This is a genomic window from Pseudoalteromonas 'SMAR', assembly GCF_048515945.1.
Lineage (GTDB): Bacteria > Pseudomonadota > Gammaproteobacteria > Enterobacterales > Alteromonadaceae > Pseudoalteromonas.
Map to the genome: position 1 here is coordinate 26,199 of NZ_JBLWMW010000001.1, position 57,671 is coordinate 83,869.

At 44.1% G+C, this 57,671-nt stretch carries 48 protein-coding genes and 1 CRISPR repeat array (1 of these 49 only partly in view); of the genes, 11 read left to right on the forward strand and 37 right to left on the reverse strand.

Features of this window, described 5'->3' with window-relative positions:
- Nucleotide 1 precedes the first annotated feature (1 nt).
- Nucleotides 2-765: a CRISPR direct-repeat array (repeat unit 29 nt; unit sequence CGGTTCAGCCCCGCGCCTGCGGGGAACAC).
- A 157-nt stretch (nt 766-922) separates the two neighbouring features.
- The 8 genes from cas2e to cas3 form a co-directional block, all read right to left on the reverse strand.
- A complete protein-coding gene (gene cas2e, locus ACNKW2_RS00125; RefSeq protein WP_419146727.1) occupies nt 923-1,231 on the reverse strand; it encodes a type I-E CRISPR-associated endoribonuclease Cas2e in 309 nt (102 codons plus the stop codon).
- Complete coding sequence (gene cas1e / locus ACNKW2_RS00130) at nt 1,228-2,157, reverse strand: type I-E CRISPR-associated endonuclease Cas1e (RefSeq protein ID WP_419146728.1); 930 nt, start codon at nt 2,155-2,157, stop codon at nt 1,228-1,230. Before cas1e ends, cas2e begins: the two co-directional genes overlap by 4 nt.
- Before the next feature lie 69 nt (nt 2,158-2,226).
- On the reverse strand, nt 2,227-3,009 hold the full coding sequence (cas6e, locus tag ACNKW2_RS00135; RefSeq protein ID WP_419146729.1) for a type I-E CRISPR-associated protein Cas6/Cse3/CasE: 783 nt from the start codon (nt 3,007-3,009) through the stop codon (nt 2,227-2,229).
- Nucleotides 3,010-3,019: 10 nt separating this feature from the next.
- Nucleotides 3,020-3,769 (reverse strand): type I-E CRISPR-associated protein Cas5/CasD, encoded by a 750-nt coding sequence (gene cas5e, locus ACNKW2_RS00140; RefSeq protein WP_419146730.1) that lies wholly within the window; start codon nt 3,767-3,769, stop codon nt 3,020-3,022.
- A gap of 10 nt (nt 3,770-3,779) precedes the next feature.
- Entirely contained in the window at nt 3,780-4,826 is a 1,047-nt protein-coding gene (gene cas7e / locus ACNKW2_RS00145; protein ID WP_419146731.1) for a type I-E CRISPR-associated protein Cas7/Cse4/CasC, read from the reverse strand.
- Between the two features lie 14 nt (nt 4,827-4,840).
- Entirely contained in the window at nt 4,841-5,449 is a 609-nt protein-coding gene (gene casB / locus ACNKW2_RS00150; protein WP_419146732.1) for a type I-E CRISPR-associated protein Cse2/CasB, read from the reverse strand.
- Nucleotides 5,439-7,022, reverse strand: a complete 1,584-nt coding sequence (casA, locus tag ACNKW2_RS00155) for a type I-E CRISPR-associated protein Cse1/CasA (protein ID WP_419146733.1) — start codon at nt 7,020-7,022, stop codon at nt 5,439-5,441. The genes casB and casA overlap by 11 nt, the downstream gene beginning before the upstream one ends.
- Nucleotides 7,023-7,064: 42 nt before the next feature.
- Complete coding sequence (gene cas3 / locus ACNKW2_RS00160; RefSeq protein WP_419146734.1) at nt 7,065-9,935, reverse strand: CRISPR-associated helicase Cas3'; 2,871 nt, start codon at nt 9,933-9,935, stop codon at nt 7,065-7,067.
- A gap of 263 nt (nt 9,936-10,198) precedes the next feature.
- Here cas3 and ACNKW2_RS00165 point away from each other — a divergent pair, with 263 nt between their 5' ends.
- From ACNKW2_RS00165 to ACNKW2_RS00175, 3 genes are read left to right on the forward strand one after another with little or no spacing between them, the layout of a single operon-like run.
- Nucleotides 10,199-11,059, forward strand: coding sequence for an alpha/beta hydrolase (locus ACNKW2_RS00165; RefSeq protein ID WP_419146735.1), 861 nt, complete (start codon nt 10,199-10,201; stop codon nt 11,057-11,059).
- A 2-nt stretch (nt 11,060-11,061) separates the two neighbouring features.
- Complete coding sequence (locus ACNKW2_RS00170) at nt 11,062-11,685, forward strand: TetR/AcrR family transcriptional regulator (protein ID WP_419146736.1); 624 nt, start codon at nt 11,062-11,064, stop codon at nt 11,683-11,685.
- On the forward strand, nt 11,682-12,170 hold the full coding sequence (locus ACNKW2_RS00175; RefSeq protein ID WP_419146737.1) for a GNAT family N-acetyltransferase: 489 nt from the start codon (nt 11,682-11,684) through the stop codon (nt 12,168-12,170). Before ACNKW2_RS00170 ends, ACNKW2_RS00175 begins: the two co-directional genes overlap by 4 nt.
- 17 nt (nt 12,171-12,187) lie before the next feature.
- On the opposite strand, the gene ACNKW2_RS00180 is transcribed toward ACNKW2_RS00175, so the two are convergent.
- The 4 genes from ACNKW2_RS00180 to ACNKW2_RS00195 all read right to left on the reverse strand — a co-directional run bounded on the left by ACNKW2_RS00180 (nt 12,188) and on the right by ACNKW2_RS00195 (nt 15,627).
- Nucleotides 12,188-12,640 carry a GNAT family N-acetyltransferase gene (locus ACNKW2_RS00180; RefSeq protein ID WP_419146738.1) on the reverse strand — a complete coding sequence of 151 codons (453 nt, stop codon included), beginning with the start codon at nt 12,638-12,640 and terminating at the stop codon, nt 12,188-12,190.
- Nucleotides 12,641-12,774: 134 nt separating this feature from the next.
- The gene (locus ACNKW2_RS00185) at nt 12,775-14,142 is read right to left on the reverse strand and encodes a hypothetical protein (RefSeq protein ID WP_419146739.1); all 1,368 of its coding nucleotides are present in this window, start codon (nt 14,140-14,142) and stop codon (nt 12,775-12,777) included.
- Between the two features lie 108 nt (nt 14,143-14,250).
- Nucleotides 14,251-14,895 carry a DsbA family oxidoreductase gene (locus ACNKW2_RS00190; RefSeq protein WP_419146740.1) on the reverse strand — a complete coding sequence of 215 codons (645 nt, stop codon included), beginning with the start codon at nt 14,893-14,895 and terminating at the stop codon, nt 14,251-14,253.
- Nucleotides 14,896-15,030: 135 nt separating this feature from the next.
- Nucleotides 15,031-15,627 carry an NAD(P)H-dependent oxidoreductase gene (locus ACNKW2_RS00195; protein WP_419146741.1) on the reverse strand — a complete coding sequence of 199 codons (597 nt, stop codon included), beginning with the start codon at nt 15,625-15,627 and terminating at the stop codon, nt 15,031-15,033.
- 144 nt (nt 15,628-15,771) lie between these two features.
- Between ACNKW2_RS00195 and ACNKW2_RS00200 the strand changes: the two genes are divergently transcribed.
- Nucleotides 15,772-16,143, forward strand: coding sequence for a winged helix-turn-helix transcriptional regulator (locus tag ACNKW2_RS00200; protein WP_419146742.1), 372 nt, complete (start codon nt 15,772-15,774; stop codon nt 16,141-16,143).
- A 119-nt stretch (nt 16,144-16,262) separates the two neighbouring features.
- Here the strand turns inward: ACNKW2_RS00200 and ACNKW2_RS00205 are convergent, their stop codons facing one another.
- From ACNKW2_RS00205 to ACNKW2_RS00230, 6 genes are all read right to left on the reverse strand, one after another.
- Complete coding sequence (locus tag ACNKW2_RS00205; RefSeq protein WP_419146743.1) at nt 16,263-17,204, reverse strand: phosphotransferase family protein; 942 nt, start codon at nt 17,202-17,204, stop codon at nt 16,263-16,265.
- Between the two features lie 104 nt (nt 17,205-17,308).
- Nucleotides 17,309-17,467 carry a YqaE/Pmp3 family membrane protein gene (locus ACNKW2_RS00210; RefSeq protein WP_336565303.1) on the reverse strand — a complete coding sequence of 53 codons (159 nt, stop codon included), beginning with the start codon at nt 17,465-17,467 and terminating at the stop codon, nt 17,309-17,311.
- Nucleotides 17,468-18,033: 566 nt separating this feature from the next.
- Nucleotides 18,034-19,212 (reverse strand): alkaline phosphatase D family protein, encoded by a 1,179-nt coding sequence (locus ACNKW2_RS00215; protein WP_419146744.1) that lies wholly within the window; start codon nt 19,210-19,212, stop codon nt 18,034-18,036.
- A 183-nt stretch (nt 19,213-19,395) separates the two neighbouring features.
- The gene (locus tag ACNKW2_RS00220) at nt 19,396-19,659 is read right to left on the reverse strand and encodes a hypothetical protein (RefSeq protein WP_419146745.1); all 264 of its coding nucleotides are present in this window, start codon (nt 19,657-19,659) and stop codon (nt 19,396-19,398) included.
- A 457-nt stretch (nt 19,660-20,116) separates the two neighbouring features.
- Nucleotides 20,117-21,586, reverse strand: coding sequence for a hypothetical protein (locus tag ACNKW2_RS00225; RefSeq protein ID WP_419146746.1), 1,470 nt, complete (start codon nt 21,584-21,586; stop codon nt 20,117-20,119).
- Between the two features lie 149 nt (nt 21,587-21,735).
- Nucleotides 21,736-24,504 carry a methyl-accepting chemotaxis protein gene (locus tag ACNKW2_RS00230; protein WP_419146747.1) on the reverse strand — a complete coding sequence of 923 codons (2,769 nt, stop codon included), beginning with the start codon at nt 24,502-24,504 and terminating at the stop codon, nt 21,736-21,738.
- A 193-nt stretch (nt 24,505-24,697) separates the two neighbouring features.
- On the opposite strand from ACNKW2_RS00230, the gene ACNKW2_RS00235 reads away from it, so the two are divergent.
- Complete coding sequence (locus ACNKW2_RS00235) at nt 24,698-25,609, forward strand: histone deacetylase family protein (RefSeq protein ID WP_419146748.1); 912 nt, start codon at nt 24,698-24,700, stop codon at nt 25,607-25,609.
- A 141-nt stretch (nt 25,610-25,750) separates the two neighbouring features.
- Here ACNKW2_RS00235 and ACNKW2_RS00240 read toward each other — a convergent pair whose 3' ends face one another.
- Entirely contained in the window at nt 25,751-26,437 is a 687-nt protein-coding gene (locus ACNKW2_RS00240) for a substrate-binding periplasmic protein (protein ID WP_419146749.1), read from the reverse strand.
- Nucleotides 26,438-26,562: 125 nt separating this feature from the next.
- Here ACNKW2_RS00240 and ACNKW2_RS00245 point away from each other — a divergent pair, with 125 nt between their 5' ends.
- On the forward strand, nt 26,563-27,441 hold the full coding sequence (locus ACNKW2_RS00245; RefSeq protein ID WP_419146928.1) for a tetratricopeptide repeat protein: 879 nt from the start codon (nt 26,563-26,565) through the stop codon (nt 27,439-27,441).
- Here the strand turns inward: ACNKW2_RS00245 and ACNKW2_RS00250 are convergent.
- The 5 genes from ACNKW2_RS00250 to ACNKW2_RS00270 all read right to left on the reverse strand — a co-directional run bounded on the left by ACNKW2_RS00250 (nt 27,419) and on the right by ACNKW2_RS00270 (nt 32,495).
- Nucleotides 27,419-28,309 carry a hypothetical protein gene (locus ACNKW2_RS00250; RefSeq protein ID WP_419146750.1) on the reverse strand — a complete coding sequence of 297 codons (891 nt, stop codon included), beginning with the start codon at nt 28,307-28,309 and terminating at the stop codon, nt 27,419-27,421. The two genes, ACNKW2_RS00245 and ACNKW2_RS00250, sit on opposite strands and share 23 nt — an antisense overlap.
- A gap of 9 nt (nt 28,310-28,318) precedes the next feature.
- Complete coding sequence (locus ACNKW2_RS00255) at nt 28,319-29,062, reverse strand: ferredoxin--NADP reductase (RefSeq protein ID WP_419146751.1); 744 nt, start codon at nt 29,060-29,062, stop codon at nt 28,319-28,321.
- A gap of 263 nt (nt 29,063-29,325) precedes the next feature.
- Complete coding sequence (locus tag ACNKW2_RS00260) at nt 29,326-30,297, reverse strand: hypothetical protein (RefSeq protein WP_419146752.1); 972 nt, start codon at nt 30,295-30,297, stop codon at nt 29,326-29,328.
- Nucleotides 30,298-30,568: 271 nt separating this feature from the next.
- Complete coding sequence (gene deoD, locus ACNKW2_RS00265) at nt 30,569-31,270, reverse strand: purine-nucleoside phosphorylase (protein WP_336565311.1); 702 nt, start codon at nt 31,268-31,270, stop codon at nt 30,569-30,571.
- A gap of 10 nt (nt 31,271-31,280) precedes the next feature.
- The gene (locus ACNKW2_RS00270) at nt 31,281-32,495 is read right to left on the reverse strand and encodes a phosphopentomutase (RefSeq protein ID WP_419146753.1); all 1,215 of its coding nucleotides are present in this window, start codon (nt 32,493-32,495) and stop codon (nt 31,281-31,283) included.
- Between the two features lie 296 nt (nt 32,496-32,791).
- On the opposite strand from ACNKW2_RS00270, the gene udk reads away from it, so the two are divergent.
- The 3 genes from udk (at nt 32,792) to ACNKW2_RS00285 (ending at nt 35,399) form a co-directional block, all read left to right on the forward strand.
- Complete coding sequence (gene udk / locus ACNKW2_RS00275; RefSeq protein WP_336565313.1) at nt 32,792-33,421, forward strand: uridine kinase; 630 nt, start codon at nt 32,792-32,794, stop codon at nt 33,419-33,421.
- Nucleotides 33,422-33,433: 12 nt separating this feature from the next.
- Nucleotides 33,434-34,657, forward strand: coding sequence for a NupC/NupG family nucleoside CNT transporter (locus tag ACNKW2_RS00280; RefSeq protein WP_419146754.1), 1,224 nt, complete (start codon nt 33,434-33,436; stop codon nt 34,655-34,657).
- Nucleotides 34,658-34,856: 199 nt separating this feature from the next.
- On the forward strand, nt 34,857-35,399 hold the full coding sequence (locus tag ACNKW2_RS00285; RefSeq protein WP_419146755.1) for a dienelactone hydrolase family protein: 543 nt from the start codon (nt 34,857-34,859) through the stop codon (nt 35,397-35,399).
- A gap of 78 nt (nt 35,400-35,477) precedes the next feature.
- Here ACNKW2_RS00285 and ACNKW2_RS00290 read toward each other — a convergent pair whose 3' ends face one another.
- Complete coding sequence (locus tag ACNKW2_RS00290; protein ID WP_419146756.1) at nt 35,478-35,720, reverse strand: hypothetical protein; 243 nt, start codon at nt 35,718-35,720, stop codon at nt 35,478-35,480.
- Nucleotides 35,721-36,689: 969 nt separating this feature from the next.
- Here ACNKW2_RS00290 and ACNKW2_RS00295 point away from each other — a divergent pair.
- Nucleotides 36,690-37,685 carry a WD40 repeat domain-containing protein gene (locus tag ACNKW2_RS00295; RefSeq protein ID WP_419146757.1) on the forward strand — a complete coding sequence of 332 codons (996 nt, stop codon included), beginning with the start codon at nt 36,690-36,692 and terminating at the stop codon, nt 37,683-37,685.
- A 38-nt stretch (nt 37,686-37,723) separates the two neighbouring features.
- On the opposite strand, the gene ACNKW2_RS00300 is transcribed toward ACNKW2_RS00295, so the two are convergent.
- The 7 genes from ACNKW2_RS00300 to ACNKW2_RS00330 all read right to left on the reverse strand — a co-directional run bounded on the left by ACNKW2_RS00300 (nt 37,724) and on the right by ACNKW2_RS00330 (nt 45,933).
- Complete coding sequence (locus tag ACNKW2_RS00300; RefSeq protein WP_419146758.1) at nt 37,724-37,975, reverse strand: DUF2999 family protein; 252 nt, start codon at nt 37,973-37,975, stop codon at nt 37,724-37,726.
- Nucleotides 37,976-37,983: 8 nt separating this feature from the next.
- Complete coding sequence (locus ACNKW2_RS00305) at nt 37,984-39,183, reverse strand: RsmB/NOP family class I SAM-dependent RNA methyltransferase (protein WP_419146759.1); 1,200 nt, start codon at nt 39,181-39,183, stop codon at nt 37,984-37,986.
- A 162-nt stretch (nt 39,184-39,345) separates the two neighbouring features.
- A complete protein-coding gene (locus ACNKW2_RS00310) occupies nt 39,346-41,223 on the reverse strand; it encodes a hypothetical protein (protein WP_419146760.1) in 1,878 nt (625 codons plus the stop codon).
- A gap of 23 nt (nt 41,224-41,246) precedes the next feature.
- Entirely contained in the window at nt 41,247-42,425 is a 1,179-nt protein-coding gene (locus tag ACNKW2_RS00315; RefSeq protein WP_419146761.1) for a hypothetical protein, read from the reverse strand.
- Between the two features lie 215 nt (nt 42,426-42,640).
- The gene (locus ACNKW2_RS00320; protein ID WP_419146762.1) at nt 42,641-43,681 is read right to left on the reverse strand and encodes a c-type cytochrome; all 1,041 of its coding nucleotides are present in this window, start codon (nt 43,679-43,681) and stop codon (nt 42,641-42,643) included.
- Nucleotides 43,682-43,731: 50 nt separating this feature from the next.
- Entirely contained in the window at nt 43,732-44,616 is an 885-nt protein-coding gene (locus tag ACNKW2_RS00325) for a hypothetical protein (protein WP_419146763.1), read from the reverse strand.
- Nucleotides 44,617-44,670: 54 nt separating this feature from the next.
- Entirely contained in the window at nt 44,671-45,933 is a 1,263-nt protein-coding gene (locus ACNKW2_RS00330) for a hypothetical protein (protein ID WP_419146764.1), read from the reverse strand.
- A 561-nt stretch (nt 45,934-46,494) separates the two neighbouring features.
- Between ACNKW2_RS00330 and ACNKW2_RS00335 the strand changes: the two genes are divergently transcribed.
- Nucleotides 46,495-48,645 carry a prolyl oligopeptidase family serine peptidase gene (locus ACNKW2_RS00335; protein WP_419146765.1) on the forward strand — a complete coding sequence of 717 codons (2,151 nt, stop codon included), beginning with the start codon at nt 46,495-46,497 and terminating at the stop codon, nt 48,643-48,645.
- A 374-nt stretch (nt 48,646-49,019) separates the two neighbouring features.
- Here the strand turns inward: ACNKW2_RS00335 and ACNKW2_RS00340 are convergent, their stop codons facing one another.
- The 5 genes from ACNKW2_RS00340 to ACNKW2_RS00360 all read right to left on the reverse strand — a co-directional run.
- Nucleotides 49,020-49,367 (reverse strand): hypothetical protein, encoded by a 348-nt coding sequence (locus ACNKW2_RS00340; protein WP_419146766.1) that lies wholly within the window; start codon nt 49,365-49,367, stop codon nt 49,020-49,022.
- A 235-nt stretch (nt 49,368-49,602) separates the two neighbouring features.
- Nucleotides 49,603-52,665: an efflux RND transporter permease subunit gene (locus ACNKW2_RS00345; RefSeq protein ID WP_419146767.1), complete on the reverse strand. Its 3,063-nt coding sequence runs from the start codon at nt 52,663-52,665 to the stop codon at nt 49,603-49,605.
- Entirely contained in the window at nt 52,652-55,912 is a 3,261-nt protein-coding gene (locus ACNKW2_RS00350) for an efflux RND transporter permease subunit (protein WP_419146768.1), read from the reverse strand. Before ACNKW2_RS00350 ends, ACNKW2_RS00345 begins: the two co-directional genes overlap by 14 nt.
- Nucleotides 55,913-55,936: 24 nt before the next feature.
- On the reverse strand, nt 55,937-57,013 hold the full coding sequence (locus tag ACNKW2_RS00355; RefSeq protein ID WP_419146769.1) for an efflux RND transporter periplasmic adaptor subunit: 1,077 nt from the start codon (nt 57,011-57,013) through the stop codon (nt 55,937-55,939).
- 74 nt (nt 57,014-57,087) lie between these two features.
- Nucleotides 57,088-57,671: the 3' portion of an LpxL/LpxP family acyltransferase gene (locus ACNKW2_RS00360; protein WP_419146770.1), read on the reverse strand. The gene runs 382 nt beyond the window's last position; 584 of the gene's 966 nt are visible here — the last part of the coding sequence; its start codon lies off the right edge, out of view; the stop codon is at nt 57,088-57,090.

Below are 57,671 nucleotides of genomic sequence, written 5' to 3' on the forward strand. Positions count from 1 at the left end.
ACGGTTCAGCCCCGCGCCTGCGGGGAACACAACACTACTAGAAGCACAGCAGGCACTAAACTGCGGTTCAGCCCCGCGCCTGCGGGGAACACCGCTGTGTCGTCGTGGTCTTTTGCCGTGATTTGCGGTTCAGCCCCGCGCCTGCGGGGAACACACCTTGTTTGCGGTGTATTGGTTGTATAAAAAGCGGTTCAGCCCCGCGCCTGCGGGGAACACTACCACTTGAATCGTATTGCTCACCGCGCTGCCGGTTCAGCCCCGCGCCTGCGGGGAACACTCATTTATCAGAGTGTTTTGCATAGTCATCACCGGTTCAGCCCCGCGCCTGCGGGGAACACCGACCTCAGCCTGAACGGATGCGATAAAAGCCCGGTTCAGCCCCGCGCCTGCGGGGAACACATTTATAGCTCATTATTCAACCCCTCTACTATCGGTTCAGCCCCGCGCCTGCGGGGAACACACAACTCGCAGCAATGGGAGGTGGATAACTCGCGGTTCAGCCCCGCGCCTGCGGGGAACACATTAGTTGGTTTTTAGTTTTCGCTGTCATTCGCGGTTCAGCCCCGCGCCTGCGGGGAACACTATGCAAAGGCTCGCAAAAAAATGGCCGAACACGGTTCAGCCCCGCGCCTGCGGGGAACACAAATATTTATCAATTTTAAGCTCGACACTCAGCGGTTCAGCCCCGCGCCTGCGGGGAACACGCTACACGACACCATCGCACAGCGCGAAAAACAGGTTCAGCCCCGCGCCTGCGGGGAACACTCTAAAATTATATACTTGTTTTTAATAAAGAAAAAACACATTTCAAAATCTACCGAAAATAATGGGTACAAACATATCTATTTTTTGAGCCTTTAAATCTCAATATTCAACTTGTTAAAGAGCAATTAGTCACAGATAGAGTGACGGGAATAATTCGTTAATCCGCTCCCGGATTGTCATCTGCTCTTGGCGTGTACTTCACCAGTCTCAGCCCCTGAAAATCGACGGGCATTCGAGCATTTTCACCATAGGTGATAAAATCAAAACCCGACTCGGTGTTGGTCGCCCAGGCCATAACGGCATTGCCGCCTTCCGCCAGCTCACTGACCTGAAACCAGATCATTTCGCGAATGCGTTTACTTACATCACCCACGTACACACCCGCACGGATCTCCAGCAGCCATACTGCCAGGCGGCCTCTTAATCTTGGCGGTACTGCCTCAGTGACAACCATGCACATACTCATAGAGGGCCTCCGCTGCGATGGCCTTCGTCGCCAATGGATTCAGGTTCCGGGATGGCGGGCGGTTGTGCATCGGTATAGGGTTCGGGCGGTGTTACCTCTCCTGCAGCCAATACTTCTTCAATCAGCGGGATAAGGCGTGGTAATACCTTGTCTTTTCGGAACGCTTCGCGGCAGGCAATGCGTACTTCCCGATCGGGAGATTGCGGCCGCCGTTTGGCAGTTTTAAACGCCACTGGCACCACAGTATCGAACTTTATAATGTCTGCAATATCATACACAAACGACAACGGTTTGCCGGTATGCAAAAAGCCAATAGCCGGGGCATAGCCCGCGGCCAGCACAGCGGCTTCGGTAACGCCATACAAGCAAGACGTAGCGGCGCTGATACACTGATTAATCACATCGCCTTTCGCCCAATCTTTAGGGTCGTAACGTCGTCCCTGCCAGCAGACCTGATACTGTTTGGCAAGCAGCTCATAGGTTTTGCGTACACGCGTGCCTTCAATGCCCCGAAGCTGATCAACCGAGCGCCGCTCCGGTGCTGGTTCGCCAAAGCGTAGCTCAAACATTTTGCGCACGACTTTAAGGCGCAGGTTTTCATCCAACGCCAACTTGGCCTGATAGAGCAATTTATCGGAGCGCGCACCACCGGGCTGACCCGCAGAGTAAAGCCTGACTCCCGCTTCTCCCACCCAGATAAGCAACGTGCCCGTGGTTGCAGCCAACTTGACCGCCGCATGGCTCACCCGGGTACCCGGTTCCAGCATAATGCACACCACAGAGCCCACCGGAATGAGCATCCGCTCACCGTTTACTTCATCAATCACAGCAAACGCGCCGTCGCGCACATCAATACGGCCCATACCAATAAAAATCATGGAATTACGATCTTTGATTGGAATAGGCTTTAAAGGAAGAAATGCCATTCCCTGCACTCCTAAATTAAGTAAAAAATTAGCTAAAAAAAAGGCGAGTCGCCCGCCTTACAAATTTGGTTACAACGGTTTAATCAACATCAGCCCGCAGCCAAAAGCTTTGGAACGGCCGATGCCGTTGAATAATGCCTCAGTAAACTTTTCGGGATCTGTCACTTCAAGCTGACCGGTTATTTCGACGGTAGAAAAGCGGATCTGGTTTTTCCCTTTTGCAACCTGGTGCTGCTGATAAGCATAGATATCGCAATCAGCTAACTCAGCTCTGGCACCCAGGCTCAACAACCGCTCACTCCACCACTGGCGCAACACTAAATCAGTTTTAAACCTTAACCACATTTCCAGCAACTCGCTACGTGCTATTTGCTCGGAAAGTTGTAATTCCGCTTTCCAATTAGCAACAACACCATCATCAGCAAAATCCAACAATTGGCTTTTAAGCCGAGATTTTTTGCTCACTTGAGGAGCAACCCCTAACTTTGTAAGCTCGCTTAGCAATAAACTTTGCTGTGTGTTCATTACTACATCATGGCGGCGGTTGTTTTTGCATACCGTCGGATTAAGCGTAATTTGATAGCCGAGCTTTTGCCCCTGATGTAGTAAAGGGTTGAATCGCTTGGTTTGGATAGCAAATATCTCATTATAGTTTTTCGGCTCCTGTGCCGAGAGCACCATAAACTGATCGAGCGCGTCATTGACGGTACAATATAAAAAACCGCGTTTTTGTTCACCGGCAAACAGCTTCCAGAGTAACTGGTGGCTGGCGTAGCAACCATTCACAGCGAGTTTTTGACGCTCCTCTCTGGCCATGGCATTGCCCAATAACTTTATCTGACTTAAAAACACTGGCTCCTCCTTACCTTTGATATTCAACCACCAGCTGATGCTCAGTGCGCAAGTCAAACAGCCATTCTTTCCTATCTATCGGATTATCCCGTACAGTCTGGGTATGAACTCGCTCAGTCTGCTCAGCGATGAGATCTGCTCTGTCACCCTGCCAGTAGTAACTCACGGTTTTATCCGGTTTAAGCCAAATTGAATCGGCCTGCTCGGTACCTAATATTGGCGGGTATTCGTGATCTAATGCTGCTTTTAGCGATACGTTTTCAACCAAGGTCGGGCACAACGGTGCTGCTAATGGGCAAGATTTACGTCCCAAGTACAACATATATTTAGGCCGTAGCAATGCATCACGGATCACCTCTAACGAGTACGTTGAAGAGCTCGATTCTAGCGCAACAACCCATAGTCCGCTTTCCCGGTAATCGCGGTTTGACAGTACGGTGTTTATCTTTTTCGACTTGAACAGTTCGTCACGCCGCGTGTATAGCCGTACTTTTTTATCTTCACTCGGTACTTGTGCTGTATGAAAGTCCCTGAGCAAGCTGCCCGCATTGTACTGTTTAACATGGCAGCTTAACGCTTCGTTTAACGCATTTAAATCCGCCTTATCTTCACGCTTGATGCCAAGCGCAGCAGCAACCAAACCAAGCAACGCACCTCGTGTTGGGCGAATATGGGTGGGCCGGTCGCCGCCCACGGCCGCGTCTCCCCAACTGGATAAGGGCCCGTATAGTCTGATCACCAAATAATTACTGGTTTTCATAGAGACCTCATTAATCAGCAGCAAAAGCCTGCAAAGACTTAAAGTTGCCTTCACCGGTCAATACATTGATAGACTGACGACTATCTGCACAAGGTTCATAAACAGAATCAAAGTTCTTGATTTGGTTTTCTAAACGCTGAACTGCGATTTGCGTCACGCTCTCACTCTCGTCAAGGGCCTTTACAGGGCTGACAAAGGCACTTGCTAGTGAGCGCGGCTGCTGCTCCCCTTTTTCTACCAGAATGTAAGAGGCATAAGCATGAGATGCAAAACTATTTTGTTTGCCTTTTGGCGAGATTTTCGCGATACACTCCAGCAATGAGGCGATGGCTTTGTTGGCAAGCTCTAAGTCACCAGAAAGGTTGTCTACCAGCTGCTCTTTATCAATGCAGATATAATTGTACAGGACCGCTGAAGCAAAACCGCTGTCACCAATATGCGCAGCACCTTGATCTCCTTTTCCTGCGTTGAGGTCGTCCACCGCGGTAAAGTAGTCACTTTCTACGGTGACATTTTCAACACTGATAGCATGCGCAACCTGACACGCCGCTTCAACGTTAAACTCTGGGCTCGATGCCAGCATGCGGCCGAACAAGGCAATATCTGCAGCCTGGTTTTCTGCTTTTAGTAGTTGCAACTCGTCTTTTTGCGGTCCGCGATTTTCTGCTGCTAGCTGATCTGCCAATGCAAATACCGCTGCTTTTTCACTGGGGCTAATGTGCGCCAGCTGCTCAATCTCCAGCGCGTCTTTTTTACCTTTGCCAAAAACTCCCGCGATCTCAATTGCCCAAGCTTTGGCGTCTTTCTCTTTTACTTCTTTTTCGGTTAGGTAGTTAAAAACCTCAACGCCCAACTTTTTAGTTCGGGTACCAATGTGATCTGCTAAGCTCGTTTGAAATACGTCACTCACCCGCCAATTGCGCTTTGAACTTTGCGAGCTGACTCTCAGGCGCTCGAAACCACCAAACTTGGCCGTTTTCGGTCTGCCAGTTTCTTCCCTGTTCAGATTTGCAGGTGCATATGAAGTAAGAGTGTGGATCTGAATAAATTTGCTCATGGTATTTTCCTTATTTATGCCTTGTTCGCTACATCTTTGTAATAGTCCATCGCCCAACGTACGGCGATCCGCTTGTCTGCCCGTCTGGGCGCCTGATAATTGTGTTCTTCAAACCAGCAGGCGATGTCGTCTGCCAGACTTAGAATGTTTGTTTTATTGTTCAGCTGAGCCAGTAGACGGCACAGTTGCGTGACAAATTCCTGCTCATTTTTCGCAGCCTGAAGATTCTGAAATCGCAACTCACTGACAACGGGCTTGTCTGCCCCCTCTTCCACATGCCCTAAGTCTCTGGCAAAGGTGCCACGCTCATGATGGCTCCGCACCGTACTGAGGCTTTTGGCTATTACAGCAAAACAAGGCATCAGCCAGTGTTTATTGCTGTCATGTATCTCGACAGGTAACGCCTGCCACAATTTTGAAAAGCCTTGAGTGAGATAAACATCGTCCAATCTGGAAGCACGTTTAAGCTGGGCACGAAATACTGTTGGTGCAGGTCTGATGCTTAACTCAGCCTGAGTTGCCTCGTCATCCGACATCGCGATCCACCAGCGAAAAACTGTATGAAATGCATCCCAACTAACTGTATTAAACAACTGACTTTTTGGTTTGTAATTAAGCTTCATTGGCTTGTGCCTCCTTGTCTTGTGTCTTTAGGTTGTAACGCCGTTTAAAGTCTTTACTTACTTTCTTCCCATGTAACCAGGCAGTCAGCTTCTGTCTTGCTGCCACTTTTCTGGCAATCGCTTTGTTATCCATGGAAGTGCTCAATACCACCTCGTCAAAAATATCTAACGCGGTATTGAGAGCCCGATAAAACCAGCGTTTTGCATCTTCACTTCGCAGCTCCCCTTCAACGCAAATGGCCTGGGCTACAATAAAAAAGTCGCGCTCGCTGCGCTGCCAGTAACTCAGCGTATGCTGGGCCAGATCAGCCTTTACATCTTTTGGCCTGTCGAACAGCGCTTCTTTAATTAAGGTACGCATCATGCTGCTAAATTCCATGGCAATCTGAATGGCCTGATTAAGGTCGTGTATCACGCTTGCACGCTTAGTTTCCTCCAGTAAAAGCACCGGAAACTGGCTGTCATACCAGCCTCTGGCTTTCATATTGTCCATATCAAAACCAAATGCCCAGAGCCTGGGTTGCTGGTCAAAATAGTCCATTTTGATATCGTAAAACTCGTCTATCACTTTGGCTGGATGATTACCTTCGCTCTCATTAGCGAAACACAAGGCGTGCCATTGCTTATACTGAATGCCACCAGGCTGCCCTTTACTGGAGAGATTATCCTCATGTGGTTTTTTAGGGTTACTGCGATAATGCGTAAGCGGATGCCACCAACTCCCTGCATAGTTGTTGCCATAGTTCGTGGTGGCAAAAGACTTAACCAACACCTTACATTGATGGCCAGTCAGTGAGCAACTGCCTGCTGACTCCTCAGGCTGTAACCGTATGCGCCTTGGCATTGCCCAGAAATGCGTGAGAAAGTGTGCATCTTTAAAAAGCACTTCGGTCCCTTTCTCTTTGCTGACTTTGGTATCTGTAAGCCAGGGAAAAATTTGGCCACTGTGCAGTTGCGCATCATTCACCTGCGGCGCAATACAAACATTCAACCACAGTTTATGCCACAAACTGGCCGACTCTTCATTGGGTAGTATCAAGGTCGTCAATGGTCCACCACCGCGTAAACCCGTTCTGTAGCCAACTCCCCCCGCTGGTGCATTAATTTGCAAGGTGAATAATGCAAGCGCCGCCATTTCTGGGCTCATCGCTTCAACCTGACCACGTTTTATGAAATGATCTACATTATTTTTAAGTGTGTTGTCACCCGGCGTTTCGATCAACAAGGTGTTGACGCTCTGAGTGCCAGCGCTTTGTAACGGTTCTAAGTCCTGCATAAACAGCGGGCCATCACCAAACAAATTAAATGCATGTGCCACTTTACTAAACGACTCTGACAGCGCCCGCTCTGAAGGAGGTGATTCATACCAGTTGTACCAGTCTTCTCCTTCCTCGGGAGAGCAGCAGGTTTGCAATAAACCAATGGCAAACTGATATGCTGCTCCGTAAAAATCGGCGCGTGGCAAAGCAAAGTCAACCACATCGGAGTTTGCTATCGCCGACAAAGGCAATTGCCTGATAGAGTTATCCCTGAACCGATAATATAGCCAAGGGTCCTGTACTAAATTATTCATACCTTTTTCCCTGATTGAAAGGGGGCAAGCCCCTGAAATAGGCTATTCACCAACCTCTGTTAGCCCTTTAAATGCATCATATAAAAATCGTTCATCACTTCCTTGCAACCAGCATTGCTTGTATTTAAGTGAAGGATAGCGCTCCTGCAACCTCTCCAGTTGCTCACTGTATTCATTTGGAATTGGGCTCAGCTTTTCAGCTATGCGCTTTTGATCAACGCGTATTTCACTATGCTGTAGCAGGTGTTTTTCAGCGCAACCTTCAGCATAAAAGGTCATATCTCCAGCTTGGTTCAACTTTAATACCACCACCTGAATACTGACTCTGTCACTGTATCGGGTGCTTATCTCCAGCTCTTCCCCCATCCACACATTACCCGCCTGTCGGCAGTAGCCTTTTTGCCAATCCAATTTCTGAAGCGTAGCCTGATTTTCCATCGTTTGAGTTTGCGCCTGATACTCGCTGTGATAACAATCCAGATCTACTGGTCTGGTGTTTAGCGCAGCCTGACTGTAAACGCTTTCGATCAAATGGCGTGCATCTTCCGGTAAATACAACCCACCTTTCTCTCTTAGCACTTTTTGCGTAAGCCATATAATGGCCGGGCTCCGGTAAACGGCGGCCGTACCGGGGTGGCTTTTGTGTAACCAGTCTTTTTCTGGCTCGCCTTGCCACTCAGGGCAAAATACTTTTAATACAGCTGGAGGGCGTTTATCTTCTGACAACGCAGATTGGTAATTGCCGTGTTCATCACGGATATGGCGTTTAAGTCGCCCAGCACGCTGTATTAAATCGTCAATGGGACAAATATCACTGAGCATAAAATCACAGTCCGCATCAATTGATTCTTGAAACACCTGAGTTGAAATCAATATTTGTCTCAGTCTTTGCTGTGTTGTGCTTTGCTTACCCAGTCTGCCAAGCACCTCTTTTTCCTTTTGTTTTCTGTCGTATAAAGTAAAGCGACTATGGAACAAAGTGATATGTGTTTGCGGGTAACGCTCTGAGAGTAAAGTATATGCTTGCTGCGCATCCGCGACCGTATTACGCACCCAAACCACAGCCTCGCCGCGTGATGCTCTCATCAGCACCTCTTCAATACAGGCCTGCTCACAGTGGATAAACTCAACCTGCACGGATTTGTGATTTCTGGGTAAGCTTTCCACTGGTTGCTCATTTAATTTTCCTTGCTCATTGACCCAGGTTGCGAGCGGAAAGCCTGTTTTTTTAGTGTACTCGGGAGATTCAAGACCCAGCTCTTCTTGCCAGATCTGGCAAAGCCTGTTGCGTCTTTCCAGCGGCAAGGTCGCAGTAAGCAGGATAACACTGCCGCCAAACCGTAAATGAATACGTAAAAGATCTTCTAGCAAAGTGAACATATATTGATCTGCGGCATGTACCTCATCAAGCACTAGAATCTTACGAAACAAACCATGAAAACGTAGCGTGCTGTGTTTGGAGGCTAAAACCGATAGCAAAGGCTGATCAACCGTGCCAACGCCAGCATGAGCAAGCAGCGCCTTCTTTTTAGAGTCTGCGTACCAGATATGGCATGCCTGACTTGCTGTTTCATCAGCTTTACCATATTCAAGATCGGGGAGTTGCTCTGTAACCAGTGACTCCTGATATGCATCCTCCATCATACTCGCGCCGTGTGCTAATACCAGGCTAGCTCTTTTGCCATCAACGGACATCATTTGTCCATAATGCTGTGCGATACGATGGTACATGGCACTGGAGGTAGCCATAGTCGGTAAACCAAAGTAAAAGCCATCCGCAGCCTTCGCCTGCATTAAACGATGCAATAAGATTAGCGCCGCCTCGGTTTTGCCTGCACCCGTTACATCTTCCAGAATAAACAATTGTGGTGAAGAGCCGACAGGCACTTGCTCAGCAAACGACTGCAATGGTGTAGGTGTACTAAAGCCAAAATGCTTTGCGGTTGACTCATAAGGGAAGACCTCTACCTGACAGGTCAACTGTCTGGTTGTAAGGGCTTTATGTGCCTGCTTTACGGCTTCGAGCCAATACGTTTGTAAGTCCACCGGCTCAGCATGATATGCAAAATACTGAGTATCCGAGCCTAACCAGTCAGCAAGAGTACACAAACCTGCAAGGTGCCAACTGGCATACCTTAGGTGATCGCGCCACACTCTATCCGAAAACTTTTCCGTTGGCAGATCATTAGCAAATAGCTTAAGGCAATACGCTATGAACTCTCCACAAGCTTGGTAGTTTTCATCGACACAATAGTCTTCGATTCTGCTACCAAATTTGTGGGCCACAACCGGCTCACCGTGATGACCAAAAACACAATTCAGCATGACTCGCACCGAATCTATTTTTTTAAAAGCCTGTGTTACTTCATCCGCCGCACCTTCAATTTGCTTGGCGCAGGTTTTCCAAAAATGATGGCCTAACCCATCATGTCGGGCATCTTTTGCAGAATAAGGTTCTCTCGACTTTTTCTGGCTTAAATTGCTGTCACTAAATTCTGCTAAATTTTGAAATGCTGAAGCAAATTTACCCAAGTCGTGAATCGCAACAAAGAAACCTACCAATGACCTGAGTTGTGGAATGGATAAGTCCAGAAACTCGGCCAAGTCTTGTGTAAATTGCTTATTTAAATCCAGATAAGTCAGTGAAACCGCCGCCACATCCAGGCTATGAAACACAAGCAGGTGATAGCGGTGAAAAGTTTCGCCCTGCCTGACGATTTGCCACCCTTTTTTGCTTGCAAGTGCTTTGAGGTGTTCGACAGACTTAACGCTTGGGTAGCGTTCAACGATGTCTTGTAATGACTCGTCATTCATCCCACTCATACAGTAATCAATTTCGAGTGGCTTTCTAGCTTTACCCCAGTACTTGAAAAGTAATTGGCTATTTAAGTTTTTTGAGCTTAAATCATCCATAATCCTCGCTTCCTTGGTCTTTTGAGGTGTGTACTAATTCACCATAACCACTCAAATTTATGATTACAAGTATATGTGGCCGAACGTACAAAATGTTTCTATAACAGTCACATGAAGTGTTTTTTAATACGTTTCTATTTAGACAAAGCGAGTTGCTTTCAAAACTAGCCTCTGCACATAAACACGATCTGCCCTTTACAAAAAAGTACAAACGTACTATTTTAATAAAAGTACAAGTGTTCTTTTTTATATCGAGGTTAAGGATGAAGTTCAGTTATTTTACGAGTAAACAGGGGAGCCTACTCACCCGCATAAGTCGCGGTGCCACAGCGGGGTTATGCACTGTAGCGCCTTGGGTAACGGCTCGGCTGGGTCAGGTGTTGCTAATGAGCCCACATGGTAAACGCGATTATCAATTCAGCAATAAAAAACCCAATAACGAGATTAATATTCTGACCTCGCTTGGGCGAGTGCATGCCAATGTCTTTGGCTTGGGGAGCAAAACGGTCATTTTAAGTCATGGTTGGGCCGACAACAGCAGTTGTTTTGACCATCTAATTCCTGAATTAGTGGCTTCTGGCTACTGCGTGGTTGCGTTAGATCACGTTGGCCATGGCCGCTCTTGCGGCAAACAGGCGCATTTGCTGGCCTTTATTGAAGCGCTCGATACCTTAATTGAAAAGCTTGAGTCTGAGCGCCACGATATTAGCGCTTTAATTGGCCACTCAATGGGAGCGGTGGCGATGATGAATCTGCCAGACTATCGGTTGGCGCAACGTACTGTGATTAACATTGCCACCCCAGTACAGTTTTTTGAATTGATGTTTGAACGTGTTACTCGCGCCGGTATTTCCGACAAAATGCTGCATCAGGTATTGCATCGTATTACCGCTCAACATGGTACACACTGGCACTTAATCCGCGATCGCTTTCATCAGGCTTGTCAGCAGTTTGCTCCGCTTTTTATTCACGACACCGATGACCGCTTTGCTCCTTTTGAGCACTTACAGCCTTTGGTGAATCACGCGCCAGAACGGCTGATCCAAACCTCAGGTCTTGGCCATCGTCGTATTTTAGGCGATACTGGGGTAATTAAAGATATCACAGCAAGATTAACCACTTAACGATGAATAAAGGTGAGAGAACTCGACAAGCTATTTTAGAGCAAGGCATGCGCTTTAGTAGTCAATATGGCTTAATCGAAGTGACCATTGGCTCTATGGCCAAGCTCTGTGGCTTGTCGCGAACGGGCTTAATTTCACACTTTGACAATAAAGAAGACATGCAGCTGGCCATTTTAGACTATTGTGAAGCTCAGTTTATGGAGCATGTGGTAGCGCCATCTCGTCATGCCGACCCATTAATACAACTTAAGCAACTGTTTTCTATTTGGGCCGATTGGACCCGAGAGTTATTTAATCAACCGCACTTAACCTGTCCATTTATTAAAGCCTTAGTTGAATTTAACGGCTATGTCGACAGCCCCATTTATACCAAAGTGACTGAACAACATAATCGCCTATTTAGCTACATTAAACACAAAATAGAGGCCGGAGTCGCTTCTGGTGCCTTTCACAACGAACTCGACTCACAGTGCGCGGCTTATGAGATTTATAATTTGTATTTAGGCCATGCCATTGCTAAAAATACCGTGTTAACGGAGCATGCCAGTGAGTTGTTTAAACGCAATATCGAGCACTTATTATTAAGCTTTCAACACCCTATCAGCAAAGGTAACACACCATTATGATTGAAATTATTACCACGCCCAATGCAGACATTGTTACTAAGCTTACCGATTTGTATATTGAGACTTTTTCCGCCCCACCCAGAAATGAAAACATTGATCGTGATGAGATTGTATCGCTCATGGAAAAAGAGATAACAGAAGGCCAGGTACGAGTTGTTTTTGATGCCGAGGGCAAATTAATTGGCAGCTTGTCACTGGTTCCGATAGCCCACTTTAAAGACAGAACGCGCTTTGCGCTTAACCAAGGGCTGTATATTTCTAATTTTATGGTTGACCCAAATGTAAGGGGTAAAGGGGTTGGTAAGCAGTTACTTACAGACACGCTAAGTGCAGCCAATGAGCCCATTCACAGCCGTTGCCGCGTAGATGCCTTGGCCGTAAACCACTTATTCAGCAGCCATGGCTTTACGCTGGTTGCTAATTACACCACCACCATGAATGGTTCGGTTGCTGAGCGAAATATTTATACCTTTAATCAAGCTTAGTAATGCATTCAAACATGCTATAAATGCAACTTCATTTCCAGAAGGCAGGGCGTAAATCCTGCTTTTTCATAGGCCCGAATAGCCGCTTGATTGCTACTGTATACGTCTAAATAAAAGTCATTAATATCGCGCGCCTTACACCACTCGATAAGGTGCTCCATAACTTGCTGATTCAATCCCTGCCCACGGTATTCTGGCAAAACCAGCATAAAGCCCAAATAACCATGTTGTTCGTGAACTAATTGCGCTTTTGACTGGCGGATTTGTGCGTAGCCTGTTGCCACAATCTGATTGCCTATTTCACCAACTATTAAGTGCGTATTGCCGTCACTGAGCATGGCTTCGAGATCATAATAAATGGCATCAACGGCTTTAATGGCTTGATTAAACGGCCTTTCTGCTGCAACAACTTGTTGTTCTAGTGCTCTAAGCGCCTCAATATCTGCACTGGTGGCGGCTCTTATTTTCATCTATGGCAATCCCCTTAATAATGCAACTAACAACCACATCTCAAAATAAAAAAAGCCACCTTAGCGTAACTAAGGTGGCAAAACCACTATCTACAGTGATATTTCAAGCTATTTAGAACCAGTATCAATTAGGGTTAATGGTCGTGGTCGTGCTCCTCAGCTGCCGCAATACCAAGCCACACAAGCTTAGCTGGCACATAATCCAACTCAATGGTGTCAACTAAAGCGGCCTGCTCTAAGTCAAACTTTTTAATTTGCTGAGCAATGGGATCGGAAACATAAACGGCTTGCTCCGTTTGTGAATAAGTCAGCTGGAAGCCATGATCTTCTGGCATATTCGCAAGATCTTCCGTGCTCACTTGTACTTCACCTGCCATTTCCCAGTGTTGCTCGCCATCGTGGTCATGCGCCTCGAAAACGCTGAGCTTACCTGCGGTGTCTAGGATCACCACATGCTCACCGCCATGGCTAAAGCCAAAACTTGCCAAGCGATAGTTTTCTGTTGCTTGCCACTCTAGCTTTTCTATGTGGCCTGATTGTGGCTCGATAGTCAGTACATCATTGCGGGCTGAGGCAAGCAGTTGTTCCACTTCGTGGTGGCCTTTTAATGTTCCGACTCGCTGTCCTTCAGCAAAAAATTCTGGGTTGGCAAGCTTAGTTGCAGTAAAGCTTTCACCTTGCTGGGTGATCAATGCCACGCCATCGCCACAACCAAAGGCTACAACCGCTTCATTCTGGGCACTGCCGTGAAGTGCTGGACAAGTGATATCAAATACTTGTTCTTGATGGAAATGATCGCCATGGGCATGATAAAGGCCAATTTCACTCGGCAAAGTTGATTCAGTTTCAGGGTTTCTAATGGTGCTAATTAAAAACTCACCTCGCGCTTGCGCTGCGCCATGCATGTAGGTGTCGTAGTGTAACTGAGCTACTTCGGTTTTTTCACCGCTAATGTGGGCTTCACTGAACATTGCAGCACCCGCGCTTTGTGCGCTGTCTTTATCGCCATCAGAGAAAATAGCAATGCCCGACTCTGCCACCGTAACATGGGTTGGTTTTACTGTTTCAAGATGAAAATCAGTAAGCGTTGGTGCTTCTTCATGAGCATGGAAGTGATCGCCATGGGGCTCTTGGTATAGGCCACTATCAACAAATTCCACTAAGCCTTGATCACGCTGAACCAAAATAGCATAACGATGATTTTCAGAACCATATACGTACTGTGGGTAGCTGGTTGTGCCAATCGCATCAAGCAATGACTTATCTGCCGTTGAGTAAAGGTTGACAACATTACTTTGTGCACTTGTAACCAGTAGTCGACCATTGACATCGGTCACACCTTCATCATGATGATCATCGTGGTCGTCATGATGGTCGTGATCGCCTTCACCTGTTTCTTGGCTAGGGGGATCCATTTTAACGATGGTGTGCTCGGTGCCGCCACAGGCACTCAGTAAAAGCGCAGAAATGGTCACTGCTAATAATTGACCTTTAAAATGCATGAATAAGTCCTACCTTTTGATTTGTTATACTATAACTTAACGGTATGTTATCTTATAACAAATTAACACACAAGCTCGAGATGCTTTTCTCTGCGCCTAAAATCATGTTTACTCATTACAAAGTTGTTTCAACACCTGTTCAAACGTAGCAACTTCTTGCGCTCCAGATAACACGTTTTCACCGTTAAAAATGAACAAAGGTACACCCTGCACTCCTTTTGTTCGCCACTCTTGTTCATATTGCTTTACCGTGTCGCTGTATTGGTTGTGAGTCAATATATCGCTGGCCTCGGAGGCATCTAATCCGACCTGAGTAGCTACCGCCACTAATTCATCATGACTAAATTCACCGCGGTCACTAAAGAAGTGTGCAAAAAGAGCTTCTGCCAATTGAGTTTGTAACCCTACTTCTTTGGCCCAATACAGTAATTGATGGCATGGGTGGGTATTGAGCATTTTCATTTCATCAAAGTAGTTAAATGTAAAGCCTACTTTTTTACCTTCTGCCGTTAACATAGCCCGAGCACGAATACTGCCCTCAAGTGTGGTGCCATACTTTTGCGCCAAATGTGCTCTGAGGTTTTCACCCGACTCTGCCATGTTAGGGTTCAGCTCAAAAGGATGCCAAACCACGTTTACAAGGTGTTCAACAGCACACGTTGCTATCGCCTTTTTTAAGCGCCAGTAGCCAATAGCGCACCAAGGACAAACCACATCTGAAACAATATCTATACGTATTTTTTCCTGTGTCATCACTATTCCTTACTATTTTTGTTCACATTGATTGTGGTGATAGTTTTATCACCAAGGTTCTTTACTGATTGTTTCGAGTGGTTATGCCGCATCGTATAACCACCGCTTTGCGGACGGGAGCTGTTGCCACTGGCCTTAAAAGTGCTGGTTTATGTGTGCAGTAAAACGTTTAAAATCACGCTCCACATCTGCGTTTTTCATCACATCAAAGCTGGCGAACGTCGTCATCGCTGTCATACCAAAAAACTTAAAGTTCATATGCATCGGGAACAACAAATCATCAACCGACTTGCCGGCAAAAAACTCACTGTTATCGTTAAACGCTTCTGCAGGGGCATTAAAGGTCAGTGATAACATGTATTTGGTGTTCGTTAGACTGCCGCCTGTGCCATAGTTTTGCTTTGGTGCCGCCTCTTTGCGGCCATCGCCGTCACATAAGGCCCCAGCCATACCAGCGGTATACACTTCATCCATATACTTTTTGAATGACCAGGGCACCCCCATCCAATTCACTGGTGACTGCAGTAAGATAATATCGGCCCACTGATGATGAGCTAGCTGTTCATCAACGTCATAGTCGTCTTTCATTGTGACAACGCGAGTGTTATATCCTTTACCCTGCAATAGAGTGACCGCTTTATCTACAAATGCGGCATTTAATTTGCCCTCTGAGAATGGGTAATACTGGTGAGCATTAATGATAAGTACATTTTTCGAGTCGCTTATGTTCATTGGAAAATCCTATAATAAAATCATTACTACTTGATGCCGAGAAGCATTTTCTAGCTCACCTTGACTGTGGTATATTTTAGATACCTTACAGCAATGTTCAATTAGTATACTTTTAGTAACCTTGTAGACATAAGCGAGTTTTTTATGGAAAGTTCAATAAAAACAGATAGTAAAGGCAGAAAAAAAGTCTATAACGCGTGTATGGAACCTTGTGCCATTGAAAAAGGCATGCGACTCATTGGCGGCAAGTGGAAAGGCTCTATTATTTACCATTTAAAAGATGAGCCAGTGCGATTCAATGACTTAACCAGAATGCTAGGTGGCGCCACCAAAAAAATGGTGGATCAACGTTTAAAAGAGTTGGAAGAAGAAGGTATGGTGATCCGTAAAGTGATTAGTGACAGGCCCATTGCCGTTACCTATGAGTTAACGGAATTTGGTCGCTCAGCCTTACACATTTTGGAGCAGCTAAGACTCTGGTCAGAATCAAACGATGTGCAGATCAGGGATAAATAAGGTAACAACTAAAAAGCACTATGGTATTTCTGCCAACAGCCACTGTGGCAAATTAATCACGGCACTTTGTTGCTATCACCATGTGGTTCCACCAGCTAGCAGTATAAGTTAAATCGGTATTAGCAAAAGCCATTTATGTGCTCTGTAATTTCAGCAAAAAACTGTTCACGCTTGTGCGGCAGTAACTGATGTTGAGATAGAAATAGATAGTCCGTTAGCAAGCGAAATAAGCCCCAACAGTTAGCGCGCAATTGCAGTTCAGCTTGGGTCGTAGGGTTATTGCTATAGCAGTTGATCAACCGCTCCTGTACCTTTTTATCAATAATGCTTTTGCTGGCATGCCAGTTAATGGCCACTAAATCAAAAGCAGGGTCGCCAAAATGAGCTCGCTCCCAATCAATCAGCTGCAAGGTATTGTCAGAGTTTAAGATCAAATTATTCGGGTGAACATCACCATGAACCATTGAAAATGGTGAGATAACAGCAAAATGCTTTTGATGTTGCGACAATATGGCGGCAATGCGAGCTTTGATATTGAGAAGCTGCTTGTCTTGTAGCGCATTAGAGCGAGAAAAATAACGCCAGCTTTTTTCCAGTGTTAGTGCCGGGTTTAGGTTAACATCTCTGGGGTGAAGGAGGCTTCCAGCAGTACCGGCCATCACACCATGTACCGATTTCAGCGCTTTTGTCAGCGCTGACAGTGGAACTTGCTGCCACTGATTAAGTGTCTGACCGCTAACGTGCTGAAGCAATAATGCCCCTGAGTGACCAACAAGCGATTTTTCCTCAAAACGTGCATCCAGCCCTTGGCTGGTATTGGCCAGTAATTTATAGGCTTGCGCTTCCTTTTGTAAGCCGTGACTAAGATACCCTTTGGATAACTTTACTACCCATTGTGCGTTGTTTTTCAGGGTAATTAGAAAGTTATTGTTACTAATTCCACCTGACATTGATCTGACGACCAAGTGCTGAACATCCGCTTCAGACAAACCAAGCAAGCTTTTTATTGCATCAATGGCCAAGCCTTGGGTGTCACAGCTTACTTTAGTGACCTCAGACACTCAAAAGCCTCGCACAAAACCTTACTGCTAATCGCTTAATCTGAGCGCTCAAAATACCTTACCATTTGGTTTAGACCAGACTTGTTATGGTTAACCCCACCTTGCTAACGCTTAGCGATAATCCAAACGGCATGGACTATTCCAGGTATATACCCTAATAAAGTCAATAAGATATTGAGCCAAAATGCACCGCCCAAGCCAACTTGAAGAAATACACCCAAAGGCGGCAACAGAATAGCAATGATGATTCTCAGTAAATCCATATTCATCTCCAGAAAGCACTAATACCCTCTAGGCATAGTGGTTACTTATTACAATAAAGAGTTCTTCTCAGTGTAGACAACAAATAGTCCGTTGGAACACTTTTCATGAGGGCTTGGCTTTACTTTTGCTAGCAGCGTTCAACTTGAGCGCTTCCGTCTTAGCCTTCCACGGCGTCTAAGAGTGGGCTTAGAAACAAAAAAGTATTGCTCTATGAGCACCAAAATAAATGAGTAAAAGCCAATCACACTCAGTGATATCAGTAACTTTCCAAGGTCAAATGGTTCGGAGAAAAACAGGTATTTGAATCCGACGGCATCGAACGTAAGCGCACTTAGCAGCAAAGCTAAGCACATCATCATAATGGCTTTCAAATTAACTATCCTTTTAATTTGTTTGCGGTAAATTTTATCTTAGCCAAGTTTGGCAGAGAATGCAGCATAAAACTCAATATCAATAAACACCGAGCTTTATGCCCACATATAATTAAAACTTAATAATCGTAGAGACGGCTTCTTCGTTTGCTGTTTCTATAGCTAGTTTTATCTCGCGATTTTGCCAATCTATGTCAATCTATGTCAATCAGACCATAGTTACTCCCAGACTTATTAATCAAGTGGCGGTTGGAAGTCGTCAGTGCAGTAATATTTTCACTGATAGTTCCTACCTTACCGGTTGGTATTGAGGCGCCGCTAGGTGCACAGTTACCCCACTTTCCCGCTACCCCATTTTGCTTATCATCTAGTTCTGTATAGCACCAAGGCTGGTCATGATCGCGACTAATGCAGCCATGATAGGTAACACCAGCATAGTTAAAGGGCAACTGACACTGCTGTTCATATACCTTATCGCCTTGATGGTCGGCATAAATTGGCAGCCTTAAAGGGTTTTCAATATGATAAGGCCAATTCTGACCAAAGCCAGACGCGGTTACCTCGAATACTTTTACGGCGTTGCCATGTTCTTTGCTGGCAGGTATTTGCTTTTCTAGAAGCTCTCCCCAGTGCTGATCTCCAGATAAAAAAATCACGGCTTTGGTTTTGCCATCATTGACTGATTGCTGAACCAAGCGCAGTAAGCGCTCGCGTTGCTGTGGTATTTCAGCCCAGGACTCGTAACTGGTACCAGACATCTCATTTTCATTAAGATTTGCTATGGCTTGCTCAAATTGTTTACCATCAGCATACGCGCAATAACTACTTTTATTGCGTCCTTGATGTAGTGGCGGTAACACTTGAATGCCACTGGCAATAAGCTTTATCTCCGAGGGCTTTTGTAATTCCTGCTCTAACCACTGCCACTGTTCTTGTCCTAACATGGTACTTGAGGCGCCTTCACACTCACCATATTTGGCGAACGTTGGAGAGCGAAAGTAACGGGTATCTAGGGTAATAACATGTGTTCTTTCACCGCTGCCACCGAGCATTTTGGCTGTATAAATTCCTTCACGACCATTATGTCGCGGGTCGTCGCTAGCAACATCAAAATGACGCAAGAACTCTTTTTGCGCATTCTCGCGCTCGGGGTAATGCTTACCTTCATTATTCCAACCGTAATCATGATCATCCCAAGTAGCCATCACTGGAATTTTGGCAGCTAAGAGTTTCTGATACTCAGTATTACGTTTTTTATCATCATATTTTTGCCGCATTACCTTCATGTCAGTGGTGTCAGCGTAAATATTATCACCTAGCCATAAAAATAAGTCTGGTTGCTGGCTTATCAGCTTAGCTAGCGCTGCCGGCATGTCTCCTTTCGTTTTAAAGCACGAACCTAGCGCGACTCTATCTACACGTTTACTTTGCTTCGGGGGCGTATGAGAAAGGAGCTTAGGCTTTGCCACAGGCGCACACTCTTCCCAATCACCGCTCGGCAGATAGCACCAAGGCGCAGAATGGTTTTTAGTAGTACAACCATAAAAAGCTTCACCCTAATATGTGGAGGGGGCTTGGCACGTTTTACCTGAAACCGTCTTAAATTCAGGAATGGTTTCGCTGCGCACATGGCCCCAAGTTGCACCATCTATGGTTTGTTCTAAGTAGCACCACTGTGAACCTGAGTTATTTTTATCTGTTGTTCCTTGATACTGAGCTCCAAGATAGCTAAAGCTTGATTGACACTTTTGATAGTGTACTTCGGGTTCTGCAGCTGCAACAGTGCTCGCAAGAATGAGCGGTAATAATGCAAATTTCATCGTTTTCCTCGGTAAGTGAACTGTGTCGCTATCCTTGCAAGTTTTCCATTAAGGGACAAAAGCTAACGAGGAATTGTTAATATTTTGCTACTTTTTAATGTTAGTTTCGTCTTTATTCATTGCTTGTCTTTTTTAGCTCATTGCCTTTGATAATCCATGTCTTTTTTTGTCGAAAAAAAGCGCTATCTGCCATGCCTTTTTGCGGTAGGCTTTTAAGTAAGGTAACAGAGTAGGGAAGGAACATGACTAGAAAGCAAGTCTCTTTTATGGCGGATGGCTTTCAGGGGCTTGATTTATTTGGGCCGCTGGATGCTTTTTGAAAACCAAAGAGGCAATCCATCAAACGTATCAAAGCAACATACGAGTTATTGTCACATCTAGTGTATAAAGGCTAAGCTTTGGAGTGGCTAAAGCAAAAGGCAGCCACTCTAAGAGGTATTTAAATTGGCTTACAGTATTATTGTAAGCCAATATTTAGTCGCATTGTCATTTTACTGCCTTCACTGCAATCCGCTCCGGCTTGATAACGACAAACATCTAAAGAATCACGATTAAATTCTTCTATTTCATATATTTGCGTGCCAAACCGGGTATCTAAATGCAGTTTACCTGCTACCACAGAAAAGTGACCCTGAATGTTGTTTGGCTGGCCTTTTGCGAATAAGTAATCTAGCTCTCCCTGAGCATTGGGCATTGCCATAAAGAAGTACGCGTTAGACTCTCCATCTTCTTCAATTATAATTCTGTTATTATTCAACCAACTATGACTAAACTCTTGCACACCATTGCGAGGCTCGAAGTCAAACTTCAAAATCCAGCGACCCATAGGATACAGGGCTCCTTGGGGCTCAAGTTCAGCATTCATTGTCTGACGAACATACAATACATCACCCTCAGTGGCTAGTAACTTCAATTTAAACTCGCAGGACACATAACAACTATTATCAGGACATGTTGCTACAGTACCAAGCACAGGGTGCACCAACTTTTCCCGCGTGATTTCACCTGTAGAAGTAAACGCCCATTTACTTCCTGGATGCGCAACATTAGGTACGTATAGGTGATCCTGATAGTAGTCATACTGAACGTTATTGGCGTGCCAACTCCCCACCGTATTATCATAATCAAAGTACAAGCCTTGGTGTTTAAGCATAAAGCCACTGCGAATAAATGGCGCACCATCATCACTGCGAGCATCCATTACCACTTGCCATCCCTTGTCTGCTATCGCTTTTATGATCTGAAGCTGGAGAATATGTTTCGTATTATCACGACCATACATTACTATGAGACGATTACCTTTAATTCGCCACTTGAACTCACTAATATGCTGATCATGGTGGTACATCAGCCCTCTGCCACCTGCAAAGAAAGTCGCCTCGGCTGAGGCCATGGCATCGATTTTAGCATCTGGATAAGCAATGTAATCTACCTGAGGTATCGACCATGTACCTGCCGTTAAATCCAAATTCCAGTTATCCAATTGAGTCTTATCTAAAAGTTGGCCTTGGTGTCTTTGCGAACGCGTCTCTAATACCTCTTTGGTGTCTGTGCGTATAACCCTTTGCTTAAAAACATAGGCTACATTATCACCTGCTGATGTATTTGGAATTACATCCAACTGATATACTTCTGCTCTGTAATTTATCCCTTGCTCATTGAATTCATGAAGTATAAAGGGGGAATCGAGCTCAATTACCAAACCATGCGTGGCTTTACTCCAGGTTACCCTACTCTTATCAAGCTGTTTAAGCTCACCGCGTTTGTTCCTCTTTAAGGTAATCTGGACGACTGGATCCGACTGCATTTCACCAATAACGATAAATTTACCTTTATCGATTTGATGTAATTGCGTTAATGTCATCGAATGGCTAAAAAAACTCATTAAAGTTGCCATAATAAAAACGACTAAGCTTCTAAAACTCATATAAATTTTCCTTTTTTGAAGTTCCTATTAAACATACAGCCTAATACAATAAATTGCACTATTGAATGATTACTTTTTAACCTCACCCCATAACACACCATTTATTTGTATGTAACTCTCCAATTGCTATTCAGCTTGCTGCCATGAGTTTAGCTATTACTCACCACTTGTAACGAGTTGTTGTTAGCTTTACCGGTATCAAACTGTTCGACCATTTCCCTAAGCTCATTGGCTTTGGTGAGCAAAGTGATCCCGGAGGCATTGGTCATTTCCACTAGAGTATTGTTCTTTTGCGTGATTTCATCAATTTGCTTAATGGCCAAATTAATTTGTGCAATACCACTGGATTGAGTATCGCTGGCATCAGCAATGGTTTGTACCTGCGATGCCAGAGTACTTACACTGGCTATAATGGTGTTTAACGTTTTTCCAGATTCGGCTGCAAGCTTGGCTCCTTGCTCCACTTTAACATCGCTTCTAGAAAGCAGTGCTGCGATGTCTTTAGACGCGCTGGCACTTTTTAATGCCAGCTCCCTCACCTCTGAAGCCACCACCGCAAAGCCTTTGCCCTTATCCCCTGCCCGAGCGGCCTCAACCGAAGCATTTAATGCCAATAGGTTGGTTTGAAAAGCAATGGAGTCTATGACCTCAATAACGGTTTGAATTTCTCTGGCACTACGGGTGATCTCGTCCATGGCCGCAATCGTCGAGCTGACCGCCTCTCCGCCCTGTGTTGCCTGTTGGTTCACTTCTACCGATAACTGTTCGGCGGCTTTGGCATTAGTGGCGTTAGAATGAACGGTTTCCGATATTTCGCCAATTGAAACGCGAGTTTCCTCTACTGAAGCGGCTTGTGATGACGAGCGCTCACTCAGCTCTTCTATGCCAGAGGTAATTTGTTGCACCGACACCGTGATGGACTCCGCCATCGCCATCAATTGTTGCATCATCTCAGCCAGTTTACCGACACTGCTGTTCACTGACTGCTTCAATAAGGCAAAATCACCATTGTAATTCCGACTGACTTGTCGAGTTAAATCTCCCTGCGACAACCCCTCCATCACATGCATACAGTCTTTGAGTGGCGCCTCAATGGAGTCAAGGGTGTTATTCATGGCAGCAATAATTTTGCGGTAAGCCCCCTTATGTTTGCTCACTTCTGCGCGCTGATGTAAGTCACCATCATTAGCGGCCTGAGCCAAAACAGCCGTGTCAGCAGCCATATTATTTATCGCGGTTAAACATAGCTGTAAGCTGTCATAAATATACCTAAAGTCGCCTTTGTAGCCCTCACTACTGAGCTCCGGCTGCTCTCCTTTAGCCAAACTGTCTAGGCAAGCTGTGGTTAGCGTAATAGGTGCACTCAGTGCATCTAAGGTTGCATTAACACCGACAATGATTTTGCGAAATTCGCCGCGATGTTTGCTGGTATCGGCACGTTGTGAAAGTTTTCCTTCACTGGCTGCGGTAACCAGACTAGAGGTATCATCTAACAATAAATTAAGTGCTGCGGTGGCTTGCTCAAGTGCCTGCTTTATTTCTTTAAACTCGCCTTTAAAGTCACCGTTGATGGCATCTGGTATGTCTCCTTTAGCCAGCTGAGCTAAATAATTTTTGGTTTGTTCAATGGGTGATTCAACGGCTTCTAATAGCTGATTTAACCCAGTGGCAATAACAGCCATGGAACCTTGATAATGCGTGGTATCTATTCTCTCACTTAAGCGGCCATCGGCTGCAGCCGCAATGAGCCCTTCCACCTGTTGCTGCGCTTGCTTTTCAAGAGTTAAGTCTTCGAACTCAAATACGGTGCCAAGCCTTACACCTGAGTCATCGCTTACTGGGCTTGCGATCACTTCAAGGGTTACCCCATTATTGTGCCAGAGCCACTGTAGCGGGGTCGTCAAAGTATTCGACTTACTCAGCTGGGTATTACTGTCTACAACGGCCTGAGGAAGTGGTTGATTTAGCAGTGATGAGGGCAGCGATAACGCTTGATGATACTTAGCAACTAACTTCTCACATCGCTCATTAATGTATATTACCTGGTTATCATCATTAACCACCAATACGGGCACCGCGACATTATCCAGCGCATAGCGCAAACGTAGACTTTCAGCGGCCTGCTGCTCAAGGCGTTCAGTGGCCTCGCGCAAACTGTCTTGCATTTTATTTAAATTGGCTAGTAGATCTCCAACTTCATCGTCACTGGTGACGGCAATAGTATTATCAAAGCGGCCATTAGCAATGGCTTTGGCAGTGCTTGAAGCCTCGTTTATCGGCTTTGTGATCAACTTTTGCATATACCAGGTTAGTAAAGCGAGAGTGATAAGCGCAATAATAATAAGTGCAGCAATACTCCAATTGATTACCGTTAACTTAAATTTGGTGATTTCGGCGTCGCGGCTGTTGACCAAGTCATTTATTTGTTGATTTATTTGCAGCAAATATTGACTCGAGCGACGGTCAATTCCACTTACAGCTTGATCCGCCAAACGAGCATCAAAGTTTGACTGTTTAAAGCGCTCTAAGCCTTGCCGATACCTGTCGCCGAGCTGCTGATGCTCTTGTTGAAAAGACTGGATCTCGTTTTCCAGCCTTGGCGGTAAAGCGTAGCGCTGTAACAACTGCGTAAGCTGCGATTGCACACTGGCTTCTTTGCTTTCAAAGCGCTGCCAGTATTTATTTAACTGTTCAGCATTACTGCCACGCAACAACACATTCTTCCACTCTTGTACTTGCGTCTTAAAGTCTTCGAGCACTAAATTGACTTGCTCGCGGGCGGCCAACTCTTTACTGATCAAATCATCGTATTGCTTTGCCACTTGTTTTAATACAAACACCGTCGAAATAGCAGCCACCAGTAGCACAACTAAGCCACTGCTAACGGCCGTAAGTAACTTCGCTTTAACGCTTTTCATGCCCGAAATCCTTTATTATGAACAGTTTATTACAGCTAAAGATAGGACACGAAATACGTTACCACAAACCTAGTACCGCAAATGTACTCAAGCGACATCACCCCATAACAAGGTAACAGGCCAAGTTGCCTAACCGATATTGCCATTGCTACACTGGCACCAACCGTGCTCCCTGCATCAGTTGAGGAATAAAGTGGTTTCAGCGAACCCAAACCTGCCTTTGGTATACCATCCAAACTATTCATTTAGTTTTGATCCTAACCATCGCTTTGTTATGAGTAAGTTTGCGCGCTTGTTTCAAGAAGTGCAGCAACTAGGGCTCGTCCATAACAACCTTTACAAACCCGAGGTTGGCTCACCAACACCATTAGAGACGGTTCATTGTGAGCAGTATTTGTGGGATTTATGGCGTAACCAACTTGACTCCAAAACCATGCGCAGGATCGGGTTACCTTGGTCAGAACCCTTAATGGCAAGAACCTTTACCGCCCCCCTTGGTACCCTTAAAACCGCCGAGCTGGCATTGCAACATGGAGTTGCTTGCCACCTTGCTGGCGGTACCCATCATGCCCATTATGACTTTGGTTCAGGCTTTTGTATGGTGAATGATTTAGCTTATACAGCCACTACCTTGATTGCGCAGCAGCGCGTCAATAATGTCTTAATATTTGATTTGGATGTTCACCAAGGTGATGGCACGGCGGCGATGCTAAAGCACCACCCCTATATCTATACATGTTCCATTCACTGCGAAAAGAACTTCCCCTTTCGTAAGCACAGCAGTGACTTAGACATTGGCCTTGAAATTGGCCTCACAGACACAGAGTATCTAGATATTGTCGCCCATACGTTAGAGTCCTTGATACGTGATTTGAACCCAGAGTTAGTTCTCTATGATGCCGGTGTGGATGTCTGGCAAGGAGATAGCTTAGGTAAGCTCGATATTTCCTGGTTAGGAATAGCTAAGCGCGATGCCTTAGTATTATCCATGTGTCAGCGCCATGGCATTCCTGTGGCTACCGTTATCGGTGGTGGTTATGACAAAGATCATCAACGCCTGGCCAAGCGCCATGCCTTAGTTGTACAACAAGCCGCAAAAATTTAAAATTTTTTTTGATCCAAATACAATCTTGCCACGTTTACTATTATCGAAGGGTTTGAACGGTGCAGTCACAAGACGCACTCTTGGATATCCCCCCTTCACGATGGCACTATTAAAGCGCACTTTATGTGCGCTTTAGCTTTTTTATGGCCCTACAAATTTTTTGTTGTGCTCTGCCAAGGCCCGCCTAAACCTATTAATCATACTCGGATTGGAATTTAGATTGAATGCAGCACAGGCACGCTGTTGGGTGATTTTTTTAATTTCGTAAATCGGCGTTACCATATCGTAGTCAAATCCTGATGCCTTCATGGTTTCACTCATGGTGTATTCGGTTCCCGCGAGCAGGTCAATACGCTTCGCCACTAACAGCTTAGCAAATTGCGCAGGCTGGGCTGAAACGTCTAAATGCACTCCAGGTTGCAAACCATTAGCTGTAAAGTGTTCGTAGTAAGAATCGCCTTTCACCACCGCAGTGACATAGCGTTTGGCATCTTCAATGGTATTAATGGCAATATCATCGCGCTCTTCGAGTTTAAAAAAGTACACTCCAACCGGCCGGATTAAAGGGCATGCCCATTCAAATAGCGCTTCACGTTCTGGGTTTCGGTAAATTGAATAGATCATGGTATTGGGACGCGACTGAGCCACCTTCATGGCACGCACCCAAGGGTACATTTTTATTTCGTAATCGATCCCGGCTTGCTCTAATACTTGTTTAATCTTTTTGGTGGCGCGACCGACTATTTCCCCTTGCTCATTGGTATAATTGTAAGGCCGCCACTGCTCGGTAACTACTAACAGTTTGGTTGCCCACGCACGAGCACTCAATGTCAGCCCCAGCAGCATCACGAGAGCAAAAAAAGCGCCGCTTAATGAGTTGTTTTTAGATGAGGTTTTGCATTTAGCCAACAACTGATGCACCATACGATAAAATGAAATTCGAAACCACCAATATGAGAAGCATAGTACTTATTATATTACTCGTCGCGTTAAGTTTTGCAGTAAACGCACAGCAATCTAGCGCCAATGAAAAACCCACTCAAGCTCAGCAACAACAAGCAGTATCTGATCTGAGAGAGCCCATGTACCGCCCCCTTATTGAACGCTATATTCTAGACGAACTTAAGGCAGTACGAGAAGACCAAATGCGTTTGCGCGCCGACATTGAGCGTAAAATAAGCCACTCGCAATTAGAAACAGCCGATCGCGCTATCACCTACACCACAGATACCGTTAATAATGTGCTGTTTTTAATCACCGCCGCCGCTTCCATACTTGTGGTTGTTGGTTGGACTTCCTTTAGGGATATAAAAAGCAAGGTTGAGGATATTGTCAGCCAGCGTGTGGGTACCATCACCGATGAATATGAAGAAAGGTTATTGCTACTGGAAGAAAAACTCCGAGAACGCTCTGAAGAAATTCTCAATAACCAGAAGAAAATATCCATCACCAACGAGGTACATTCACTGTGGATGCGCGCCAACCTAGAAAGTGACATGAACTCAAAAATTGAAATTTATGATGAAATATTGAATCGTAAACCGGAAGATGTCGAAGCAATTGCGTATAAAGCGGATGCCTTACTAGAACTCGGTGAGACTAATACTGCCATTGATTTATGTAACCAAGCGTTAGAAATAGACAGCGATTATGGTTATGCCTACTGGCAGCGAGCTTGTGCTTACGCCATGCTATACAAGCATGCCGATGCCATGGCCGACATTCGCATGGCACTTGAATATGCACCGAACTTAAAGAATGAATTACAACATGAACCTGCTTTTGCAAGCTTAGCTGACAACCAAAGCTTTAACGACTTGGTGAATAGTTAGGTCGCAGCAACAGCTGTGATTGCAGCTGCTTAATTAAGCCTATGGGGTATTGCGACTCTGAAACAAGGGGGCTGGAGAGGTAATGTACTTCAGCCTCTGACAGTTCAATATTCTGTTTGGCCTGCTGCATAAATGGACTGGAATAGAATAGCTTGGCTAAACTGCCATCTTGCATTGCCAAAGACAACCCATAACGTAAGCGCCGGTGCAGTGCTAAGTTGCCCTTTTTCACGTAAAACGTCACCATCGCCGGATAAACCAACACCCTTTTTGCTAAAAACCCAACATGGCGCTGGTTTAGCATCGTCAGCTCTGGGAGTATTTCAATTACCCCCCGAGGAAAGAGGTGTCCACGTTGCTGTGCTAACAGGTGGTACATTGCCTTAGTGTTGTTTTCTTTTACCACGGTAAAACCCGCTTCTTCAAACACTCTGACATCGGGCCAATCTTCGCCTAGTAATACAGGGTAGCGCTTTAACTTTGCAAGGGGCTCAGTAGCTAAGTCAGCTTGGTCGCTATTGTTTAGCGCTAATACTCTGACGCCAAAGCTGCCAAAAGCCAGTGGAATGTTGACCGTCAATGCCTGTGCGCCCCTCATGGGAGTTGCCACTGTCCAAAAAACGTCTACATTACCTTTATCTAATTCTTTGAATTGCCTTAGTTGATTAATCGGCACATCGATGGGCTCTAGCCAATACTCGCCATATTTTGTTTGCGACTTATCCAGTGCTAAGCGTAATGCCGACAAAAAGTAAGCGTTTTGTGGCGATGTATTAATGGTTGCGGCATCCACTACTCGGATCACCATGGGCTCGGCCTTGGCAATAAAACTTATCAGCAGTCCAAAAAACAAGATTAACCACTGCATAACAACCCCTTACCAGTATTGCTCTACGGTGATTTGTCCAGGCTTGGCCCGTCGGTGCCGTTGATAGCCCATTTGCTGCAGCTGTGCACTACAAGACTTGACCATATCTGGATTGCCACAGAGCATAAAATGACTATGATCGGGAAATTGCTCATAGCCAAGATGCTGAAGCAGCACGCCATTTTCAATTAAGTCTGTGACTCTACCTGCTAACCCTCCGGCTTCTGGCGGCTCTCGGGTGATCAAAGGTTGATAGACAAAATTGTCACGGCTTTGTGCTAACTGTTGTAATTTTTCGCGGTAACAGAGGTCATCATTAGTTCTAACTCCATGGATTAAGATTACTTTATCAGCCTGCTGCCAGACATCTTCGCTATCCAACATAGACAAAAAAGGCCCTATGGCCGTGCCAGTACTTATCATCCATAAAACGTTACAAGGTGGGATTTCATCCAGGGTAAAAAAGCCGGTTGCTTGATGGGCAATGTCAACGTATTCACCTACTTTAAGTTGGTGTAATGGCGGAGTCAGTTGGCCATCTTGCACTTCCACCAATAGAATTTCCAACAGCTCGCTTTGCGGTGGATTTACAAAAGAATAGGCACGAGCTACGCGCTTACCTTGTTGCTGTAAGCTAATTTTGGTGTATTGCCCTGCTTTAAACGGTGCAATATCGGCTTTAATTTTGACTGAGAATAGCGTCTCGGTCCAATGTATGATGTCAACAATTTCACCTTTCACCCATTGCGCCATAACCTCCTCCAATTCTATTTACACCATCAAATACTGGCGGTTAGCACTTTAAACCATGGCAAAAAGGCCGTGTTTGTCAACAAATTCTGTTATTTGTACTAACGCGCTAACTTAAGCCCTTTGGGTTGATTAACACGATAAAGTAATGAAGTTGGCATGTTGGTGAGACAGCTGCTTTGCTATTGTATTCCCGGCACCACAGCCGATAACCACTATTTGCTTTACTTCAGTCACTTAAAGGGGAAAGATTTACAGTGGTGCCACTATTGACACCACTGTGGCGTTAAGTTCAGAGGTAAAGGATCTCGTTCGGGAATTTGCTCTTGCACTGCAACAGTCGGTATATCAAATGCTGCAATATGAGCGTTAACGATATTCGCAAAGGTCTCAGACGCCACTTGTTGTAATGCCGTTGCCATTGTGTCGCTAAGCACTAAAGTCTGTCTATTTGGACTCTGCACCAGTTGCTTAGCCACCTCTCGCAGCCATGTCAGGTAATTTGCTCTGGTTTGATTGATCTCTTCATCGTCTGCAAGGGTTGCCATAGCCTGTTCATAGGCATTTAAGTCGCGGTTAATCAGGTAAAGCCCGGCACTATTTAAACTCACCAGCTTAATGGCGCGTTGATTGTTGCTATTAGCGTAAAGCTCAATGGCGCGATTATAATGTTGCAGCGCCTGATCAATCTTGCCAATCGCTGTGGCTGCATTGCCCAATGCTGTACTCAGGCCGGCACGCATAAAGTCAGGTAAAAACTGTTGCTCAATGCCAGTGAGTAAGTTATAGCCAATAGCAGGTTGCCCCATGCGAGTATAAGCAATGGCGATATTAATTTTAATCGCCGATTTATATTGGCGCTTTTCAGCCAGCTCTAAGGCACAGCGGTAATAGGTAACGGCTGCTTTGTTTTGTTCTCGTAGACGATAAGCAACGCCAATATTACTAAGGATCTTGGCTTTATTTTCGCTCACCTGCTCACTGTATTGAGGCTTTTTCAGTTCATTGATTGCCGATATTAAGGTTTTGTTATCATAGACTTGTGCACTGGCTCTGATGGCTAAATAATGCAAGCGATAAAGTTGTACCAGCGATAAGTCTTCTCTTTTGAGGGTCTGTTGGTAAAGTTGCACGGCCTGTTTAGGGTCATTTTTGGCAAGGTCTTCTAAAGTCAAAAACACACTGTTGCTGAGGCTGGTTACCCCAAGCATAAAGCTAAAAACCATGGTTGCTATCATCTAGTGTGCCACTCCCTAATCTACTTGTTTTCACTCTCTTGGCACTATCAACATAGTGCAGATACATCACCCTCGCAGAGAAAAAATAAACCCAAAGCTAGATTAAATTATAAACCATGAGGTTAAGTTGCAACATACGTCACTATGCTGACTTTTGTAACAGGCAAAAAAAAAGCCGCATAAGCGGCTTTTTTGGGTGTGATTCGCGTTGTTTTAGGCGTGTCTCCAAAACTCTGCGATTACGTTACCAAGGAACTTTTTATATCTAGGACTAAATTGATTCTAGTGCAATTTTAACCATTTCATTGAAGGTGCTTTGACGCTCTTCAGCTGGCGTTGCCTCGCCAGTAATAACATGGTCACTGACAGTAAACAGTGCCATTGCTTTAGCGCCATACTCAGCAGCAACGCCATACATACCAGCGGTTTCCATATCTACCGCCATGACACCTAACTTGTCTAATTCTTTGTAAAAATCACCATCGGCTTGATAAAAAGTATCAGTAGTAAAAACATTACCAACCTTTGCTTCAATACCAAGACGACGTGCAGCATTAATACCATTCTCAAGCAAGCCAAAATCAGCAATCGCGGCGAAGTCATAACCACGTACGCGGGCACGGTTTACGTTTGAATCAGTGCTGGCACCTTGTGCAAAAATGACATCGCGGATTTTAATGTCTTGACTGATACCACCACAGGTACCAATGCGAATAAGGTTCTTAACGCCAAAGCTAACAATGAGCTCACGAGCATAAATCGACATGGATGGGATCCCCATACCAGAGCCCATGATGCTTACCGGCTTTCCATTATAGGTGCCTGTAAATCCAAACATGTTGCGAACATCAGTGACCTGACGAGCATCTTCCAAGAAATTTTCTGCAATGTATTTTGCGCGTAGTGGATCTCCTGGCATTAATACGGTTTCTGCAAAATCACCTGGATTTGCGCTAATGTGTGGCGTGCTCATAATGTTTCCTTTAATTTGGCTTAATTGCGGCTTTAAAGCCTTCACCATATTCTGTTGCGTCTAAATCAAACCACTGGGCAAGTGTTTGACCCATGTCAGCAAAACTTTGTCTCTCTCCTAAAGGAGTATTGTCCATACCCGGGGTATATGCCAATACCGGCACATATTCGCGCGTATGGTCAGTGCCTTCCGCGGTTGGATCGCAACCATGGTCAGCGGTAATTAACAGCAAATCATCTGCTTGCAATTTCGCAATGATCTCTGGTAAAAAAGCGTCGAACTGTGCCAGCGCTTCGGCGTAGCCAACAGCATTTCTGCGGTGACCAAACTTCTCGTCAAAATCCACTAAGTTAGTGAATACGATACTATGGTCCGGTGCCGATGCCATTACTTCACTGGTTTTTTCCAGTAAGTTCAGCAAGCCAGGTGCCTTGTGCTTTTGCGTAATGCCTTGATGGGCATAAATATCCGCGATTTTACCTATGCTGATCACTTCACCACCATCACTGGCTAGTTTATCTAGCACCGTTGGCGCTGGTGGCAACACCGAGTAATCTCTACGATTACCGGTTCGAATAAAGTCGGCACTCGAGGTGCCTATAAATGGCCGCGCAATCACTCGTCCTATATTCATTTCATCAAGCAGTGCCCGTGCGATTTCACATACTTGATAAAGCTTGTCAAGTCCAAACGATTGCTCATGAGCGGCTATTTGAAAGACGCTATCAACTGAGGTGTAGCAAATCGGCTTACCGCTTTGCATGTGCTCTTCACCCAGTTGTTCTAAAATTGTTGTGCCCGAAGCATAACAGTTGCCCAAAATACCTGGGATGTCTGCTCGCCTGCACAACTCATCAATAAACTCTTGTGGGAAGCATGGCTTAGTATTAGGGAAGTAACCCCAATCAAACAGCACTGGTACCCCAGCCATCTCCCAGTGGCCAGACGGCGTGTCTTTACCACTTGATAATTCTTTTGCATATCCCCAAGCCGCGCTTGGTTCAATATTTTGTGCCACGGCACACTCTTTTTTTCCTGCAGCTTCACACGCTGCGATTAAGCCAAGCTTACTTAGGTTAGGTAAGTCTAATGCTTGCCCTTTTTCTTCTTTATAAGCCTGCAATAAATGAGCGAGAGTATTAGCACCTGCATCACCAAACTTTTCAGCGTCTGGTGCTGCGCCAATGCCTAGGCTATCTGCCATTAAAATGATTGCTCTTGCCATAGATACCTCTCTTATACGCCGTGGCTGAAATTTGTTATAAATACATCATTACCACAAGCGTTGGTTACTTTATGTTTGGTTCAAAAAATCGTACAGGACATAAGTCCGCTGTCATAAAATAGTCATAAGTTTCACGAAAATCGTCGATCTTGCAAAATGTCTCCAGAGGACATAAGTCCTGTTTTGAGTACACTAAACCAGTTAAATTTGCTCATTAAGCGAGGCAAAAGAGATTAATCGTGTCTTTTTTGCTATTGTGATCTTCCAACATAAACAACTGCTGGGTGTGAACTTTAGTGACACGAACTATTATAGCTATAGCTGGCGCATCTGCGTCTGGTAAGTCTCTTTTCAGTCAAACGATCTACAACGAATTAGTTAACGAGCTGGCCTCGGGCACTATCGCGGTGATCGAAGAGGACGCCTATTATAAAGATCAATCGCATTTGCCTATAGAGCATCGTACTCAAACGAATTACGATCATCCTGATGCGTTTGAACACGAGTTATTACGCGAGCATTTAACTAAGCTTCGCCAAGGTGAATCTGTAGAGGTTCCGACCTACGACTACGGACAGCATACACGTAGCGATAAAACACGAATAGTAAATCCTGCTAAGATATTAATCGTAGAGGGGATATTACTGCTAAGTGATCCTGCATTAAGTGAAGAGTTTGATATAAAGGTGTTTATTGATACGCCTTTAGATATTTGTTTGCTGCGTCGTATGCAAAGAGATATAGAGCACAGGGGTAGAAGCCTGTCCTCTGTGGTAGAACAATATCAGGCGACGGTAAGACCGATGTTTTATCAGTTTATCGAGCCTTCAAAGCATAATGCCGACTTAGTTGTGACCCGTGGTGGTATGAATCGCGTTGCGATTGATATTATTAAAAGTAAAATAAAATATTTGCTACAAGAATAACGGGAAATTGGCATGACAACAATTATGAGCTTAGTGGGCATGATGATGCTCCTAGGCGTAGCATTTGCGTTTTCAACAAACCGCAGTGCTATAAATAAGCGCACCGTTGGCGTTGCATTTTTACTGCAAGTCCTTATTGGTGGCTTTGTACTCTTTATTGAAGCGGGCAAAAATGCCTTAGCTGCAATGTCTAGCGCAGTTGCGAAAGTGATTAGCTACGCCAATGACGGTATTAGCTTTTTATTTGGGCCTTTGGCTCAACAAGACTCGTTAGGTTTTATTTTTGCGATCCAGGTGCTGCCGGTGATCGTATTCTTCTCAGCGCTTGTTGCCGTGTTATATCACGTTGGCATCATGAACTGGATTATTAAAATTTTAGGCGGCGGCTTACAAAAGCTGTTGCAAACGTCACGACCAGAGTCGCTATCAGCTACTGCCAACATTTTTGTCGGCCAAACTGAAGCGCCTTTGATAGTCAGACCGTTTATTCCAAAGATGACGCAATCAGAATTGTTTGCAGTTATGGTTGGCGGTTTGGCAACGGTAGCGGGCTCCGTAATGGCGGGCTATGTTGCTATTGGCGTAGAGCTAAAGTACCTGATTGCAGCCAGCTTTATGGCCGCTCCAGGTGGTTTCTTAATGGCCAAAATGATTGTGCCAGAAACCGAAAAACCGCATGAGAACCTCGAAGAGGTCGACAGCGGTGATGATAAACCGGTTAACGTAATTGATGCTGCGGCATCAGGGGCATCAAGTGGTATGCACTTAGCATTGAATGTAGGTGCTATGTTACTAGCCTTTGTGGCGTTAATTGCATTGTTAAACGGTTTATTAGGCAGTGTGGGCGGAATATTCGATTACCCAACACTGACGTTGCAAGAAATTTTAGGCTATGTCTTTGCTCCTGTTGCTTGGATGCTCGGGGTGCCTTGGTCAGAAGCCGTAACGGCAGGTAGTTTTATCGGCCAGAAATTGGTAGTTAACGAGTTCGTTGCTTACCTAGATTATATGAATTATCGCGATGCGTTAAGTGAACACACACAAGCCATTGTCACATTTGCGTTATGTGGGTTTGCTAACTTGTCGTCGATTGCCATCTTACTAGGCGGGCTTGGCGGTATGGCGCCAAGTCGAAGAAAGGATATCGCGCGCCTGGGGCTCAGAGCAGTGTTAGCAGGGTCTATGGCTAACCTCATGAGTGCAGCAATTGCAGGTTTCTTCCTCTCGCTAGCTTAGAAACTTATTGAGATAAGCCGCAGTTGCAAAACAATTGGTTGGTTGCTTTAAGGGGTTAAAGTAACCACACTAACTGAACGATACTTCACCAAAGGGCCTTTATGGCCCTTTTATCGTTTCTATGGCTCGCTTTTTTCTACCTTGACTGCCAACTCATCCTTAGTCATTATCACCCTTTGTACGGCAAAGGGAATGTTACATGAAGTATTTAGTTATCTCTGATATTCATGGCGATACTGACTATATTCGCCAATTCACCGATAGCTTAGGTTCTGAAGCTGACTACCTCACTCCATATCATGGGCAACAAGCAGCGGGTAAACGTTCAAATGAATCGCAATATGCGTTTTTTAAACGAGTTTCTTCTATTGATAACTTGACCGCTAAAGCGCGATCCACATTACAAGCCGCTCAAGAGCCTGTGGTGGTCATTGGTTTCAGCGTTGGCGCTACCTCGGCGTGGCAACTTGCTGCCATGCCTGATTTACCCATAAGGCAATGTATTTGCGTGTTTGGCTCGCGCATTAGAGATCATTTGCATTTAACTCCCACGGTGCCCACGACTGCATTCTTTTCTAACGATGAACGCTACTTTTACGAGCAAGTGATAGCAAGTCCTTTGCTACATAAACAACGTATAGACTGCCCTCACGACGCCATTTCATCGATTGCGCAACCCGGAATATTAGTAACTCAGTTAATGCCTTTATTGCAAAATGCTCACAGCGAAAGACAAAGCTAGATGTTGAGTAAACACATAAAAAATCAACTCAGCATTCTGGCAAAAGCAGACCAAATGAGCTGCTTCTTTGCGATGGGATTACTGATCACTCTTTTGTTTAGTGCAGAAGGTGATAGCGCTTAAAATGATAAAGCAGGCTAGAGAAGAGACTGCAAGGTTAGCAAGTAACATTGAGATAGTACTTTCTATTTGCTGAAATAATACAAACTCTATAATAAAAACAATAGTCCCTGATATCATTCCATATTTTGCTGTAGCAGTCATATCTGTGATTAAAGAGACCCAAAGCGCTTGTTGTTTTTTAAAAATGTAGGTGGCCATTAGCCCTGCATAAATTATAAGGCTAAGCACAGCGTTATATTGCACATAGTAAATGTCTGGAACAGGGCTATATAACACATTCACGAAAAGTAGCAGCATAAATACCAGTGGGCACATTTCTTGGTATGTTTTATCCCAAACGTAGCAACATAGTATTGTTAATAGCACTGCCAAAACAGGGGAGATAAGTATAAGCGTGAATACCCCGATTTCAGTGCTGTGATTGGGACTACGCCAGTACAACATGGACATGATAAAAAAGAATGCAAACCGCATAGAAGTTACTCTTGAGTTAAAAAGGAGAGTCTCTCCCTATTAGTGTTAAGGCCTATCTTGACAAGGGTGAACTTTGCTCCAATACGAGCCCCCACCTCCAGTACAAACTGATCCTTTGGTTTTACATATAGCAGTGCTAAAAAGCCACCTAAGCGCAAAGCAGTATCAGCGCACGAGTTGACTTGACTGTTCAGGGTAACCATCACAAGGCAGCCAGTAGTTATTAAGATAACCGCCAAAGGTTGTTTCAAAAACAGCTGAGCCTTGCTCTTCAACGGTTATCAATACATCTTTACTAGAAAAAACATGCCCCGTTTTTAAGACATCTGAAACGGCTATGATTGCGTCACAAAGATTCTGCCCTTAGCACTCCAACCTAAGCTTTTACTGTCGGTATTAGCAGTGCTAGTGAATACTGCAACAGCAAAACAGTAATTACTTTCTTGACCATCCCCTCTCGGGTACAAAAGCGGGAGGCAATCTAACAACCAAACCAAGTGAAATCAACCAAAAATTAACAACAAGGCAATAAAATAATATCTATAAACTATACTTGTCACTGTGAATGGCAATAGTTGGATATACTAGATATCTGGGTTTATATTACTTTAACAATTGAGTTTAATGCCGATAATAAAGTTGGTCGATTAATAACAGTACGCATTGACAATACTGTAAATGTTGGGAGTGGTTATGAAAACCTTCAAAGTCATACTATGGCTTATTGTAGCCACAGCAGTTGTCATAGGATGTGGGAAAAAACAGTCGTTTAGGCCAACACAGCAGCTACAATTAACACAATTACCTATTTCAGCAGCGCAACTGTCTGATGACGGCGCGCTGACATTATTGTTGATTGAAGATCATTTACTGCAAGTATGGGACAACAGCACACAAGAAATTATCAAACAGATTGAGGGCAGCAAGTTTAACTTATACTTTCGCGCCGCCTTTATTGCGCCATCAAAACGCAGTATTTTGAGTGTATCGGATCAACAGCTCACCATTTGGCAGCTCTACTCTGATGAACTCACTACCTTCGCACTGCCCCAGCGCGACAGTTATATCAGTGTCACAAAAGTGATTTGGTCATCCGATGAAAACCTCATCATGCTCGGTTATAACGATGGCAGCGCCCAGCTATTGAATCTTAAACAGCAAAGCTTATCTCAATTAGCCTTACATGAAAGCAGCATCACGGAGCTTATATTTAGCCGCGACCTCAGTGTGGTTTATTCGGCTTCCCTTGATGGCCATGCTAAGAAAGTCGACATTGCCAGCAAGCAAATGCTATTTGATTATGCCTTACCTCATCGCATCACAAGCCTTGCGCTATCGCAGGCGGAAGATAAGCTATTTGTTTCTGATGCCCTTGCCGATCAACATATTATTTCCGCTGAGAATGGCGATAACTTAACCTCATTAGACTATATTCAGCGCTTTAAGTTTTTCCGTGAGGCCACCTTTGTGGCTGACGATAAATACCTGTTAACTAGCTCTTCAAAAGCGCATATGTCACTGTGGCAGGTTAGTTCAGGAGAAGAAATAATCAGCTGGCCTATTGCGCAATTAAGCCTTGGCAGTACCGTTTACGACTTGCAGCTTTCTAATAGCAATGTGCTCACCACGATTAGCTCTGATGGGGTATTAGAGAGGTGGGATTTACAACAGATCTTATTTGACTGGTAGCGCGGAGCCATTACTCCGCACTTAAGGTGGCTAGGCAGTTATTGCTTTAACTGCGCTTTTGCCGCCTCAACCTTGGCAAAGTCTAAACCGAGTTCATCCACGGCTTCTTTGATCAATGCTGGGTTTTGCATCACTAGGGCCATTAACTGTTGCAGCTTTTCCGGTGGGATCCCCAGCTGCTGAATGGTGCCCATTGCCATCATTGGGTTTTCAGTTAACTGGCCAAATACCGTTTGAATTTGCTCATCTGAAATATCATGCTCTTTCAGTAACGCAATGATTGGGTTCATAATATGTCCTAACTTACTTTTACTAATCGGGCGGCATAGAAGCCATCGAATTCAGTGTTTATGCCAGGCAATAAACTCAGCGATGCCTCTAATTGCCAGTTGGGATTATGGTCTAAAAACTGTTGCACTTGCTGTTCGTTCTCTGCAGGTAAAACAGAGCAGGTTGCATACACTAACTTGCCGCCCACCTTACACATTTGACTATAGCGCTGCAAAATATCGCTTTGCAATGCAATAAGTGTGTCTAAATTTTGCGAATTCAAGTGCCACTTAGTATCTGGGTTACGTTTTAATACACCAAGGCCAGAGCAAGGCACATCTAATAACACCCGATCAAATTTCTCTTTTTGGCGCTTGATGGTCTTATTGTTTTGGATCGCCCTCGTTTCAGCTACATGAACACCCGCGCGCTTAGCTCTTTGCTTTAGGGTTTCAAGCTTATGTTCATGTATGTCTAGCGACAATAAGCGGCCTTTATTTTCTAATATCGCGGCTAGGTGCAGACTTTTACCACCCGCGCCAGCACAAGCATCCACCACCTTATGACCAGGTTTCACCTGTAAAAATGGTGCGATTTGCTGCGAGCCGGCATCCTGCATTTCAAACCAGCCGGCCTGAAACGCTTGGGAACGGAATAAGTGACTGTTCGACTCCACCTTCAAGGCAATATGGCTATCGAGTTGCACCTGAGAAACCGTAATGCCCTCTTTTGCCAAAGATTGTTGCAAGCTTTCAAGATCGCACTTTAAGGTGTTAGGACGAATATATTGAATGGCGCTTTGATTTAGCCCCATAGCAATATCTGACCACTGTTCACCAAGCTGTGCTTGAGCAATCTCATGCAACCAGTCCGGCATAGACAATTTCACCGCCTCAGGAGCAGTTTCAATAGATGCACTTAGCGCATCGAAATCATAAGTCTCGGTATCTAACCATTCTGGCAATGTTTGTTGCGTAACAACTTGCGCGGTTAACCAATAGCCAAAACCATCGCGGCTGATGCCATTTTGTTCTTGCACGTATTCCAGCAAACGCTTAAAACGAAAAATATGATAGTAATTACTGACCACATACTGCCGCTCATCAAGCTGCCATTGAGGATTATTGTGCAATAGTTGTGTTAATGCCTTATCGGCATGAGGAGAACTTTCTAGCACATTTTCAATGCACTCAGACAGAGTTTGAACTAACGAACGGGTAATAGACACGATGCGGTCTCGATTATTGCTAAAGGGCTATTTTAGCCTGCTAAGTACCGGGCATCAATTAGAGTTTATGATTTTTAGCTGAAACCAAAGCTTACTCATCGACTAGCTAACAATAATGGTAAAGGGGGTGAAACATAACCCCCTTTAATCCAGCGGTCGTGATTATTTTTCCACAATGACAGAGGTAGAGCCATTACTAATAGTTATAAAACGTGTAGCAACGCCATTGACCTGATATGCACCCAACTGCTGCAACGTCTGCCCAGTTTTAAATAACAATAACTTGCTGCCATCAGTAGCATAAATATTACCAAGTGCACTCTCGTTATTGGCTTGCCAAAGCAGTGTCCACCCTAGCCTTTCCTCAGTGGGTAACAGGCTTTTAGTCTGTTCAGAGTCAACAAAATGAAACTGGGTATAAAATGACGCGGAAGATGATGTCTGTGACTGTAATTGCGCAAGCAATTCCTCTTCCTGATTTCTAACCTCCTCAAGCATCATAAAGCCACTATCTGCCTCTATTTTTCCTAACCATAGCAGTTCCCCCATGGCAACCACCTCGCTGGCCTGAGTTGCAAACTGGCTAACCCACTCTATGTTCATAGTGGAGGTTTCTTCCAAGCGCTGCAAAGCGCCTGAAAATACCCTGACCAGTTGTTGCTCAGCGTCTGCATTTTGCCAAATACTTGAGCTGGTATCAGCCTCGATAAAGTCCACGATGTGTGCAGCTGAACTCACAGCTAATTGATAGCCTATGCGCTTATCTTCAGTCCAAAATGTCATTAAGCCAACCCCATTGTTGTGCAAAACACCTGTCGCGGTACTTTTGTGGTAGCGCTCATCAAAAGTAAATGTGCCCGAGCTATTGCTATCGTGATGTTGATAAATCTGTGCTTGCTGGTTTTCATCCATTAACTCAACCGACAATAAAGGCCCTGAGCGATACAAGTCTGGCAGCACATCCAAGTTTACAAAGGGCTGCTGTAATACCCAGCCATTATCGCCATAACGATAAAGCCCATCAGACTTTAGCCCTGACAAAACGCCATTACTTTTACTAAAATCCATGTCCAGCGCGCCATCAAGTGCAATCAAAGAGCCAAGCACGAGAGTATTTTCACTATCAATGCGTTCAATGCCATCAGAGCTGACAAACCAAGCGATATCATCATGAAATACAATGGGGGAAATTAACGACTTTGATTCACTACCAGCCAAAGCCCTGGTGGTGCCATCCGAAAATAGCAGCATGATGCCATTATCGCCATCGATTAAGGTATATTCTAAACAACTTAACTGAAACGTATTTTCATCACTGCTATTTAAGCTACATTCTGCAGCACCCGCAACACGAACTAATTCAAACTCACTGATATTATAAGGTTTATCAAGCTCAAACTCGCCTGCCTCATGGAACTCATACTCCTCTCCCGCCACCATCACAGTGACGGCATAAGGTAACGACTCAGGCACCTTAACCATGGCATGATCGGGAGTGCAATTAACAACTAAATTATAATGAGATGGCGACAACTGCTCCTCGCTGAAGTCACACTGTTCATTATTGAAATGGACGTTGCTGGGAGGCTGGTAAGCTAACGACCAATGACTCAAGGTTTGCTCATTGTTAACTTGGTACTCTTCATCAAACCAAGCGAAAGAGACCTCTTCTGCAAAGCCAGCCATATCTACAGTCAATTGCCATAACGTCTCGGCTTCACAGCTAATAGAGTAGGAGTACTCAGTTGCTGATATTTGCTCATGACTGTTCTCACATACATGGTGCTCTGGGTGCTCAAAAGTCGGGGCCTGGTAGGTCGCCGCTGTTTTTGTTAAAACCTGAGTACTGGTTAAGTTATAGCTATCCCCGAGCCAGCTGAACTTAACCGCAGACGAAGCACCGGAAACATCTATATTCACAGTATACTGAGTTTGGTTATCTGCTGGCGTATCAATATCACTCTTATCACTGCTTCCACCGCATGCGGTCAATAGCAGACACAGAGTCGATATTTTCACAAGATTTATTGTCATTTTCATAATATTTCCTTATACCGCTACAGTCACATGCATGCGGGCTCATTTACGAAGATTAACGGTTGATCAATTGCTCCTTTAATACAATCGATATTAAGTAAAGTGGTTGCTGAAGCCTGTTCAATGTCGGTGTGGTAGATTTTGAAATCAGATGTAGTGTTGTCTACCAACCAAAAGTAATTGGCTTTCAATATGTATTGCGCCTGGCGATCGCCTGGTAAATGTCTAACTGGCGGTGGTAGGGGAATTGGGCAGGTGCTTTGTAACATAGGTTCCTGGCAAAACTGGTTGCTTTGCAAGCTATGTTCATACTGCTGCTGAATAACAGGAAACCTATCGATAGTTTCGCCGCCCCACTTCTGTTCAAACTCCTCTCGAGGAGGCAAATACACATCTCTTGGCGCATCTAAGAAGTGAATTTTATCTGCAACCGAGAGATCCGCAGGGTGGCTCACTAATGTAAATAAATACTTTTTCAGGCGGTCTGCAATACTCGCTTCAACTCTTGCTTTTTGACTTAGTGAAAATGCGTTTTCACTTTCAGAGCCGTCCTTTAAGTAAGTTACTTTTATTCCTGCTCGCTCAGATATAACTTCCTCAATTAAGGCGTTGACCTCAGGCAAAGATAACCTCCAGCCTGATACTCTTACTTTAGGCCTCAAAAAGTTAGCAAGTTGCAGCCAGTCAACTTGGTATCGGGCATCTAATCCATTTAAATGGGTGGGTAGTTGCCACTCGATAGCCAACTGGATAAGCCCATCCCAATTGGTGCCTGCCGCCAGTATACTGTTAATAATAATTTCCCAACCTGGCAGGGTTTTACCTGAAAATGGCAAAGTTTGAATAATACTACCGGGTTGCGCCAACGTGCTTTCGAAATCACTAAGAAAGTCCACAGGTAACCACTCTCCACTTTGGGTTTTTGCCTTACAAACAGGCACGACAATCGTGCCTCCTGGGGTGGTCCAAACTTCTTCGCTGCAGTTAACCTTTAACTTGCCTTCATTATCCAATAAAAACCCAGCTAGCATGACGCGTGTATTAGCACCAATGGCTTCTGCAGGCCGAAGAGAAAAACCCCGCAACACAGCTTCACTTTGCAAACCAGAAAAGCGGCTATTCCTGTTTAAAGAGCTAAACCGTCCAGAAAAAGCCACAGAATCAAAACCACTGAATGGACCTGATACAATTTGTTCTGATGACACGGTTAGCGAAGGCCGACTATTATGTAATTCAATTGTCGCTACCTTGGGAATGTACCAAACCAAGTTAGGGTTAACCGAGTCAGCAAATAAATGAAATGCGTTTTGACTAGCAATTGAAAAATAGCCAGAAACGTCTTTGACACTGGGGCTAATGGGTATGGCTAAGCTGGTCACAGAAAAAACCATACTCATTATTGCTATTGCTAAAGTCCTAATTAACATAATCTCTTTCCTTGTTGATTGTTACAGCCGCTCTTAATCCAGCGGCCAACTAATTCTATAATTTTGGGGTGCAACGCTGCCCCAGTCATTGGCATCCCAGGCACACTTGCACCAATACCAACATCTTGCTCGGCTTGTCTTATCTTCAAACGGTAATATAGGCTTTTGCCATTGCCATTTTTCAGGTACTCAGCTAAGCCAATGCTAGATGTATCAAACCTTTGTTTTGCCCGGCCTTCGATACCATGACAATGCACGCAACCGCCATCTCTCCAAATTCCCCTCCAAACATACTGCCTTTCACTGCGGTTTAATGGGGAGCTGGGTATTTTTAACCACTGCTGTTCAATGGCGGTTAGCTTGGAGTCGACTTCCTCTTCGAGCTTATTACGTGAATGGGTGAAGTATGCCTGTAACGCTGCGGCTTGGTCTTGAGATAAACGGTAAGACACATGAGACTTACCCGAATGTTGATACTGCAACAAGTACTCTTTTGCATACAACGACATGCTTGCTTGAGCAACACCGTCTTTGAAGCCATGGCAAGCCGCACATGTCTGTTCATAGAGTAGCTTGCCTTTTTTGATCACCCGCAGATCTTGGCTAACAGGCTCTGAACTGAACTCGAGGTTAAGTACTTTAATATCAGCAAGCGATATGGCAGGGTAAGCCATCATGCTGATGGCTCGACACTCTCCTTCACTGCAACTAGCGCTTGGCCGCCGCAGGTAATTAACCAAGCCCTGCGCATGATATTTTGCACCACTGCCAGAGCCCAGATGTAACGGCGCCTTAAGATATGGCATTGGGTGCTTAGCTAAGTTGCGTAAACGTTCATCTGAAACTGGTAAAGCAAGGTACCTAGGATCGGGCTGCTTATTGACAAGGTTATCCCCTACTTCATGTATTTCAGCGTGACAGCCATAGCATTGGTTGTCTTTCCAACGACCAAAGCCACTGTGAAAACGAGCCGGTGGTTCAACCCGAGCCTCAGTGTGACAACCAAAGCATTCTTCAACAGCGCTTGTTAGCATTGCACTAGCACTACTAAGCATTAGTGCAACATATAAATTGCTCAACATCGCTACTGATTAGCTCGGGTATCAACGTTAACCACAACTTCACCAGAGCTCGGTAAGATTTCAATGAGTTGATCAACATCATTACTATTCACCTCCACCCCGCCTGTAAACCTGATAGAGAAAAGCTTCATAAAACGTTTCCAATCATTTACTGACAAGCTTTCTCCGGGGGTTACGTTGCTGCGAAACGCTTCGGCTGGAGAATTCCTAGAGTAAAATGCAACGTCTAATAAATCACCGCTGTACTCCACACTGTTGTCTAGTGGATCTGGAGGAGATGCAACCAAAGCATTGTCATTAAGCAAATCGGTGATAATACGAGGAGCATCTAAATATACGGGCTCAGAACGAGTGCTTTCAATTGAGTACCAATGGTTTAAAACATTATTTGCATTCAAATAGTCCATAAGTTGAGTTTCAACGGCACTGTTTGACGGTTTCAAATAGGTTATACTCAGCCAACACAGGCTTGGATAACCGGATGGTTTTCTCTCTAATTGATAGTTTAGGTTTAGCGCTTCTAACTTAGCGACTAACCCCGTGGTCTCGATGCATAATTGTGCATTGGTAGGAATAAGGTTTTGCCGCTCATCGATAATATTATTTTGCTCTACAAAATGAGTATACTTGCCATTATCTTGTGCTAGCGGATATGCCCGTATCGATATTTTATTAAAGTAGGGGTTAATGCTCGTCGGTGGAGTAACATCTTGCTTTAATGTCGTATACCAAAAAATGCCAGCATTGATTTCAGTGCCTTTTAAAGGCGCATAAACAAAACCATCTTGTTCCATTTTTGCACTAAAATCCACATCATCTAATGTTAATGCATGACTATTTTGTGATGATAATAACCCTGCGATCACTGCAATAAAAATGCGTTTCATGACAACCTCCTTTTTGATAAAGCTGAGCGTTACCTCAGCTTGTTGTCCTTTGTGTTATTGTCCAATAATGTCTCTACACGCTGGGTCGTCCATATCCCATGTAACCGGGAGACCAAAGCCGCCTTTACTACATTGAATGGTCATGTTGGTCGATGCATTACTGATCTTAGAGCCAGGATTCCAAGTTAAATACCTTGACTCATTGCGACGAAAAACCAGTTTTTCGTAATTTGCTCTAAGCGTAAACACCGCGCCGCTTGGCTCATTATCGACATTTCCTAACTGTGACTGACCAAAGTCTCTGAGCTCTACAAATAACTCATCGCGAATTGACTCGTACAACGACTGCACAGCTTGATCAAACTGGGCAATATTAGTGGGGTTTTCAGAATAACTACCATCTGGCTGTTTATATTCGATGGTAATGCCCGTTTGACCATTTTGATTATCGAGCAAACGTCTAAAGAAAGTTTCGATCTCAGCCTCTACACACGAGTTTAAATGCACCGCGGTGTATGTACTTGCTTGTTGAAAAACGCGTTCCCAATCAATGTTAATGCGAGCAATTTGAGTTCTGGCATGAGTGGTGAGCTGCCAATCTGTGGTTGCTTGAATACTGGCATCCCAGTTTGCACCGGACATCATGATTTGACGAATTTCAGGCGTCGCACTTGGCGTTGTCACTAACTGAAATGGTATGTAGGTCGAAGTGGACGAAAAGCCTTCAGGCGCCATGGATTGAAAACTAGCAACCACATCTGTTGGCTGCATGTTACCGTCATCATCAAGGGCGTAGCACTTTGGTACTTGGAACTCCACGCCATTTATCGTGCCCGTTTCCATCTCACACTCAACATGCGCTCTGCCGCTATTGTCGAAATAAATATCGCTAAGCATAAAGCGGGTTTTAGCATGTTGTGCGGGCGCTGGTGCTACACGCCAGCCCCGCTGCTGAGCTTCCGACTCTAACCGCAGCAGTGCACCACGGTTACCAGTAGTGTCAAACGCGCCACCTATCACCGCTTGCTCTAAGCCTGCCCAAATGCCGTATGGTGACACCCGTGATAGCACAGATAGCCGTGGTCTGGGTGAACTGGTGTTAGCACCATTAATGGCTATTTGCCCTTCTTTGGGCACATACCAAACTAGTTGATTATCTTGAGTATCAGCATATAGGTTAAACTTTCTTTGTGTGTCAGCACTAAAAAAACTCGAAATGTCTTTTTCATCATGAGACATGGGAGCAGCCTGAGCATGCATAGTGGTCATGGCCAAAGCCATGGCAAGCACACTTTGGCTGTACTTTGAAGTGTTCATACATTATTCCTTATGTATTCAATATGTAAGTTGCAAATCAACTTCCTCGCCACTTCCTAAGTCTGTTTAGGAATGTACATCCACATCACTTGGCGAGCTTTAAGTAAAGCACAAAAACAAAATATTTACATTAAAACAACCTAAAAGTCACACGCGAAATGCGAACCAATTGAAATCAAATGATTTTTATTTTTAAGACTCGCGTCTTTAGCCTTTACTTTTTCCAGAGAATGCAGTGAACCATTGTAAACAACAAGAGTATCTATATGATTTTATTTAAGTTAAATAATCTCATATTATTTTGAGCCACCTAACCTTAGTGATAAGGTAAATCCAATCACTTTAATGCTTCAATCAATTTGAAGGGCCAAAGGCCTCGTTAGTAACGATACGGGTTCTTATCTAAAGCACGACGCAAGAAATTTTTATCTTATTTGCATTGATAAAGGTGATTTTACATTGGCTTGACGAGGGAACTCATAGACCATTTCTCCGCTACAAACATAAACTATTTGTGTGTTCAAATTGATATTAATTAAAAATAAAACTCAAGGAAATTTTATGTTCAAAAAAGCTTTAACCTTATCGGTTGCACTCGCGCTGACCGGTTGCAATACTTTTAATGAATCAACGCACTCAGAGACAATGTCACATAATCACCCAGCACCAATCAATTACCCAGAAACCAAAAAAGAAGATGTTGTTGACACATACTTTGGGAATAAAGTAGCTGATCCATATCGTTGGCTAGAAGACGATATGAGCGAAGAAACAGCTCAATGGGTGAAAAATCAAAATAAAGTGACTTCAACTTACCTTGAAGGTATCCCCTACCGCGATCAAATAAAACAGACACTAACCGATTTAATGGACTATGAAAAAATAGGATCCCCATTTCAAAGAGGTGAGTACACTTACTTTTTCAAAAATGATGGGCTACAGAATCAATATGTGCTTTATCGCAAGCTCAATGACGGCGAGCCTGAAGTATTTCTCGATCCCAATACCTTTAGTGATGATGGCACGACCTCTTTAGCTGGTTTAAGTTTTACCGAGGATGGTTCTTTGTTAGCTTATCAGATCTCAGAAGGGGGGAGTGACTGGCGTAAAGTTATCGTCTTAGACACAAAGACCAAAGAACAAGTAGGTGAAACTCTTGTAGATGTAAAATTTAGTAATATTTCTTGGTATGGTAATGAAGGATTTTATTACTCTAGCTACGACAAACCAGAAGGCAGTGAATTATCTGCAAAAACCGATCAGCACAAAGTCTATTATCATAAACTTAATACGCCACAATCGTCAGACAAAATCGTCTATGGCTCCACTGCTGATGAGAAACATCGTTACGTTGGCACTAAGGTGACAAAAGACAAACGATACTTATTCATTTCAGCTAGTGTTTCCACTTCAGGAAACAAGCTGTTTATGAAAGACCTTACTAAACAAAACAGTTCTCTTGTCACTATTTTAGACAATACCGATTCCGATACCTACGTTTTAGATAATAAAGGTAGCAAACTATTTTTAGTTACCAATCTAGAGGCTCCCAATAAAAGAATCGTTACTGTTGATGCCGCGGCCCCCACTCCAAGCAATTGGCAAGACCTTATTCCTGAAACGAAAAACGTGCTATCCGCTAGTATCGGTGGTGGATATATTTTTGCCCGTTACATGGTAGATGCAGTGTCTCAAGTCAAGCAATTCGACAAGCGAGGGAACTTGGTTCGCAATATTGAATTGCCAGGCGTTGGTTCTGCATATGGCTTTGCTGGTGAGAGTGACGATGAGGTGCTTTACTACTCATTTAGTAATTACAAAACGCCTACAACATCATACAAATTAGATATAAAAACTGGGCAATCGGATATTTATCAACAACCCGAGGTAGACTTTGAACCAGATAATTATGAGTCTAAGCAAGTGTTTTACACTTCAAAGGACGGTACCAAGGTGCCAATGATCATTACTCATAAAAAAGGGGTCGAGCTTGATGGAACTAACCCAACTATTCTCTATGGTTATGGCGGCTTCAATGTTAGCTTAACGCCTTCATTCAGCTCTTCACGAGCGGCTTGGCTTAAGATGGGTGGTGTCTATGCAGTGGCCAATATTCGTGGTGGCGGCGAATATGGCAAAACTTGGCATAAAGCGGGGACTCAATTGCAAAAACAAAATGTTTTTGACGACTTTATCTCGGCTGCTGAATTCTTAATAGAGAAAGACTACACCTCAAGCGAAAAACTAGCAGTAAATGGTGGCTCCAATGGTGGTTTATTGGTGGGTGCTGTCATGACTCAACGTCCTGAGCTATTTAAAGTAGCGCTACCAGCTGTTGGTGTACTCGATATGCTGAGATATCACACCTTTACAGCTGGTGCTGGTTGGGCTTATGACTATGGAACGGCAGACCAAAGCGAAGAAATGTTTAAATACCTGAAAGCTTACTCTCCAGTTCATAACGTTAAGTCAGGAGTACACTATCCTGCAACGCTTATAACAACAGGCGACCACGACGATCGAGTTGTACCAGCACATTCATTTAAGTTTGCTGCTGAACTACAAGATAAACAGTCAGGCAATAATCCAACTCTTATCCGCATCGAAACTAACGCAGGTCATGGTGCTGGTACGCCTACTAGCAAAATCATTGACCAATATGCCGATATTTTTAGTTTTACTCTGCACAACATGGGAGTGAAGTCACTATAACTTTTTGCGCAATAGGGCTCTTTTAAGAGCCCTATTGCGCTAATTAACTTTTCACAAAAGTGCCGATTATGGCAGTTGAACTCATACTCCAACACCTTGAAAAAGATCCCGCCAGCTGTGTTAAGTAGTTTATTTTAAAACATTAATACTTGCGCAATTTAAGGGATCAACTTTGACTCTATCGGCTATAAACACTTCTTATTTACAACGCATAAAAGCTTTTTATTTTATTACTAATTATGGCTCAAGCCACCGTGGTATTCAATGAAATGGCGCTGGCTACTTAATTTTGTAGAGAGTATCGCACTTCAGAGTTGAATTTGAGGGTACTTTTGTTTAAGTTCAATTTACTGATAGCAAATCAATTTAACCACTTACTCACTATAAAGTGCACAAGAGTAATACCCTACTAGCTCGCCGTCGCTGGCACTAAACAGTGGTACCTGAACAGTTTCTGTTAAGTAATTATAATCTCGCTCTGAAAGCTTACCTTTTGCCAGTGCTTGTTCGGGAAAAACACCGCAAGCATCTGCTGAAACTTTTGCTCTTACTGGCACAGTATAATCACATGACACATTGCTATTATTGGTGTTACCGCTTATCTCAAAATAAGCCTCGTTATTTGTGTCGTCTACTTGATACTGTAGGTCTGTTTTACCCGCTGTTAGGGTGCTTGGTACACTCTCAACCGCAGTTAAGTTAATCGCTACTGTCCACTTCATCTCGAATGAATTCAAAGTCGATATGTTGATGAATTTTACGAACAAGGTGATCCAATGTCACCATTTCGAGTTCAAGTTGTTGTGGAGGTGGGTCTTAAAGAATGGGTTACTCTCTGAAAAACCATGCTTCTAAGAGATCAAAGCCTCAAACCGTAGTCTAGGGCATTGTCAGTAGTCTGAAATGGCGCTTTAAGCCCATTTCATGTTTCGTAAGATTTATAACTCAACAGCTAGTTTAATTTGGGTACCTATGGTTTGTATAAGCCCGAGCTTCAGCAAGTCGGTTACTACTGCCCTGACCTAAACGATAAAGTAGGTAATAACAGTAAGGCACAAAGGCTAAACTGGTTAAGGTTGAGAAGATCAATCCACCGATAATCGCAATCGCCATGAGTTTATAATCTAATACGCCTGAATCTGCTGAGCTGCTATCGAACAACACAGGTAACATGCCAATCACCGTTGTTGCCACTGTCATTAAAATGGGTCGCAAACGGGTTGAACAAGCATCAACAATCGCTTGTTGTAAGTGCTCTGCTGAGCCCTTAAAGCGGTTAATTTGGTCAATCAAGACTATGCCATTGTTTACAACAATACCCATGAGTACCAACATGCCTAACATGCCTGTTTCACCTAAGCCCATACCAAGTAGTGCAAAGGTCCAATACACACCAACAAAGCCAAGTCCTATCGAACTTAGAATTGCTATTGGTAATAGCAATGACTCAAACAACGCCGCCATGATCATAAAGATCAAGAACAGCGCGATCATCATATTAAAGGCCATATCTTTCATTGACTCATCTTGCTCAGCAAACTTAGGACCTAAACTCCAAGAATAACCTCGCGGTAATGTGATCGCATTCATCATCTCGTTGAGCGACTTTGCCGCCTCTTTGTGACTGACATCTTGAATATTCATCCCTATAGAAATCTGAGTTTGACGATCTCTGCGTGAAATTGTGCGCGGTGCTGGGCGTGTTTCTATTTCTACCAGTTGTTGCAAGGTTAAAATAGCGCCGTTTGATTCCATGACAGGTAAGCTTTTAAGTTCTTCCATAGGAATAGCACCCTGTTCATAGTAACCCGCGATGATCTCGACCTCTCCCTTATCAAGGGTTCTCAGCGTTTTCAAATTCAGACCACGCATAGCATTACCAATTTTAGTGGCAATTTCTTGTGTCGAAACTCCCAGCTGCATAGCACGCTGTCTGTCTACCACCAGCTGCATTTCATAGACATCGCCCTCAGCACTGTTTTTTACATCGGTAAAATGTGGATGGGCTTCAAGCACAGGTATAAGCTGCTCAGCCAACTCATTTAATTTTGCAGTCGAACGACCGAACAGATAAACACTCACCGCCGTTCGAGAACCAGCTTCTCGTTGCAAAGACGCTTTTGCATACGCTGATTCAGGAAAGTTGTCACGGATATCTTTTTTAATATCCTCAATGGGTCTTGGCAAGTCTTCAACAAAACGAATACTTGACCATGCGCCTCTTTGATACACGCCAGAGTAAAGTTTTTGAATCCCAAGAGATTGCTTGTTATCGAGTAAATAAGTCTCTATTTTTTGCAAAAACGCGAGCTTTTTATCAAGCTCAGGTTCGCCCTTAAACTCATAAAAAATCTGCAATCGTTTTTGTGATTGAGCGTCACTAGAGCTCTTATCAACCATACTCTTTGCCAGCATGACACTGGTAAACATGATCAAGAAAAAAGCCCCCACACGCTTAGGGTGGCTAAGGCCCCAATTTAATGCTTTGCGGTACGTTTGCTGTGCTTTATCTGAGCCAGATTCGTTTGCACTGGCATTGTTTGGTAAAACACGATACATACACAGTGGGATCAGGGTTTTTGCAACCAATAAAGACACCATTAATGGTACACAAATAGACACTGCTATCTGCTGTAACATCACGGTTAAAAAGTTACTGTCACCCATAAGTAAAGGCAAAAAGATCACCACTGTAGTGAGTGTTGCGCTCAAAATGGCGGTACTGACTTTATCAACGCCTTCTATGACTGCAGCTTTACCCGAGTCACCTTGTGCTCGTTGTTGCAAGATGCTTTCACAAACCACCACCGAGTTATCAATAAGCAAACCGATGGCGATGATCAAACCAATCAATGTCAGCATATTTAAGCTGAAACCCATGAAGTAAATAATCGCCAATGAAATACTTAATGAAACAGGCACGGCAAGCACCACAACCCCGGTGAGTTTAAGGTTACGTAAGAAAAACCACAGTACAAAGAATGATAATACCGCCCCGATTGCACCAGCCTGTAACAATGAAGAAATTGATACTTCAACACTGTTACCATCATCTCTGTCATATTGAATATCAATATGCTGCAGTTGTGGCTTTTGCATCACTTCATCAAGGGTTTCGCGAATGCGCTTTGCCACATCGACTACATTTGAATCCGATTCTCTGAAAATATCTAAGCCGACAGCTGGTTGACCGTCAACACGACGCTGCCATTGGCGCTCACTCAATGCATAATGCACGTTGGCAATGTCAGAGAGTTTCACACGCTCATTGATGCGTTGCGCTCGAATATCTTCGATGTCACGATATTGACCTTGCGGTGTCACCGCATAGCGATAATCATCAGTATGAACTTCACCCACAGATTTTAAAAAGTTGGCTTCTTGAAGCACTCGCGTCACTTGCTGTATGTCAACGCGATGCATAGCAAGTTTGTCAGGATCAAGTTTCACCCAAATTCTTGGCTGACGTAAATAAAGCTCTACGCGCCCTACGCCTTGAATACGCTCCAATGGCATTTTTAGGTTGTTTTCTAAAAACTCATAGTCACGATTTAAAGATTTTTCACTGAGTAATGTTAATTCAACAACCGGCATATCTTGGGTTGAAAACTTCATGACGTCTACGCGCTGTAAGTCTTCAGGTAAAAGGTGTCGAACCAGATCTACCTTTTCGCGTGCTTCTAAAATTGCCACATTTAAGTCAGTTGAGAATTTCATCTGTAGCGTAAGTGAAGCCCACCCTGAAGAGGTGCGCGAAGTGACTGAGTTTACCCCACCCATGGTTGCCAAAGTTTCTTCAAGGGGCTTGGTAATAAGGCGTTCAATCTCTTCAGGGGTTGAGCCTGGGTATGATGCTCTTACAAACACGGCAGGCGCATTGACCGCAGGCCAACTATCAAGGGGAATAAGCTTACTGCTCATAAGACCAGCTACGATCATTGATAACATCAGCATAAAGCAGGTCACTGGCCGCTTTAGGGCCAGCGCAGTCAGGTTTTTGATTGATTTAGCCTGCTTCATAGTCCGCCTTACCTAAGTTCTCATTTACCTGCACTTGGTCACGGTTAAACACACTATATAAAACAGGAATAACGATTAATGTTAAGAAAGTCGCAATTAATAGACCGCTCATTACCGTAATCGCCAATGGCGCACGTAATTCAGCGCCCTCTCCCGTTGCCATCGCCATAGGTAACAAACCTAAAATCGTGGTCATGGTCGTCATGATGATTGGACGCAGACGCGAGTTGGCCGCCTCTAAAATAGCATCCAACATCGCACAACCTTGCGCGCGTAACTGGTTAATACGGTCGATTAATACAATGGCGTTGTTTACTACAATACCGCTTAGCATGATCAAGCCAATAAAGGTGATCACACTTAAGCTGGTACCAGTGATAAATAAACCAAAGATTGACCCGAGTACCGCCAGTGGCACGCTGAATAAAATGATGAACGGATTTAACAATGACTCAAACTGTGAAGCCATCACCAAGTAAACCAAGAATACCGCGAGCAATAGCGCCATCATTAATGACGAATAGGCTTCTTCCATTTGCTGATTCTGACCAATCACTTGACTATAAATACGATCAGGTAATCCTAAAGATGCCACTTCACTGCGCACAACCTGCGCCGCTGTTGCTAAATCACCTTCTTTTACAGAGGCTGTAATGATGGCAACACGAGCCTGATCTAACCGGTTTATTTCGTTCGGGCCAATAGATTCAGTGACTTTTGCAACCGCTGACAGCGGCACACTCTGACCATTTTCACCATGAATGATTAAGTCGCGGATCGCCGCCACTGAGTTACGCGAATCACGATCGACTTGAACCAAAATATCAACCTGACGATCATCCAGATTATATTTGCTAGCGACATTACCGCCTATTTTGGTTGCCAGAATATCAGTTATGCCCGCAGCGGTTAATCCTAGGCTACTTAAACGTTGATGATCAAACTCAATTTTCAGCTCAGGTTGTCCTGCTCTGAGCGATGTTGTGACATCGGCAAAACGCTTTTGCTGTTGTAGTTGCGACACCAATCTATCGGCGTACAGTTTTAACTCATCAAGCTGATAACCGCTCATGACCACAACTAATGGACGTTCTTGCTCAAACATGCGACTTTGCGTGAACTCTGCATTGATTTGAGCCATGCCTGACAGTTGCGCACGTAACGCGTCTTGCACTGCGCTTAGTTGAGCTGGTGTATCAGTTTTAACAACCAGTTGCCCCCAGTGAGAGCCACCACGTGTCGCACTGCTCATCATCAGGCTACCTGTGCCCGACATACTGTAAGTGTGCACCACACCCGGCATATCAACTACTGAGCGCGCCAACAAATTAAGCTGTTGGTCAGTTTGTTCAATCCGCGTACCTTGACGCAGTGTAACTTCTAGAGTCAGCTCTGTTTGTGCCACTTCAGGCATCAGTTCCATGCCCAATTTAGGCAATAGACTTGCGACACCCAAGGCAAAAACTAACGAAATTGAAATAACCAATGCGCGCTGTTTCATCGCGCCTTTAAGTAGCTTGTCATACCCTTTGGCAAAAATTTTATAGACACCATTGAATGCAACATAAGCCGGATAAGTAATTTTGCTTGTACACCAGCCTATGATTTTCGATAGCATCATAATGAGGCGTAATATCCAACGCCCGATAAAACACGGGATCACAACAGCCACAAACTTGAACGGCAGTAATAACAGGCTAAGCCATTTTTTAATGCCTGTTCTTACTGGCTTTTCAGCTTCAATGTCTTCAAGGTTTGCATCACTCGAGGCAATTGAAAACTGTCGTGACGCCAACATAGGAATAAAGCTCAGTGCCACAATTAATGAGGCAAGTAGAGCAAAGGTGACCGTTAGTGCTTGATCACTGAAAATCTCTCCAGCAAAACCTGTGACAAATGCCAAAGGCGCAAATACTGCCAATGTTGTCAGTGTAGAAGCCGTTACAGCGCCCGATACTTCATTGGTGCCTTCGATTGCAGCTTGTTCAACATCTTGCCCTTGTTCTTTTTTGCGATAGATGTTTTCAAGTACTACGATAGCGTTATCGACCAATAAACCAACCGCCAGTGCTATACCGCCTAAAGACATAATGTTTAGGCTGATGTTATTGGCAAACATCAAGTTAAAGGTTGCAATGATGGAGGTTGGAATAGCCAATGCAATAATGATTGTCGGTTTAAACTTACCTAAGAAAAGATACAAAACCACAATCGCTAGTAGACCACCAATAATGGCTGTTTGCTTTACTTCATCGATGGCTTTTTCAATAAACTCAGCCTGATTTGACAGAATTTTCAGCTCAGCATTTTCTGGTAATTCGTCCTGTAGTTGTTTTATTTTAGCCTGTACACGTTTGGCCACAGCCACTGTATTGGCATCGCCCTCTTTGTACAAAGCCATCTCAATTGCTTCATTGCCATTAACACGGGTGATATCTTGGCGTTCTTTTACACCATCAACTACAGTGGCAATATCACGTAAGTAAACCGTTTGTCCGGCATCTTGTTTGATGATGACATCGCCAATTTCTTCCATATAAGTGAACTGGTTAAGGGTACGAACTAAAAACTCTTGCTGACCGTCATAAACGCGACCGGCCGACACATTGATGTTTTCGTTTTTAATACGGTTAGTGATCATCTCAGCGGTCACATCACGCAGCATGGCTTGTTGCTGATCAATGAGTACTTGTACTTCTTGCTCTAAACCACCACTGAGTTGGACTGCAGCAACCCCATCAATAGGCTCAAGGGCACGTTTTATCTCTTCTTCTGAGTAAGTACGTAGTGATCTTAGTTGTGTGTAAGATTGTGTATCACCTGAGATACTTAGTCTTAAGATTGGGTCTAAAGATGGGTTAAACCTTAAAATAACGGGTTTTCTCAGTTCAACAGGTAGCATCACCATGTCGAGTTTTTCGCGAAGCTCCATGATGGCCAGATCCATATCAGTGCCCCACTGAAACTCAATGATTAAATCTGATTGTCCCAGTTTAGAAATAGAATGTAGCTTTCTAATACCTTTAACGACTCCCACAGCTTCTTCAATTGGTTTTGAAATCAGTTGTTCAATTTCAGCAGGAGCCGCACCGGGGTTTTCTGTTCTTACTGTTAAAGTTGGGTAACTCAAATCAGGTAATAACGACACCACAAGTCGTGAAAACCCCACCATACCGAACAACATCACCGCCAAAACCAACATGGTTATGGTTACCGGGCGCTTTACCGCAAGCCTAGCAATATTCATACTCTGTCCTTACTTCTGGCGCGATTAAAGCTGTTGAGATTTGTCTTCATCAGTATTGATCACGATGGCACTTTGGTCGTGATTTAACACTTTCAGTAATGCATCGTCTTTAAGACCATGTTGACCTACAGTGATAACGCCACCTTCATTTGGAATTGGGGTAATGACTTCTACCCAGCCGTCTTGTGTGTAACCCGTTTCCACTTCAAGCTTTTTAGCTCTGTCATTCTGTGCAACGAACAGAGTTGCTTTACCATCTTTTTTGATCACGGCGTTTTCAGGTACCAAGGTAACGCCTTGCTTGCTATCAAGCAGTAAAGCAACACGGGCAAACATCCCCGGTTTTAAAATATTCTCTTGATTATCAATCGTCAGCGTCACCTTAAAGGTGCCCAACTTGCTGTCTACCAAAGGTGCAATACGCAAAACAGTTGCTTCTAGCTGTAGGTTTGGCTCTGCAGGAAAATGAAGTTTTGCGACTTGCCCAAGCTTTACTTTACTAAGCTCTGACTCTGGTAAGTAAACCACACCAATGAGTGAGTCTAGTGACACAACATGGAACATTTCATTGCCAGATGTGCTTAACATATTATGGGCTTTTACTGAACGTTTTGCGATAACGCCGTCAATTGGCGAAACAACTTTACTATCGCGCAGTTTAATTCTGGCAACTTCAAGTTGATTTTCTGTTGTTTGCACTCTAAAGCGAAGTTTATCTAAGTCTTTTTCAGAAATAAGTTGTTTACCGTCAACTGGCTGGCTTCGATTGTATTCTGACTTTGCTGATTCGTAATCAATCTTGGCGCGTTCAAAATCTAACTCATAATTACGCGGGTCAATTTGCGCTAGTAAGTCACCCGCGCTCACACTCTGACCTTCTTGAGCATGCACAGATTCAAGCATGCCAGTTACCTTATTAACCACTTTACTTTCTTGCTCTGCTTCTAAAATTGCAGTGGTTTGGTAATACTTAGCAACATCGCCAACTTTAGAAAAGGTCACTTCAACTGGAATTGCAAAATCGGTTACCTCATTATTTTCTATATGATTGTTAACCTTTTTTTCACTGCATGCCGCAATAAAAAAAACAAAAAAAATCATATTGCATTTAAAAAATTCTCTCATTACTATTTCACTATATAAAGATAAAGCTCATTTATCAAGCAGCTACACTATTATTTTATCTTGTTATAAATTTCCCTGCAGCTATTTATCCAAAATTGATTTTGCAAAGTAATATTATTTAACTTATCTAAAACCTTATCAGGCTCAGATAATTCAGGGTAATAGCCATGTGAAAAAGTATCCATGCTGTGTAAGTAATGCCATAAAAAAGGTCTAGCTCTAATGGAATTTTCTAACTCTTGAAATACACTATCATTAACAGTTCTTATTGAAGTTAAATTTTCAAAGTATAATGCTACCTTAAAATCAGTAACGAACTTTCCATTCTCCCAATAGAACTCAGGTATAACAATTGTAGCATTTGATTTATTTTGAAGAAAAGCTGTCCCCATCATTGAGCTGTATATATTATTGAAAAACTTTGTTGTAATAAAAGCCCCATCAAAATTAAAAACATCAGGAAACATTGATACGCACCCACCTTCTTTTAAAGTGTTTACAGCTTTAATTATATCTCTTTTAGAGTTGTGTAGAATATTTATTTTCCTTTTGTCCTTTTTATATAATTTAACAAAAGATTCGTTAAAAGAGTTGACAGAAGCGGAATCAAAAAAGGTTGTTAATTCTTTGTTGT

Excerpts from the sequence above, each read along its gene's own strand:
- cas5e (WP_419146730.1), bottom strand. The coding sequence starts at position 3,769 with ATGAAAACCAGTAATTATTTGGTGATCAGACTATACGGGCCCTTATCC.
- cas3 (WP_419146734.1), bottom strand. The coding sequence starts at position 9,935 with ATGGATGATTTAAGCTCAAAAAACTTAAATAGCCAATTACTTTTCAAG.
- ACNKW2_RS00325 (WP_419146763.1), bottom strand. The coding sequence starts at position 44,616 with ATGAAACGCATTTTTATTGCAGTGATCGCAGGGTTATTATCATCACAA.
- ACNKW2_RS00355 (WP_419146769.1), bottom strand. The coding sequence starts at position 57,013 with ATGATTTTTTTTGTTTTTTTTATTGCGGCATGCAGTGAAAAAAAGGTT.
- ACNKW2_RS00330 (WP_419146764.1), bottom strand. The coding sequence starts at position 45,933 with ATGAACACTTCAAAGTACAGCCAAAGTGTGCTTGCCATGGCTTTGGCC.
- cas2e (WP_419146727.1), bottom strand. The coding sequence starts at position 1,231 with ATGAGTATGTGCATGGTTGTCACTGAGGCAGTACCGCCAAGATTAAGA.
- ACNKW2_RS00350 (WP_419146768.1), bottom strand. The coding sequence starts at position 55,912 with ATGAATATTGCTAGGCTTGCGGTAAAGCGCCCGGTAACCATAACCATG.
- ACNKW2_RS00320 (WP_419146762.1), bottom strand. The coding sequence starts at position 43,681 with ATGCTAACAAGCGCTGTTGAAGAATGCTTTGGTTGTCACACTGAGGCT.
- ACNKW2_RS00225 (WP_419146746.1), bottom strand. The coding sequence starts at position 21,586 with ATGAGTTTTAGAAGCTTAGTCGTTTTTATTATGGCAACTTTAATGAGT.
- ACNKW2_RS00165 (WP_419146735.1), top strand. The coding sequence starts at position 10,199 with ATGAAGTTCAGTTATTTTACGAGTAAACAGGGGAGCCTACTCACCCGC.
- casA (WP_419146733.1), bottom strand. The coding sequence starts at position 7,022 with ATGAATAATTTAGTACAGGACCCTTGGCTATATTATCGGTTCAGGGAT.
- ACNKW2_RS00185 (WP_419146739.1), bottom strand. The coding sequence starts at position 14,142 with ATGCATTTTAAAGGTCAATTATTAGCAGTGACCATTTCTGCGCTTTTA.
- ACNKW2_RS00335 (WP_419146765.1), top strand. The coding sequence starts at position 46,495 with ATGTTCAAAAAAGCTTTAACCTTATCGGTTGCACTCGCGCTGACCGGT.
- ACNKW2_RS00180 (WP_419146738.1), bottom strand. The coding sequence starts at position 12,640 with ATGAAAATAAGAGCCGCCACCAGTGCAGATATTGAGGCGCTTAGAGCA.
- ACNKW2_RS00195 (WP_419146741.1), bottom strand. The coding sequence starts at position 15,627 with ATGAACATAAGCGACTCGAAAAATGTACTTATCATTAATGCTCACCAG.
- ACNKW2_RS00230 (WP_419146747.1), bottom strand. The coding sequence starts at position 24,504 with ATGAAAAGCGTTAAAGCGAAGTTACTTACGGCCGTTAGCAGTGGCTTA.
- ACNKW2_RS00175 (WP_419146737.1), top strand. The coding sequence starts at position 11,682 with ATGATTGAAATTATTACCACGCCCAATGCAGACATTGTTACTAAGCTT.
- cas1e (WP_419146728.1), bottom strand. The coding sequence starts at position 2,157 with ATGGCATTTCTTCCTTTAAAGCCTATTCCAATCAAAGATCGTAATTCC.
- ACNKW2_RS00190 (WP_419146740.1), bottom strand. The coding sequence starts at position 14,895 with ATGACACAGGAAAAAATACGTATAGATATTGTTTCAGATGTGGTTTGT.
- ACNKW2_RS00270 (WP_419146753.1), bottom strand. The coding sequence starts at position 32,495 with ATGGCAAGAGCAATCATTTTAATGGCAGATAGCCTAGGCATTGGCGCA.
- ACNKW2_RS00220 (WP_419146745.1), bottom strand. The coding sequence starts at position 19,659 with ATGAAATTTGCATTATTACCGCTCATTCTTGCGAGCACTGTTGCAGCT.
- ACNKW2_RS00340 (WP_419146766.1), bottom strand. The coding sequence starts at position 49,367 with ATGAAGTGGACAGTAGCGATTAACTTAACTGCGGTTGAGAGTGTACCA.
- casB (WP_419146732.1), bottom strand. The coding sequence starts at position 5,449 with ATGAAGCTTAATTACAAACCAAAAAGTCAGTTGTTTAATACAGTTAGT.
- ACNKW2_RS00215 (WP_419146744.1), bottom strand. The coding sequence starts at position 19,212 with ATGCCGGCAGCGCTAGCTAAGCTGATAAGCCAGCAACCAGACTTATTT.
- ACNKW2_RS00280 (WP_419146754.1), top strand. The coding sequence starts at position 33,434 with ATGACAACAATTATGAGCTTAGTGGGCATGATGATGCTCCTAGGCGTA.
- ACNKW2_RS00170 (WP_419146736.1), top strand. The coding sequence starts at position 11,062 with ATGAATAAAGGTGAGAGAACTCGACAAGCTATTTTAGAGCAAGGCATG.
- cas7e (WP_419146731.1), bottom strand. The coding sequence starts at position 4,826 with ATGAGCAAATTTATTCAGATCCACACTCTTACTTCATATGCACCTGCA.
- ACNKW2_RS00290 (WP_419146756.1), bottom strand. The coding sequence starts at position 35,720 with ATGGCCACCTACATTTTTAAAAAACAACAAGCGCTTTGGGTCTCTTTA.
- ACNKW2_RS00255 (WP_419146751.1), bottom strand. The coding sequence starts at position 29,062 with ATGGCGCAATGGGTGAAAGGTGAAATTGTTGACATCATACATTGGACC.
- ACNKW2_RS00300 (WP_419146758.1), bottom strand. The coding sequence starts at position 37,975 with ATGAACCCAATCATTGCGTTACTGAAAGAGCATGATATTTCAGATGAG.
- ACNKW2_RS00260 (WP_419146752.1), bottom strand. The coding sequence starts at position 30,297 with ATGATAGCAACCATGGTTTTTAGCTTTATGCTTGGGGTAACCAGCCTC.
- ACNKW2_RS00345 (WP_419146767.1), bottom strand. The coding sequence starts at position 52,665 with ATGAAGCAGGCTAAATCAATCAAAAACCTGACTGCGCTGGCCCTAAAG.
- ACNKW2_RS00245 (WP_419146928.1), top strand. The coding sequence starts at position 26,563 with ATGAGAAGCATAGTACTTATTATATTACTCGTCGCGTTAAGTTTTGCA.
- ACNKW2_RS00250 (WP_419146750.1), bottom strand. The coding sequence starts at position 28,309 with ATGCAGTGGTTAATCTTGTTTTTTGGACTGCTGATAAGTTTTATTGCC.
- ACNKW2_RS00285 (WP_419146755.1), top strand. The coding sequence starts at position 34,857 with ATGAAGTATTTAGTTATCTCTGATATTCATGGCGATACTGACTATATT.
- ACNKW2_RS00310 (WP_419146760.1), bottom strand. The coding sequence starts at position 41,223 with ATGAAAATGACAATAAATCTTGTGAAAATATCGACTCTGTGTCTGCTA.
- ACNKW2_RS00210 (WP_336565303.1), bottom strand. The coding sequence starts at position 17,467 with ATGGATTTACTGAGAATCATCATTGCTATTCTGTTGCCGCCTTTGGGT.
- ACNKW2_RS00295 (WP_419146757.1), top strand. The coding sequence starts at position 36,690 with ATGAAAACCTTCAAAGTCATACTATGGCTTATTGTAGCCACAGCAGTT.
- deoD (WP_336565311.1), bottom strand. The coding sequence starts at position 31,270 with ATGAGCACGCCACACATTAGCGCAAATCCAGGTGATTTTGCAGAAACC.
- ACNKW2_RS00200 (WP_419146742.1), top strand. The coding sequence starts at position 15,772 with ATGGAAAGTTCAATAAAAACAGATAGTAAAGGCAGAAAAAAAGTCTAT.